Origin of the sequence: Tolumonas osonensis (assembly GCF_014202415.1) — a bacterium.
GTDB lineage: Bacteria > Pseudomonadota > Gammaproteobacteria > Enterobacterales > Aeromonadaceae > Tolumonas > Tolumonas osonensis.
The window spans coordinates 115,024-172,694 of sequence record NZ_JACHGR010000002.1; the positions used below are offsets into that span (position 1 = coordinate 115,024).

The 57,671-nt window shown below is 47.9% G+C and carries 55 protein-coding genes (2 of these 55 only partly in view); 35 read left to right on the plus strand and 20 right to left on the minus strand.

What is annotated here, in order from left to right; translation table 11 throughout:
- A protein-coding gene (locus HNR75_RS02955; protein WP_188025540.1) for a glycoside hydrolase family 3 C-terminal domain-containing protein crosses the window boundary here: on the minus strand, positions 1–10 show its 5' end (the start). The gene continues 2,387 nt to the left of window position 1, outside the view; 10 of the gene's 2,397 nt are visible here — the first part of the coding sequence; it begins with the start codon at positions 8–10; its stop codon lies off the left edge, out of view.
- Between the two features lie 274 nt (positions 11–284).
- Between HNR75_RS02955 and HNR75_RS02960 the strand changes: the two genes are divergently transcribed.
- The 5 genes from HNR75_RS02960 (at position 285) to HNR75_RS02980 (ending at position 5,047) form a co-directional block, all read left to right on the plus strand.
- A complete protein-coding gene (locus HNR75_RS02960) occupies positions 285–1,304 on the plus strand; it encodes a helix-turn-helix domain-containing protein (RefSeq protein WP_188025541.1) in 1,020 nt (339 codons plus the stop codon).
- 96 nt (positions 1,305–1,400) lie between these two features.
- The gene (locus HNR75_RS02965) at positions 1,401–1,802 is read left to right on the plus strand and encodes a hypothetical protein (RefSeq protein ID WP_188025542.1); all 402 of its coding nucleotides are present in this window, start codon (positions 1,401–1,403) and stop codon (positions 1,800–1,802) included.
- 90 nt (positions 1,803–1,892) lie between these two features.
- Positions 1,893–3,692, plus strand: a complete 1,800-nt coding sequence (secD, locus tag HNR75_RS02970) for a protein translocase subunit SecD (RefSeq protein ID WP_188025816.1) — start codon at positions 1,893–1,895, stop codon at positions 3,690–3,692.
- A 1-nt stretch (position 3,693) separates the two neighbouring features.
- Complete coding sequence (gene secF / locus HNR75_RS02975) at positions 3,694–4,620, plus strand: protein translocase subunit SecF (RefSeq protein WP_188025543.1); 927 nt, start codon at positions 3,694–3,696, stop codon at positions 4,618–4,620.
- Positions 4,621–4,717: 97 nt separating this feature from the next.
- Positions 4,718–5,047, plus strand: a complete 330-nt coding sequence (locus HNR75_RS02980; protein ID WP_188025544.1) for a DUF2845 domain-containing protein — start codon at positions 4,718–4,720, stop codon at positions 5,045–5,047.
- An 80-nt stretch (positions 5,048–5,127) separates the two neighbouring features.
- Here HNR75_RS02980 and HNR75_RS02985 read toward each other — a convergent pair whose 3' ends face one another.
- Positions 5,128–6,219, minus strand: a complete 1,092-nt coding sequence (locus tag HNR75_RS02985) for an NADH:flavin oxidoreductase/NADH oxidase (RefSeq protein ID WP_188025545.1) — start codon at positions 6,217–6,219, stop codon at positions 5,128–5,130.
- A gap of 26 nt (positions 6,220–6,245) precedes the next feature.
- Positions 6,246–7,226, minus strand: a complete 981-nt coding sequence (locus HNR75_RS02990) for a zinc-binding dehydrogenase (protein ID WP_223157741.1) — start codon at positions 7,224–7,226, stop codon at positions 6,246–6,248.
- Between the two features lie 95 nt (positions 7,227–7,321).
- On the opposite strand from HNR75_RS02990, the gene HNR75_RS02995 reads away from it, so the two are divergent.
- Together HNR75_RS02995 and HNR75_RS03000 are read left to right on the plus strand one after the other, a co-directional pair.
- Positions 7,322–8,224, plus strand: a complete 903-nt coding sequence (locus HNR75_RS02995; protein ID WP_188025546.1) for a LysR family transcriptional regulator — start codon at positions 7,322–7,324, stop codon at positions 8,222–8,224.
- A gap of 121 nt (positions 8,225–8,345) precedes the next feature.
- Positions 8,346–9,542, plus strand: a complete 1,197-nt coding sequence (locus HNR75_RS03000) for an MFS transporter (RefSeq protein ID WP_188025547.1) — start codon at positions 8,346–8,348, stop codon at positions 9,540–9,542.
- Position 9,543: 1 nt separating this feature from the next.
- On the opposite strand, the gene HNR75_RS03005 is transcribed toward HNR75_RS03000, so the two are convergent.
- From HNR75_RS03005 to HNR75_RS03025, 5 genes are all read right to left on the minus strand, one after another.
- Positions 9,544–10,464 (minus strand): LysR family transcriptional regulator, encoded by a 921-nt coding sequence (locus HNR75_RS03005; protein ID WP_188025548.1) that lies wholly within the window; start codon positions 10,462–10,464, stop codon positions 9,544–9,546.
- On the minus strand, positions 10,457–11,356 hold the full coding sequence (locus tag HNR75_RS03010) for a LysR family transcriptional regulator (RefSeq protein ID WP_188025549.1): 900 nt from the start codon (positions 11,354–11,356) through the stop codon (positions 10,457–10,459). The genes HNR75_RS03005 and HNR75_RS03010 overlap by 8 nt, the downstream gene beginning before the upstream one ends.
- Before the next feature lie 57 nt (positions 11,357–11,413).
- The gene (locus HNR75_RS03015) at positions 11,414–11,935 is read right to left on the minus strand and encodes an SRPBCC family protein (protein WP_223157742.1); all 522 of its coding nucleotides are present in this window, start codon (positions 11,933–11,935) and stop codon (positions 11,414–11,416) included.
- Positions 11,936–12,154: 219 nt separating this feature from the next.
- Positions 12,155–13,861, minus strand: coding sequence for a M4 family metallopeptidase (locus HNR75_RS03020; protein WP_223157743.1), 1,707 nt, complete (start codon positions 13,859–13,861; stop codon positions 12,155–12,157).
- Positions 13,862–13,964: 103 nt separating this feature from the next.
- The gene (locus HNR75_RS03025) at positions 13,965–15,008 is read right to left on the minus strand and encodes a helix-turn-helix domain-containing protein (protein WP_188025551.1); all 1,044 of its coding nucleotides are present in this window, start codon (positions 15,006–15,008) and stop codon (positions 13,965–13,967) included.
- A 356-nt stretch (positions 15,009–15,364) separates the two neighbouring features.
- Here HNR75_RS03025 and HNR75_RS03030 point away from each other — a divergent pair, with 356 nt between their 5' ends.
- Positions 15,365–17,803 (plus strand): beta-glucosidase, encoded by a 2,439-nt coding sequence (locus HNR75_RS03030; RefSeq protein ID WP_188025552.1) that lies wholly within the window; start codon positions 15,365–15,367, stop codon positions 17,801–17,803.
- A gap of 78 nt (positions 17,804–17,881) precedes the next feature.
- Here the strand turns inward: HNR75_RS03030 and HNR75_RS03035 are convergent, their stop codons facing one another.
- On the minus strand, positions 17,882–18,931 hold the full coding sequence (locus tag HNR75_RS03035; RefSeq protein ID WP_188025553.1) for a DUF2235 domain-containing protein: 1,050 nt from the start codon (positions 18,929–18,931) through the stop codon (positions 17,882–17,884).
- 38 nt (positions 18,932–18,969) lie between these two features.
- Positions 18,970–19,578, minus strand: coding sequence for a M15 family metallopeptidase (locus tag HNR75_RS03040; protein ID WP_188025554.1), 609 nt, complete (start codon positions 19,576–19,578; stop codon positions 18,970–18,972).
- Positions 19,579–20,026: 448 nt separating this feature from the next.
- Between HNR75_RS03040 and modA the strand changes: the two genes are divergently transcribed.
- Positions 20,027–20,782: a molybdate ABC transporter substrate-binding protein gene (gene modA, locus HNR75_RS03045; RefSeq protein ID WP_188025555.1), complete on the plus strand. Its 756-nt coding sequence runs from the start codon at positions 20,027–20,029 to the stop codon at positions 20,780–20,782.
- Positions 20,783–20,827: 45 nt separating this feature from the next.
- Entirely contained in the window at positions 20,828–21,256 is a 429-nt protein-coding gene (locus tag HNR75_RS03050; protein WP_188025556.1) for a TOBE domain-containing protein, read from the plus strand.
- 65 nt (positions 21,257–21,321) lie between these two features.
- On the opposite strand, the gene mqo is transcribed toward HNR75_RS03050, so the two are convergent.
- The gene (mqo, locus tag HNR75_RS03055) at positions 21,322–22,815 is read right to left on the minus strand and encodes a malate dehydrogenase (quinone) (protein ID WP_188025557.1); all 1,494 of its coding nucleotides are present in this window, start codon (positions 22,813–22,815) and stop codon (positions 21,322–21,324) included.
- Positions 22,816–23,057: 242 nt separating this feature from the next.
- Here mqo and HNR75_RS03060 point away from each other — a divergent pair, with 242 nt between their 5' ends.
- The 6 genes from HNR75_RS03060 to HNR75_RS03085 all read left to right on the plus strand — a co-directional run bounded on the left by HNR75_RS03060 (position 23,058) and on the right by HNR75_RS03085 (position 26,603).
- Complete coding sequence (locus tag HNR75_RS03060) at positions 23,058–23,339, plus strand: DUF134 domain-containing protein (protein ID WP_188025558.1); 282 nt, start codon at positions 23,058–23,060, stop codon at positions 23,337–23,339.
- Between the two features lie 26 nt (positions 23,340–23,365).
- Positions 23,366–24,229, plus strand: coding sequence for an MBL fold metallo-hydrolase (locus tag HNR75_RS03065; RefSeq protein ID WP_188025559.1), 864 nt, complete (start codon positions 23,366–23,368; stop codon positions 24,227–24,229).
- Positions 24,230–24,306: 77 nt separating this feature from the next.
- Positions 24,307–24,678 (plus strand): sulfite exporter TauE/SafE family protein, encoded by a 372-nt coding sequence (locus HNR75_RS03070; RefSeq protein WP_188025560.1) that lies wholly within the window; start codon positions 24,307–24,309, stop codon positions 24,676–24,678.
- Positions 24,679–25,025: 347 nt separating this feature from the next.
- Positions 25,026–25,574: a NifB/NifX family molybdenum-iron cluster-binding protein gene (locus tag HNR75_RS03075; RefSeq protein WP_188025561.1), complete on the plus strand. Its 549-nt coding sequence runs from the start codon at positions 25,026–25,028 to the stop codon at positions 25,572–25,574.
- Between the two features lie 87 nt (positions 25,575–25,661).
- Positions 25,662–26,105, plus strand: coding sequence for a PaaI family thioesterase (locus HNR75_RS03080; RefSeq protein ID WP_188025562.1), 444 nt, complete (start codon positions 25,662–25,664; stop codon positions 26,103–26,105).
- 177 nt (positions 26,106–26,282) lie between these two features.
- Positions 26,283–26,603 (plus strand): rhodanese-like domain-containing protein, encoded by a 321-nt coding sequence (locus tag HNR75_RS03085; protein WP_188025563.1) that lies wholly within the window; start codon positions 26,283–26,285, stop codon positions 26,601–26,603.
- 31 nt (positions 26,604–26,634) lie between these two features.
- Here the strand turns inward: HNR75_RS03085 and HNR75_RS03090 are convergent, their stop codons facing one another.
- The gene (locus HNR75_RS03090) at positions 26,635–27,228 is read right to left on the minus strand and encodes a class I SAM-dependent methyltransferase (protein ID WP_188025564.1); all 594 of its coding nucleotides are present in this window, start codon (positions 27,226–27,228) and stop codon (positions 26,635–26,637) included.
- 75 nt (positions 27,229–27,303) lie between these two features.
- Between HNR75_RS03090 and HNR75_RS03095 the strand changes: the two genes are divergently transcribed.
- From HNR75_RS03095 to katG, 3 genes are all read left to right on the plus strand, one after another.
- Entirely contained in the window at positions 27,304–27,972 is a 669-nt protein-coding gene (locus HNR75_RS03095; protein WP_188025565.1) for a class I SAM-dependent methyltransferase, read from the plus strand.
- A gap of 61 nt (positions 27,973–28,033) precedes the next feature.
- Positions 28,034–28,882 (plus strand): ModD protein, encoded by an 849-nt coding sequence (modD, locus tag HNR75_RS03100; protein WP_246358714.1) that lies wholly within the window; start codon positions 28,034–28,036, stop codon positions 28,880–28,882.
- Positions 28,883–29,168: 286 nt separating this feature from the next.
- Entirely contained in the window at positions 29,169–31,343 is a 2,175-nt protein-coding gene (katG, locus tag HNR75_RS03105; RefSeq protein WP_188025566.1) for a catalase/peroxidase HPI, read from the plus strand.
- Between the two features lie 61 nt (positions 31,344–31,404).
- On the opposite strand, the gene HNR75_RS03110 is transcribed toward katG, so the two are convergent.
- On the minus strand, positions 31,405–32,307 hold the full coding sequence (locus tag HNR75_RS03110; protein WP_188025567.1) for a LysR family transcriptional regulator: 903 nt from the start codon (positions 32,305–32,307) through the stop codon (positions 31,405–31,407).
- Positions 32,308–32,414: 107 nt separating this feature from the next.
- Here HNR75_RS03110 and HNR75_RS03115 point away from each other — a divergent pair, with 107 nt between their 5' ends.
- Positions 32,415–32,717 (plus strand): monooxygenase, encoded by a 303-nt coding sequence (locus tag HNR75_RS03115; RefSeq protein WP_343043237.1) that lies wholly within the window; start codon positions 32,415–32,417, stop codon positions 32,715–32,717.
- Positions 32,718–32,808: 91 nt separating this feature from the next.
- On the opposite strand, the gene HNR75_RS03120 is transcribed toward HNR75_RS03115, so the two are convergent.
- Both HNR75_RS03120 and HNR75_RS03125 read right to left on the minus strand, forming a co-directional pair.
- Positions 32,809–33,291 (minus strand): NAD(+) diphosphatase, encoded by a 483-nt coding sequence (locus HNR75_RS03120; protein WP_188025568.1) that lies wholly within the window; start codon positions 33,289–33,291, stop codon positions 32,809–32,811.
- Positions 33,292–33,353: 62 nt separating this feature from the next.
- Positions 33,354–34,370 carry a TDT family transporter gene (locus tag HNR75_RS03125; RefSeq protein ID WP_188025569.1) on the minus strand — a complete coding sequence of 339 codons (1,017 nt, stop codon included), beginning with the start codon at positions 34,368–34,370 and terminating at the stop codon, positions 33,354–33,356.
- An 81-nt stretch (positions 34,371–34,451) separates the two neighbouring features.
- Between HNR75_RS03125 and pdxR the strand changes: the two genes are divergently transcribed.
- Together pdxR and HNR75_RS03135 are read left to right on the plus strand one after the other, a co-directional pair.
- Entirely contained in the window at positions 34,452–35,843 is a 1,392-nt protein-coding gene (pdxR, locus tag HNR75_RS03130; RefSeq protein WP_188025570.1) for a MocR-like pyridoxine biosynthesis transcription factor PdxR, read from the plus strand.
- A 97-nt stretch (positions 35,844–35,940) separates the two neighbouring features.
- Entirely contained in the window at positions 35,941–37,194 is a 1,254-nt protein-coding gene (locus HNR75_RS03135; RefSeq protein ID WP_188025571.1) for an MgtC/SapB family protein, read from the plus strand.
- 72 nt (positions 37,195–37,266) lie between these two features.
- Here the strand turns inward: HNR75_RS03135 and HNR75_RS03140 are convergent, their stop codons facing one another.
- The gene (locus HNR75_RS03140) at positions 37,267–38,415 is read right to left on the minus strand and encodes an iron-containing alcohol dehydrogenase (RefSeq protein WP_188025572.1); all 1,149 of its coding nucleotides are present in this window, start codon (positions 38,413–38,415) and stop codon (positions 37,267–37,269) included.
- Between the two features lie 246 nt (positions 38,416–38,661).
- Between HNR75_RS03140 and HNR75_RS03145 the strand changes: the two genes are divergently transcribed.
- The 6 genes from HNR75_RS03145 to HNR75_RS03170 all read left to right on the plus strand — a co-directional run bounded on the left by HNR75_RS03145 (position 38,662) and on the right by HNR75_RS03170 (position 46,270).
- Complete coding sequence (locus HNR75_RS03145; RefSeq protein ID WP_188025573.1) at positions 38,662–39,555, plus strand: LysR family transcriptional regulator; 894 nt, start codon at positions 38,662–38,664, stop codon at positions 39,553–39,555.
- A gap of 98 nt (positions 39,556–39,653) precedes the next feature.
- Positions 39,654–40,661, plus strand: coding sequence for an aldo/keto reductase (locus HNR75_RS03150; RefSeq protein ID WP_188025574.1), 1,008 nt, complete (start codon positions 39,654–39,656; stop codon positions 40,659–40,661).
- An 81-nt stretch (positions 40,662–40,742) separates the two neighbouring features.
- Positions 40,743–41,678 (plus strand): bifunctional helix-turn-helix transcriptional regulator/GNAT family N-acetyltransferase, encoded by a 936-nt coding sequence (locus HNR75_RS03155; RefSeq protein ID WP_188025575.1) that lies wholly within the window; start codon positions 40,743–40,745, stop codon positions 41,676–41,678.
- Between the two features lie 36 nt (positions 41,679–41,714).
- On the plus strand, positions 41,715–42,557 hold the full coding sequence (locus HNR75_RS03160) for a hypothetical protein (protein ID WP_188025576.1): 843 nt from the start codon (positions 41,715–41,717) through the stop codon (positions 42,555–42,557).
- Between the two features lie 275 nt (positions 42,558–42,832).
- On the plus strand, positions 42,833–43,216 hold the full coding sequence (locus HNR75_RS03165) for a hypothetical protein (RefSeq protein WP_188025577.1): 384 nt from the start codon (positions 42,833–42,835) through the stop codon (positions 43,214–43,216).
- Positions 43,217–43,360: 144 nt separating this feature from the next.
- On the plus strand, positions 43,361–46,270 hold the full coding sequence (locus HNR75_RS03170) for an HD domain-containing phosphohydrolase (RefSeq protein WP_188025578.1): 2,910 nt from the start codon (positions 43,361–43,363) through the stop codon (positions 46,268–46,270).
- A 36-nt stretch (positions 46,271–46,306) separates the two neighbouring features.
- Here HNR75_RS03170 and HNR75_RS03175 read toward each other — a convergent pair whose 3' ends face one another.
- A complete protein-coding gene (locus HNR75_RS03175; protein WP_188025579.1) occupies positions 46,307–47,602 on the minus strand; it encodes a tyrosine-type recombinase/integrase in 1,296 nt (431 codons plus the stop codon).
- Positions 47,603–47,722: 120 nt separating this feature from the next.
- On the opposite strand from HNR75_RS03175, the gene HNR75_RS03180 reads away from it, so the two are divergent.
- The 4 genes from HNR75_RS03180 (at position 47,723) to HNR75_RS03195 (ending at position 51,414) form a co-directional block, all read left to right on the plus strand.
- The gene (locus HNR75_RS03180) at positions 47,723–48,919 is read left to right on the plus strand and encodes an amino acid aminotransferase (protein ID WP_188025580.1); all 1,197 of its coding nucleotides are present in this window, start codon (positions 47,723–47,725) and stop codon (positions 48,917–48,919) included.
- Between the two features lie 275 nt (positions 48,920–49,194).
- Complete coding sequence (locus tag HNR75_RS03185; protein ID WP_188025581.1) at positions 49,195–49,800, plus strand: NAD(P)H-dependent oxidoreductase; 606 nt, start codon at positions 49,195–49,197, stop codon at positions 49,798–49,800.
- A 45-nt stretch (positions 49,801–49,845) separates the two neighbouring features.
- Positions 49,846–50,466: an HD domain-containing protein gene (locus HNR75_RS03190; RefSeq protein WP_188025582.1), complete on the plus strand. Its 621-nt coding sequence runs from the start codon at positions 49,846–49,848 to the stop codon at positions 50,464–50,466.
- A gap of 207 nt (positions 50,467–50,673) precedes the next feature.
- On the plus strand, positions 50,674–51,414 hold the full coding sequence (locus tag HNR75_RS03195; RefSeq protein ID WP_188025583.1) for a DeoR/GlpR family DNA-binding transcription regulator: 741 nt from the start codon (positions 50,674–50,676) through the stop codon (positions 51,412–51,414).
- A gap of 49 nt (positions 51,415–51,463) precedes the next feature.
- Here HNR75_RS03195 and dcd read toward each other — a convergent pair whose 3' ends face one another.
- The 3 genes from dcd to apbC form a co-directional block, all read right to left on the minus strand.
- Positions 51,464–52,045, minus strand: coding sequence for a dCTP deaminase (gene dcd / locus HNR75_RS03200; protein WP_188025584.1), 582 nt, complete (start codon positions 52,043–52,045; stop codon positions 51,464–51,466).
- Between the two features lie 20 nt (positions 52,046–52,065).
- Positions 52,066–52,710: a uridine kinase gene (gene udk, locus HNR75_RS03205; RefSeq protein WP_188025585.1), complete on the minus strand. Its 645-nt coding sequence runs from the start codon at positions 52,708–52,710 to the stop codon at positions 52,066–52,068.
- A 73-nt stretch (positions 52,711–52,783) separates the two neighbouring features.
- Positions 52,784–53,857 (minus strand): iron-sulfur cluster carrier protein ApbC, encoded by a 1,074-nt coding sequence (gene apbC / locus HNR75_RS03210; protein ID WP_188025586.1) that lies wholly within the window; start codon positions 53,855–53,857, stop codon positions 52,784–52,786.
- Between the two features lie 126 nt (positions 53,858–53,983).
- Between apbC and metG the strand changes: the two genes are divergently transcribed.
- The 3 genes from metG to HNR75_RS03225 all read left to right on the plus strand — a co-directional run.
- Complete coding sequence (gene metG / locus HNR75_RS03215; RefSeq protein WP_188025587.1) at positions 53,984–56,014, plus strand: methionine--tRNA ligase; 2,031 nt, start codon at positions 53,984–53,986, stop codon at positions 56,012–56,014.
- A 12-nt stretch (positions 56,015–56,026) separates the two neighbouring features.
- On the plus strand, positions 56,027–56,761 hold the full coding sequence (locus HNR75_RS03220) for a DsbA family protein (RefSeq protein ID WP_188025588.1): 735 nt from the start codon (positions 56,027–56,029) through the stop codon (positions 56,759–56,761).
- A gap of 67 nt (positions 56,762–56,828) precedes the next feature.
- Positions 56,829–57,671, plus strand: partial view of a JmjC domain-containing protein gene (locus HNR75_RS03225; protein WP_188025589.1) — the 5' portion only. Its footprint extends 303 nt past the window's final position; only the first 843 of its 1,146 coding nucleotides appear in the window; the start codon lies at positions 56,829–56,831; its stop codon lies off the right edge, out of view.

The following is a 57,671-nucleotide window of genomic DNA, read 5'->3' on the forward strand; positions in this document are numbered from 1 at the left end:
AATCACTCATGTCTTATTCCTTTAATCGATTCAGCATGCTTTAATTCTTATCAAATACCGTGTGACGAGTTATCTGCCAAAGCGGAACTCATCCCGTCATCAAAATAACGGCATGCTTACCGAATTAATTGGCGTTCGGGTGCAATGATTTTGCATCCAGGGGCAGTGTTAAGATTATGTGAAGCCGACGCGACATTTACACTTCGTTACATGTCTGAACATAATATGATTCATATACTCCATCCCATGAACGAACCGGAATACTGAATAGTTAGGGTGAGGATATGACCAGAAGCGTTTCCAATATCATCATGCGAAATGTGCTTAACCGATTGAAAAATGATGGTATTAATCCAAAACCGATTATTGATTATTGCGGCATATCCGATTACGAAATAGAAAAATTGAACGGCCGTATTCCGGAAAGCAAACATTATCGTTTCATGCTGAAAGCCAATCAGTATATTGAACCGATTAATGAAATATTTCTGGAAAAGGTGATAGAACGCTCCTTTCGGAATTTTCCCGACTTTATCAGTATTTGTCTGAATGAAGAAACAGCAGAAAATGCACTTGATGTTTTCATGCGATATCGGGTGATTATAGGCAATTGCGATAATATTCTGAAAACGGAAAGCTTTAATAAAAAAAGGTTTGAATATGTTAATATGGGGCCGGAACAACTTGGAGCTACGCAGGCGATACATAATTTTATCATGATCTACAGTATAGCGAAAAGCTATCAGCATGATTTGAGTGTCGAGATCGGATTTATAGGAAAACCAAGGTCAAAATCATTTCTTCTGGATGATTTCTTCAAGACTAAATGTCTGTGGGGGCAGGAAAGCAATTATATCTGTTTTAAATATGCGGATATCAGCATCTCATCGGGTATATATAATCCCACGTTACATATCTTGCAGGAAAATCGGTTAAATGAGATATGTTCTGAACTGGAATTAACAGATAGATTCTCCTCATTAATAAAAGACATGATTAAGAAATCCATTTCTGAAGATCAATATACCAACGATCATGGCGTACTCGATCACATCTGTAACACGTTAAATATCAGCAGATGGACTCTGAACAGACGATTACAGAATGAAAGCGCATCGTTTTTGTCACTGCTAAAAGATGTGAAAGTGAAGGAGTCGTGCCGGTTATTAACAGAATCTGCCTATTCGATACAGGAAATCGGCGATTACATGGGCTTTTCATCGCAAAGTGTATTCAGCCGCTTCTTTAAATCGCATGTATCGGTCAGCCCGATGACTTTCCGGGCACAGCATAAAAATCAATAAGATATTTCTACGCTCCGTTACAGTGGCTGATTTGACGGGGTGGTGTACCCATGATACTTTCAAAGTTCTCAACTTAAAGGTAACTGCGTGTACTTAATGGATAAACTCAAGTGGTTCATCATCGCGTTCGTCCTCGGACTGACGTTGTGTGCCCATGCGTTTTATCCGGCTAAAATTGAGTTGTCTTCATCTGTCTCTCATTCGGCGTCGCAACAGCTTTTGGAAAACGGCGATTCTTTTAAGTTCATCGCCAGTAATCAGCAGTTAAGATTACGTCTGTCTTCCGTGGTCAGCGATGACGATGACACATCTGATCCGGTTCTCTTTGATTTAATCAAAACCTGGGGCGGGGACGTGCTTGCGCTGTTCCTTGCCGGGTTGATATGGCTGATTCTCCCGTTACGCCATCAATCCAGCTCAGGTGCATTTGCCCGCTTCCCGGCAAATTACTGGAATCCTAAACACCTCCAATTCCGTTTTTCTCATTCCGGAAACTGATTTTTTCTCACCCAAAGTCTATTTACCGATCTATGCCTAATTTTTTCCGGCGTAGCGATTATTTCATTTTTGAATATGAATCAGACCATGATGAAGAAAAATACAGGTTTCATCAGAAACCGGATGAGCAAGTGGCAATACGCCATTCTTGCCTTGATATTTATTACATTCAGTTTTTATTCAATGCCTACCTTTTTCGGGGAAAGACCGGCGCTGGGCTTACATTACGCGCAGGCATGGGGCGGGAAAGATAAAACCATTCTGCAGGACAATCAGGTATCTCCCGATACCGTGATCCAGTCCGGGGAAAAAACATTACTGGTTTTTTCTTCACAAACCGATCAGCAGCGTGCTAAACAGCTATTGGAACTTAATGGCTATGACAGCAGTGCGCTGACGCTGGAATACTTCTCCGATTCTCCGGCCTGGATGCAATCGCTGGGTGCAGCACCGATCCGGTTAGGGCTCGATCTCAGAGGGGGATCGCAGCTACTGATGGGCGTGGATACCGACTTCATTATCCAGAGTCATATCCGTAATTTTGCCGATACCTTACGCACGCAGTTTAAAAAGGAAAAACTGCGGGGAAGTACCATAGCGACAGGTGATGATGAGGTGGTCATTACCTTATCGGCGGAACAGGAAATGGCGCCCTGGCTAAAAATAATACGCCAGGAAACAGCAGGACAAACCAACACCTGGCTTTCTCAGCGTGAGGATAACCGGATTGTGCTCAGATTAAATGAAACCGAGCGCAATACCCTGATCAATAACGGGGTGACGCAGAACCTTTCCATTCTGAAAAAACGAATCAATGAACTCGGCATCGTGGAAGCGTCTGTGCAACGTCAGGGACAGAATGGCATCCGCATCGAGTTGCCCGGGGTGCATAACCCGAAACAGGCAAAAGATGTGATTGGTGCCACCGCGTCGCTGGCTTTTTATCAGGTCAGCGACAGAGGTAGTTACACACTTCAGGATAAATCGGACCGAACCATCAGCATGATGCGGGAACCCGTGCTCAGCGGGGAACATATCGTGGATGCACGAGCAGGCTCCGATGAAATGGGTCGTCCGCAAGTCAGTATTGTGCTGGATAAAACCGGTGGCGACAAAATGAACTGGTATAGCCGGAACAATGTCGGTCAGGCCATGTCGACGGTGTTTACCGAATATAAAAATGCGCCAGATGGTTCGCTCAAAGCCAATAGCCAGGTGATTAACGTCGCCACGATACAGACAACATTAGGCAATCAGTTCCGGATCACGGGGCTTGATAATCTGGCAGAAGCGCAGGAACTGTCCATGTTATTGCGGGCTGGTGCACTGACGGCGCCACTGAAAATACTGGAAGAACGTTCGATAGGGCCGACCCTGGGGACGGAAAACATCAAAGCCGGTTTCACCGCATTGGCATTTGGCATGGCCGGCATGATGCTGTTCATGTTGATCTGGTACCGCCGCTTTGGCTGGGTAGCAATTGCCGGGCTGGTCATCAATTTACTGATGCAGGTTGGTTTACTGGCGCTCTTGCCGGGGGCCGTGTTGACGTTACCCGGTATCGCCGGACTGGTGCTCACCGTGGGTATGGCGGTCGATACCAATGTTCTGATCTTTGAGCGGATAAAGGATCGTTTACGCGAAGGCGGCACCCTGGCCAATGCGATCAACTTTGGCTACCGCTCGGCGTTTGTCACCATTTTTGACGCCAACATCACCACGCTGATCAGCGCTGTCGTGCTTTACAGCATCGGCTCCGGCCCGCTGCAAGGCTTTGCCATTACGCTGATCCTGGGTCTCATCTCGAGCATGGTGACCGGTGTCTGGGGAACCAGAGCCATCATCAATCCTATCTGGGGAAGAAGTTCCCTCAAATTGCTGCGGGTATAACATGATGAATCTTTTCCGTGTATTAACACTGACCCATTACCGATACGCCGGGCTGATGCTTTCTATCGTTCTGACCTTATCGTCCGCCATTATTCTTTCGATCTATGGCCTGCACCTTGGGCTGGATTTTACTGGCGGGGTATTGCTGGAGCTCAAGATCCAAACCCTGAAAAACGCAGTGGAACTGAATGCGTTACTGGATCCATCATTGTCGGACCACATTCAGCTGCAGTATAACGGCGTACCAGGCGACTGGCTGGTCAAACTACCGCCGCAGGACAGCGGGTTTGTGGCGACCGAACTGGTGCAGCAAATCAGTCAGGATCTGAATCTGCCGGTTGAATTGAGTAAAACCACCATTATCGGGCCACAGGTCGGAGCCGAATTGTTTGAGCAGGGACTACTGGCGCTGCTGGCGGCATCCATCGCGATTTCGGTATATCTGGCGTTTCGTTTTGAATGGCGACAAGCCGTGGGGGTGCTGCTCTCCGTGTTGCACGATGCGGTGATCGCCCTGGGGGTATTGTCATTTATGCAGATCGAATTCGATCTCAATGTGATCGCCGGCTTAATGGCGGTAATTGGTTATTCTCTGAATGACAGCATTGTGATTTCCGATCGCTTACGCGATCTGCTGCGAAGTCCGTCAGCCGGAAATATTTACCAATGTTCCAATAGGGCGATACGGGCTACTTTCAGCCGGACACTGATCACCTCGGGAACAACCTTATTCACCGTGAGCGCATTGCTGCTATTTGGTGGCGAAGCATTGTTTTCGTTCTCTTTTATTCTGTTTATCGGGGTATTGGTCGGTACGGTGTCCTCGATCACGATTGCTTCGACCGTCCAGGAGTTACTGGGCTTGAGTGCAGAGGCATACCTGAAAAAAGAGGTGCCTGAACAGGATGGCATGATGGAGTCGCTCTGACAGGAATGAGGGTAATACCCCGCAGCAAAAAACAGGTCGCCGATCCGGATGTTCTGCATATGAATGAAGTGAATTATGGAGTATAAATAGAGGGTGTATGACAGATGCAATCGAGATTTGTATGAACCCGAAATTACTGGCTTTAGCCACGTTGATTGTTTCTGCCACCGCCTCGGCAGATAGTACATTACGCTGTGGCAATTCACTGATTTCGGTCGGTGATACCAAGTTCGAATTAGTGATGAAATGCGGGGAACCTATCACCGGTACCAGCAAGGAAATCATCGTATTAGATGAATACGGGTTCAGAACTGCGGTTATCAAGGAAACGCTGACCATTGATATGGGGAAGGACCGGCTGCTCGGACTGGTCACTGTGGTCGATGGGGTGATCACATCAATAGAAGATGGCCCCAGAAACAATTAGCGGGGGCGTTTTGCCAAGAGATAATGAGCTCCAATAATACGGAGCCCATTCATTTTTACTTTATGGCATCTGAAAAACGTTCAGCGCTTATAACGTTCGAGCCAGTGCGCATAAGGGGCGGGCAGTACCCACGACGGACGTTCTACTTTCAGCGCCTGTGCAGCCTGATAAGGCCAGTTTGGATTGGCCAGATGCACCCGGCCAATCATCACCAGATCCAGTTGTCCGTCTTCGACGGTTTTGTTGGCAACAACCGGGTCATCAATTCCCCAGGATGAAGCCACCGGCAGATTGGCCTCCTGACGCACACGCTGGGCCACCGGTGCCAGGAATGCCGATCCCCATGGGATCTTGGCATCCGGCGTTGAGAAGCCGACACTGACATTGAGCATATCCAAGCCGTTATTGCGGAACAGTTTGGTCAGCTCAATGGACTCTGCCAGTGTTTCTTCATCCCGGCCATCATATTCGATGACACCAAAACGGGCCGTGAGCGGCAGATTTTCCGGCCAGACTTCACGCACCGCCGCCAGTGTTTCCAGCAGGAAACGGCTGCGGCCGGCAAAATCACCGCCGTACTGATCCGTACGCTGGTTGGCATGCACAGAGAAGAAGCTCTGCGCCAGATAACCGTGCGCAAAATGCAATTCCAGCCATTCAAATCCGGCATCACGCGCTCGGCGGGCGGCATTAACAAAGTCATTTTTTACCCGGTTAATGTCGTCAATGCTCATCGCTTTCGGCACTTTAGGCAGATTTGCCCCAAAGGCAACCGCGGAAGGGGCGATGGTTTCCCAGCCACGAGCATTGTCCATAATATGGTCGTCACCTTCCCATGGGATATTGGCACTGGCTTTACGGCCCGCATGGGCGATCTGGATCCCCGGTACGGCGCCACCGGCCTTGATGCTACGGGCAACCCGCGCCAGCGCTGCGGCCTGTTCATCATTCCAGATGCCGGCACAATGCGGCGTGATCCGTCCTTCCGGTGACACGGCGGTTGCTTCAACAATGACCAGTCCGGCACCGCCTCTGCCTAGGCTGGTGTAATGGACTTCGTGCCATTCGTTGATCATCCCATCCACCGCTTTGTATTGGCACATAGGCGGAATGGCAATGCGGTTACGGAGTGTCACATCTTTTAATTGGAACGGTGAAAATAGTGCTGACATTGTGTTCTCTCTGTTATGTCTGATCTTTAGATGGTGGCAACCAGTTTTCCTGAAAAATTACGGTTTTTAAGCGCTTCCAGCTTTTGCTGAATTTCAGCGAAACTGCAAGTGTGGATCTGTTCTGTCCGCAGGTGTCCTGACGCGATCTTCCGTAGCAGAACTTCTCCGGCTTCGGTTAATTCCTGCCAGGCTGCGCCATCGCCATACTGATGCAATGCGCCTAATGCGACTTCGTGCAGTGAGATGGCCTGGCTGAAAGGTTGGGTTGGCCATTGGTCGGGGCGGCCCTGAATCGAAACCAGGTGGCCATTCGCCTGAATTAACGCGACTAAATCAGCCGAACGTGCCGGGCTGACGGTATCGATGACAGCATAGAATTGAGGTTTCTGTTTCTGCTGCAACAGCGCTGGCAGCCGCTGGCTATCCAGAAAATGCTGCGCACCGAGATCCATCAGATTTTCGCGATGACGCGGGTTTGCCATGACACTGACCTCAAAACCACGGGATACCGCCAATTGCGTCAGATAGTGGCCCACGGATCCACCAGCGCCGCTGATCAGCAATGATCGGCCGGATTTGCTCGGGATCTTTTCCAGTGCCTGCCAGGCTGTTAGCGCGGGGCAGGGGATACTGGCTGCGGTGGCATAATCAATTTCATTAGGGATGCGGATCAGTACCGTTGCTTTGATCGGGGTATATTCGGCAAAACTGCCGGGCCGGTGCAGATTCTGGTGATATGCAACCCGTTGACCCATCAGAGAAGTCTGAACATTTTCACCTGCAGCAACGACAACGCCGGCACCATCGACACCGGGAGCTAGGCCATGTTTTATATCCAGCACTTTCCAGTCAACCGGGTTTAATCCGATCGCGAAATTACGAACCAGCACATCATCAGCGGCCATAGCCGGCAAGGCGACAGATTCCTGTTTCAGCGTCTGAAGTGAATCACTGTCATGCCATATCCATGCCCGGCAGAAACCGGGATTCATTCCGTCATTTATCATCTATCAATCTCTAACGATGCTTAATGGTGTAAGCGTATGCTAGACTATTCATAATGAAAACTATCCAACCATTATGAATTTGATAAGAGTTTCTTATGATTAATCCCCAATGGTTAAGGACATTCTCGGTCCTGGCTGAATTGCGTCATTTCACAAAGACAGCAGACCGGCTCGGTCTGACACAGGCTGCGGTGAGTCAGCATTTACGGCATCTGGAGAGCGAGTTTGGTGCTTTATTTGTCAGAAAAGGGCGTCAGCTTGACATCACGCCGGCTGGTCAGGCATTGCTGGATTACGCGCTGGAGATGGAGCAGGCGAGTAACCGGCTGACGCTCAGGCTGACAGAAACGGATGCCGAACATGGCGAAATCCGTATTATCACACCCGGCAGTATCGGTTTGCTGATTTATCCTATGCTGCTGGAGTGGCAGATACAGCATCCGGATTTATCGGTTCGTCATCGTTTTGCGCCTGATGCCGAAGTGCTGGAGGCGGTGCTGAATAATCAGTATGAGTTGGGGATACTGACATTTAAACCGGACGACCCCCGAATTATGGCCACCCCGTTTGCAGAGGAAACGCTGGAGCTGGTTGCGCCGGCAGATCATAAGCTCTGCACATGGGCTGATCTGATGGATCTTGGATTTATTGATCATCCGGACGGGCAGGCGATGGCCACCCGTTTATTCAGCCGTCGTTTTCCCGGTAATGCGGGTATCCGCTCTGTACCGGTGAAAGGATATTGTAATCAGGTTGGGTTATTGCTTGAGCCGGTAGCACGCGGATTAGGGTTTACCGTGCTGCCTTGTTATGCCCGGCAGGCATTTTCCCGGCAAGATGAGATCGCGGTAATGGATTGCGGCGTTTCGGTAGTGGATCAGCTCTGGCTTATCCACCGGGCAGAATGGCCACTTTCCTGCCGGGCAGAGGTGACGGCTGATTATCTCCGGACACAGGTCGGCAGGGCTTATCAGAGCTGCATACAGGCATCGGAATAATCCGCTATTATCTGAGTATTTATTCCTGCTGCAGGAATTATAAAGATCAAAAATCTGAATAACCCTTTCTTGCTGTATCGGGAATAATAGGCTGTCTTTTCTATCTTTTTAGTGATTCTTTATGAGCAATGCTGACGCGTTATCAAGCCATACTCTGACACCCGCCAGAACCGTATTACTGGCGATAACATCCGGGCTGGCAGTAGCATCCATGTATTATTGCCAGCCTCTGTTAGGGCTGCTGATGTCACAACTGAATGTGAGTAGTGAACAGGTGGGTTATCTTCCCACCGTGACGCAACTGGGCTATGCCTGTGGCATGTTATTGCTGACGCCATTAGGTGACTGTGTTGATCGTCGCGGGTTGATCACCGTCAAAGGCGTGTTGTTAAGCGGGGCTCTGCTCATTACCGCATTCGCGGATTCGATTTCGATGCTTTATATGACCAGTCTGGCTATCGGGTTGCTGGCAACACTGGCGCAGGACATGATCCCCACGACGGCTGCACTGTCAGAACCTGATCAGCGGGGGAAAAATGTCGGTAAAGTTCTGGCGGGTCTTCTGATTGGTGTTCTGCTGTCACGCGTGGCCAGCGGTTTTCTGGCCGAATGGCTGGGCTGGCAATCCATCTTCCTGATTGCCGCTGTCTGCATGGTGTGTATCACGTTTATGCTGCGCGCCGTTTTACCCGTGTTCCAGCCTATGGTGACACTGCCATACCATGAGCTCATTTTTTCTCTGTTCCGTTTGCTGTTCCGATCTCGGGTATTACAGCGTGCCGCGCTGGCGCAAGGGCTGCTTGGAGTCGCTTTCAGCGCATTCTGGTCGACACTGGCGGTGATGCTGTATCAGGCACCGTTTCATCTGGGCAGTACCGCCGCCGGTTTATTCGGGATCGCCGGTGCGATCGGTGCGTTCATGGCGCCGCTATTCGGTAAATACGCCGACCAGCTGGGTGCCCGCAAAGTGACTTTATTTGGTACGTCATTGGTTGCCATCTCCTTTCTGATCATGCTGCTGATGAACTTCACCGGGGCGACGGTGCCGGAACAACTGGCCGTGATGGTCGTGATGACCGTGTTATTTGATATCGGGGTTCAGGCGACATTTATTGCGCATCAGACGTTGATATATCAGGTCGATCCGTCCGCATTAAGCCGGTTGAATGCTGTACTGGTTGTGAGCGTCTTTATCGGGATGTCGCTGGGCGGATTTATTGCCAGCCATGGCTATGCGAGCTATGGCTGGGTGGCGGTGACGGCATTGGCAACCGTCGCTGGCATTGCCTCATTTGTGGTTCGGTTGACGGCAGACTGATTCAGACTGCGGTTTCCGGAATCCGCACCGGAAAGAAGTCCGGATCCTGAAAATGCTGAACCAGAGCATCGAAGATGATCCGGACCCGGGATGGTACAGGGCCGCTTTGCGGGCGGTAAATGTATACATCCCATTCATCTAGCAATTCAAACTCGGTTAACACCGGCACAAGCACACCTCGCTGAATGTAGGCTGCCGCAACTGACACCGAAATCTGACCAAACCCAATACCGCTCAGAACCGCTTCAAGTTCCGCATCCGCATCATCACTGATGAGCACCGGCGCTTCCGGCCTGAAACTCTGATTTTCTTTGAAAAACCATTCCCAGGGCTGATTCCGGTTGTTATCGAACATGGTCGTCACGGGCAGATGCTGCAGATCTTCAATACACGTCGGTTTGCCAACGCGAGCAATCAGCTCAGGCGTACCAACTACAACATGATTAACCTTACACACCTGACGGGCAACAAAACGGTTGTCCGTGATAGGGCGTCCGGCCCGGATCCCGATATCGATTTTATCTTCCACCACATCCGCTATCTGATTGGTCAGACGCAAATCAAACTGAATCTCAGGATACTCCCGCGAGATCTTTGCCAGAACAGGGATCAGGAACTGTTTTGCATAGGAGGGCGGCGCCGTAATTTTAACCGGCAGGTTCTCATGAGGCGTGTTGTGAAAAACATCATCCAGCACCGTCAGGGCCGATTTGGCCTTTTCGAAAAACTGCTCGCCGAAGGTCGTGATTTTGATATTCCGCGTGCTTCTGACAAACAGAATTTCTCCAAGCTCGGATTCCAGCTCTTTGATGCACCGGGTAACAACCTGCGGGGAAACATTCAGCTTGAGAGCCGCATCGCGAAATGTGCGCTGTTGTGCCGCAGCACAGAAAATTTTCAGATAATCCAGTCGGTTAAACATAGCTATCCAAGTCAAATAATAAAGCCCGGAGCCACTGATGCGCCGGGTCATGGTGGGTTCGTTCATGCCAGGCCGCCACTTTGGTAAACCCCGGGATCGCCAGCGGCGGTTCGGTCACACAAAGGTCGGCCTGATGCTGAACCAGTTTTTCCGGCACGACCGCAATCAGATCGCTGGTCCGCAGTATTTCCGTCAGTACCAGAAAGCTGGAGATGGACAGTGTGACATTGCGGGCGCGTCCCATCTTTTCAAGTGCGACGTCAGTCGCGCCGCGAAAAGCGCCACCTAGATAGGAAACAATAGCATGATTGGCCGTACAGAACTGATCCAGTGTCAGCGGTAATTGCATCACCGGATGATCTTTGCGGAAAGTACAGACATACCGTTCATCAAACAACCGACGGGCGTGTAAATCAGGTGGCGTGGTTTCCGGTGTCATCAGGGCAATATCGACCTGACCGGTTTCCAGCTGGGTTTGTATCCGCTCATCTTCGATGGTTCTGACCGACAGACGAACATAAGGTGCATGCTGCCGCAGCCGCGTCATAAACGGGACGATGATCGCCTGCAAAGCATAATCGGTGGCGGCAATGGTAAAGGTATTCGTCGCCGTCGCAGGTTCGAACGATTCAGACTGCAGCAACTGATTTATTTCTTCGAGTAACCGTTTAACCGGCGCAGCGAGTGCCTGCGCTCTTGGCGTAGGAATAATGCCTCGCTGCGTACGGACAAAAAGCGGATCATCAAAACTTTCCCGTAACCGGGTCAGCATACTACTGACTGCAGGCTGGGTGAGGGCGAGCCGTGCCGCCGCCCGGGTGACACTCCGCTCATCAAGTAACGCATCCAATGTTTTCAACAAGTTGAGATCAAGTGTTCTGATATCACGCATGTTTATATCTTATTTAAAGAATGGTTATTGGATTTATATCTTTGATCGGAACATGATTCAAGACATGTAATTCCTTTTCAGCGCCATTTCCCCTAAACCGCGGATCCATTCCTGATGCGCATTCAACATCGGCTCTTTCGGATCGCTGGCCAGTGCTTTTGCCGGGCCTCCGTTCTGGGTTTCCTGTGTCAGGATGCGGACCCGGTCGTCGGACAGATCTTCAAACAACCACGCGTGATGCACATCCAGACGTTCTTCCGGCGTACTGCCTTCCACCCAACCGTGCCAGGCGATGCGCGCTGGCTGACCGTCAACCGGCGGCACGAATTCCACCACTTCGGCCTCCACCAGAAAACCAAAGGTCGTGAAACGGAAACGGGCATTTTCCGCCAGAACAGGGCCAGGAATATTGTAAAAACGAATGTCAGAAGCATTGCTGTAATACTGCGTCCATAAGGTGGTATCAATCAGCGAAGCCCAGACATCGGTGGCATTGATACCAACCAGGGTGATTTCGTTAGAAACGTAGTTATCGGTGAAGCCAGGAATATAGCCTTTTGGCCATACGATATTACTCATGAGTATTATCCTTTCAGTGTCGCTATCGGGTTTGATTTACAGGCAGAGGAGGTTGTGCGCCATCTGCTGCGTTGGAAAGGATAATGAAGGCAGATCAGATATAAGACCAATCACGATTTTATATCTGACTCATAATTTAAATTTATATCTTTGGCTTATTCTGTCACCCCGTCAGGCTGGAATATAACCTGGCGGGGTTTCAGAAATTATCCGGCGAACTCAGTTCTGATGCGTAAACGGCCCGGCGGTTGTTTTGTTTTTATCTACATCCGTAGAACTGACGTAATACGTATAGACAGCACCTTTGGTCCCGCTGAAGGTATAGGAATGGCTGGTGACAAATTCATTTTTCACATACGTTCCGCAGCAGGTGAATGAGACTTCGGTCGTTGCCGGTTCATTGGTCGTCCATGAGATCCGGAACTGTAAACCTTTTAGCTTGGTACTGCTCACATCCGAAATGATCGGCGCATCGCCCGTGCCGGGGTCACTGCTGGCACCACATATCGCCTCGGTAACGCCTACCAGATCCCAAGCCGCAGTAACATGACTTTCCTCACTGTTTGTTGCTACGGCGATAGTGGCCGCGCGGGCATCACAAAAATCGGCAGTGGAATTTAACGAGGTAAAGCTTTTATACGCGATCTGGTCAGCAGCTGACAGACCTATACCGCCGGTTTCTGTCGCCAGCAGATAATACCAATGATTGACGATACTGCTGTTGATATGGACGCCACCGTTATCCGGTGTTCCGGTATACCGATCCGCATAATTATCCGGATAACCATCTTCCGTTGGATCTTCCATATTCCGGATGCCGTTATCGCCCGGGGTAATATCTTCACCGATGGTCCAATTTCCGGTACCAAAATAATACTCCGTATTCGTTCCCATAATATCGGAAAAGGCTTCATTTAAAGCGCCGGATTCATTCTGATAAATCAGGTTACTCGTGGCTTCGGTCACACCGTGCGTTAACTCATGGGCGACCACATCCAAATCACCGGAGAAATTAATGAAGGTAATGCCATCGCCATCACCATAAGCCACCTGCGTTCCGTTCCAATAGGCATTGTTATATTTACGTTTTAAATGCGCCGAGGACACCATGCCTTGCGGGTATTTACTCATCCAGTTGAAGTCGTGAATATTCTGATAATAGTCGTCTGTCACGTTGGCAAAGAAATGTGCATCGACCAATGCGGGTTGCCCGGGAGAGGTTGTACCAGGAAGGTTCCAGTTATCATCACTATCAACCGCGAGAATGCCGGGTAGGATGCTTTTATTTTTGGCGTCATAGGTTTTCTGACGACCATCGGCCGAAATCATCTGATACTGCGAACCAGTCCAGGTTGTATCCAGCAGGCTCTTGATATTGCCATCCACGCCAATACCCGAGCCAGTGGTCAGGCCATCATACGCGTTTACAACTGATCCATTTGTTGCGTCAATCCAGTAAAACCAGCGGCTATCCGCACGCTGATTTTCAACATTATAGAAATAGCGGCCATCAGCCGGGTTGATCATCAATTTAGTTGACCATTTACCTGCATTGCCAATGTTTTTGACAGCAACAGCCTGAACGGCTTTATCATTAATCTTGATGTCATTCGTCGACATCAGGCCCGGATAATGCGCACCAATCACAGCCACTGTCTCACCGGCCGGAGTAGTCAAGACCGTCAGCTGCCCTCCCAGCACTTCGGCGTCACCCAGCCATTGCTGGTATCGTTTAGATATCGCGTTGGCCTTCTTCAGATCCAGGGTTCGCATCAGACGGGAAGTATCGGGAACTTTGAAATTTGAGGCTTCAGCACCTTTCAGCGCAATAAACTCGGCGTGTCGGTTTGACGGCCCCTCCGGCACTGCATTCACTACGGGAGAAAACAGCAGAAATAACAGTGGAATAGAAAAAATGGACTTCATTGTGAGACCTCCTGCAAGCGATATCAGCGTTATGGACTGAACCATAGTTGAGAGGTGAGCGGATGATGAACTCTTTAAAATATAGTTCACTTTGCAGGCCGGGCTACTTGATGGCGTTACTTAAATTCTTGTTCCTATAAACCAGAGGCGACATGTTCAGATTTAATTTGAAAAAACGCGAAAATACCGATTGAGAAGAAAAACAGACCAGTTCGCTGATCTCCTGTATGCTCTTATTGGTTTCCACCAGTAACGAACAGGCTATTTTAAGCCTGACCGACTTGAGCAGATCAGTAAAAGAGGTGTTTTCGTTTTTTAATTTATCATTTAATGTCCAGCGGCTCATTTTTAATGTCAGACACACATCATTCATAATATGAATATCAGATTCAGATCTGAGGAAAGAAATTGAATGCTCAATGAGTTTCAGGACTGTGCCTGATAGCGATTTAGTCTTTTCCAGTTCGGCTCTTTTTTTATTCAAACCGGTTTTTTGTATCAGATGGAGCGCTGCATTTGAACTATTAACTTCTTTATCCAAAAGAGTGTTGTCTATAATCATAAAGTTGCTTTGGTGATCAAATTCACACTTGCTTTCAAAGAAAGTATTCAGCAGTCCTTTTCTTTCCTGTCTTGAGCCAACAAAGCCGACTTTGATATTACCTGGGGATGTGTATGAATTTATCAGACTGTGTAACATCATGAAATTACCAATTGCAGAGCAATTGCCAACCTGACTGGGCCCCAAGTTGACATATTCTATTTTTGTTTTCTTATCGCCCCGGGTCACAATGACTGAATCACAATTCCCGATTATTACTCTGTTTTCAATAAAGCTGGTAATCGCAGCATTAGCCGTCGTTTGATTAAGACAAAACCCCATTAAATCAGGGTAGGCACTGTAACTTGTATTTACCGGACCGTATGATATGCAATATTCCAGCATATCTTCGGCCAGGAACTGATCATGGTTAGCGGATTCCAGCATAAATCTATAGTGTTGATTTTCCGATAATCTTCCACCATCCCGTTCGATTTCATACCGGCTTATACCGCATCGTTCAGTTATCTTGCTGGTATCAACACCATTGTCTTCCAATAACTGTAATGTACCTCTGGCTATCAGGTTTGATACGGTTTTCTCCATGATCCCACCATTGCTGTGATGCAGGTTAACCCACTATGATGTCTGTCTTTATAAAAATTGATAAAAACTAAACAATTCAATCACAAACTAACGCGATATAGATCACATCATGTAAATACATAATATTAATAGATGTAACAAATTGTAATGGGGTGATCGCCTGAGTGTTTTTAACAATTCCACCCGAATGCAACAAAAATCACCGTAATGCAAAGAAATAAAAATTCAAAACAACTAAATTGAGTTTGGAAGTTTATTTCCATCAAGCCAATAATCTGATAATCGCGACTAAACAGTCATGCGGTTAATGGTTTTTAATGTCGAAATTTTAATAATCCTATTTTCAAGGAAAAATAATGATGGCTTATAACCAAAAATCAAGATTAAGTATTGTTGCAGCCGCTGTTTCAATTGCATTAGCTGGTGCTGTGGCAGGTTGTAATAGTGATAACAATTCATCATCAACCGAACTTACAACCAAAGATAATTCATATTATAAGTCAAAGGCCAAAGATTTAGTGGCCAAAATGACCACCGATGAAAAGCTGAACATGCTCGTAGGGCCAGGATATTCCATGTCTGGTGGTTCATTTGGTATAAACACTTCAGCCGTGGCGAATTTAAAAAATGATGTTTCAGGCGTTGCCGGTTATATTAGCGGTGTATTAAACACCGAATCTGGTCTGGATATTGCGGCATCCAAACTGGCGGATGGTCCGGCAGGTATTCGTATTAGTCCGACACGTGATGGTGAAACCAGTACTTATTATGCGACCGGCTTCCCGGTAGGAACGGTTCTCGCTTCGACATGGAACCCTGAAATAGTACAGAAAGTGGGTGAAGCTGCCGGTAACGAAGCCAAAGAATATGGCGTTGACTTCTGGCTGGCACCAGGCATGAATATTCAGCGTAACCCGCTGAATGGTCGTAATTTTGAATACTTCTCTGAAGACCCGTTAGTGGCTGGCGCGATGGCAGCAGCCATTACTGACGGTGCCCAATCCGAAGGAATTTCAACCACAATAAAACACTTTGCGGCCAACAATTCTGAAACTAACCGCATGAGAGTGAATAATATCATTTCGCCTCGGGCATTACGCGAAATCTATTTGCGTGGTTTCCAATATACGGTAAAAAATGCACAGCCTTGGGCGTTAATGACGTCATATAACAAGGTGAATGGTACCTATACAGGCCAGAGAGCCGATCTGCTAACCAGTATTTTGCGTGATGAATGGGGCTACCAGGGGCTGGTCATGAGTGACTGGTTTGCCGGTGATGATCCGCTGGCCATGATAAAAGCAGGGAATGACCTGATTCAGCCCGGTGGTGTCAATTTTGTACTGACCAATGAAGATTCATTAACTGCACTGAAAGAGGCTTATACGGCCAAAACGTTGAGTGATGACATCATTGACAGAGATGCCATCAATATCCTTACTCAGGTTTTAAAAACACCATCCAACCAGAATTACACCGGTTCCAATAGCCCAGACCTGACTGCTCATGCGCAAATTGCCAAAGAAGCCGCTGAAGAAGGGATGGTATTGCTGAAAAACGATGATTCAGCGTTACCTATTGCCACCTCAAAAACTGTTGCCTCTTTCGGGATAGCACAAATCAATACCCTGAAAGGCGGAACGGGCAGTGGTGATGTTCACTCAGCCTATGTGACAAATATCGTAGATGGGTTATCAAAACAGTTTTCTGTGAATTCTGATTTGAAAACTTACTATGAAGATTTCTATGCAGCCAATAAAGTCGAAACAACAGATAGTTTTGGTGTTTCAACAGTAACCGACTGTGAGGAAGCCGAACTGACTTCGGATCAGATCAGTACTTACGCAGCTGCCAGCGATATCGCGATAATCAGTATTGGCCGGAATACGGGTGAGGGCAGTGATCGTACGGCTGCTGAGGGCGATTATTTACTCAGTGATACGGAAGCTAATCTGATTAACAATGTTTCGACCGCATTCCATGCACTGGATAAAAAAGTCGTAGTTGTGCTGAACATTGCTGGTGTTATCGATACTACCGCCTGGAAAGATAAGGTTGATGCGATACTGTTAGCCTATATGCCGGGTCAGGAAGCCGGTGACGCTATCACGGATTTGTTATCTGGTGCTGCTAACCCGAGCGGTAAACTGGCACAAACCTTCCCGGCCAGTTATTCCGATGTTCCGTCAGCGACATCATTCTTCGGCATCGATACGGATGGTGATAGCACAGTCGATACGAATTACTACAACGAAGGTATTTACGTCGGCTACCGCTACTACAACTCTTTCGATAAATCGGTTTCCTATCCGTTCGGATATGGTTTGTCCTATACAACGTTTGGTTATAACGGCGCAGCGGTGTCGGACAATACATTAAACTCGAAGGGTGCCAAGGGGAGTGTGACGCTGACAGCTACCGTCGCTAATACGGGCAGTGTAGCTGGTAAGGAAGTCGCTCAGGTTTATATTTCTGCACCAGAAGTGAATCTGAAAAAACCAACTATCGAGCTGAAATCGTTTGCCAAAACCAATCTGCTTGCGGCGGGCGCTTCTCAGAAATTAACTTTCACCATCCCGGCTGATTTACTGGCCAGTTTCGATGAGGTTAATAATAAATGGATAATTGAAGCCGGTACCTATAAAGCGTACATCAGTCCATCATCCGATGTATCTTCAACTGAACCGGTTACGTTCTCTGTGAGTAAAGAGATTGTGGTCAGCAATACCACATCCGGCGCTTTAGCGTTGCCTGATGGCATCACTGAAGCCTCATTCACGACGGTGAGCGAATAAATATTAATGGCGGGTCCGCAAAATACCAAACCGTAAAAAAGAGCCCTTGTCGAAAGGGCTCTTATTGCTGTGAGCTCCTTAAAGTTCCGGTGGCTGTTGCTTGGCATTAGTTAGTGTTGGTGGTCGATAGTTGAACTTAGCGTCTCGCCAGCGCATCCAGACACTTTCATCAATAGTGACGTTGACCGCAGGGAGTCCTTTATTCCCCGTGGCGTATCGTCTGAAATATCGACCATCTCCCGAGGTTGTTATCTTGCGGAACCATGCATATGCACCGTTCAGAAATTGTTTGAATGAATCTGTTGGAGGGCTCTTCCAGGCATCGCTGGCGGCCTTGAATTCATCCAGCTTCAGACCAGCATTTGCAGCTCGATTCAGGATCCACTGCAAAGGGAGATCGGCAAGAGGATCGGCTCCATAGCCCCCGCCAACGTTGGCGTGCGCGCCGATGAACCAACGCTGTTCCACCTCAATGTTTTCTGGTTTCTTTTCGCCGTTGGCGCTGGTCCAAAGAGCTACATCATAGGCAGCTCTATGCTCATCCAGTGCAACTGCATGATAAGCACGCTCCACAATGCTGGAAAGTTCAGTATCGTGCCATGCATATGTGCCTTTTTCGGATAATAACGTTCCTGGTATCCCCAATGCACCTACGGTATCCCATACCCCGATAAAGTGGATCTTTGGTTGGTGGCTATAGTTCTTTCTGAAGTCTTCGCAGACCTTATTGGTCGGAGGCAAGCTCTTATCCCGGTAGATTTTTTCGGCCTTATCTAACAAACCCGGGGTGACAACATGTAGCAGACCACATTTTCGAATTAACCCAACGAGACTTCTTGCCGTATAAGCCCCCCGACTAAATCCAAAGACCCATATTTCATCTTCATCCGCATAACGCTTTGCAAGCCACTCGTATCCTTGGTGTAAATTCTTGCTAAGGCCGTAACCGAAGACACCACCTCTGAAGCGATCCAGCGTAGACGTGCCAACACCGGGATCATAGAAGAACCTCTGTCTTACATCACCGTCATAATCACGAATGAGTCGTGAAATCCGATAAACGTTTGTTTGATCTTCCGGATCATTCCAGGTGCCGTCGAACAGGATGATGAGCCTTTGTTTGGTCATATGGCCTCCATTTGTCGATCTTGTGGCCTACTTTCGTGTTACACGTAGATAGGTTGTCGGTTGTCACGTCTCAAACGCAGTTCGGCAAGCATCTGTCTCTCGGTCAGGTCAGTTGCCCACATTGGTCGTAATTGAAAATGAGGTTGGTCAACGATGCTCTTCCAATTGCCACCCCATTCAAGACCTAAATCCATCCCCAAAGCACCAACAACCTTGTACTTGGTCGATTCCGGGAGGTACTTATTTCCCTCGAACACACCAACGTCAAATGCAATGCCAAAGTTGTGGTTGGAGTGCCCGCCACGGGCGTTAGTGACTATGTTCCCTGGTGTTGTTCGCCCTTGGGCATACAGGGCATCCTGTTCCTCATATGTTCTAAGCCCGCTAATAATCTTGATGTTTATTCCCATCTCAACCGATTTCTGTATGAGGGCCCGGGCAATCGGCTGTACTTCCGGCAATAGCGTAGCTATCACTTTTTCGCTGCGACTATCGACAGCATCAATAGTTACCAACGGTTTCTGAACGTCTACCTTCTTATTCACGACCCGTTCGTAGATAGCGCTCCAAGTCTGAGGTCCAGCCTTACCATCAACATCAATGCCGAGTTCCCGTTGGACTGCTAAAATCATGTCCGTGATACGCATGGTCATCTCCTGGTATTGATAGTTATGGCCAATTCACACTGAACGCTTACTCATAGAAGCATAATAAGTATAGATTCGTTCGGAATAACTGCTACCTCAAATAAGACCACGAACCTTGGCTACAAGCCAGGGTGGGAGCAAGCAGCTCAGAGAACACAAAATGGCCAACTTAATAATGATGCTTTAGTGTGATAAATGTCACATTTGTCGTTAATTGCGCACCGTTATGCAACAAAGTGCACAATGATGTGCTGTGTCACTTTGTCTGTTTTCATAAAAACCAAATATTTATCTACCATTAAATAAATCCATTTATATCAATAATATAGCTTTTATTTGCCATCGGTGGTGGCTATTAAAAAATAGTCGTATCAGTAAATTGAACAATTCAGGCAAGCCTTGTGCATATTTGTACATAACGATATGTGAAATGCGCCAAGGAGTGCCTATGTTGTCATTACGTAAGAATCAGCTCGCCACTGCTTTATTGCTGTTAACGCCATGCCTTTCTTTTGCTGATGAAGTCAAGGTTGCGGTTGCGGCCAACTTTGCTAAGCCACTCGAAGAAATCGGAAAATCCTTCCAGAAAGATACCGGACATACCCTGCTGATATCCTCCGGTGCGACCGGCAAGTTATTCGTTCAGATTCAGAATGGCGCACCATTTGAAGTCATGGTGAGCGCAGACAGCAAGACCCCGGGAAAGCTGGTTAAGGAAGAACTGGCATTGGCGGATACACAATTTACCTATGCAAAAGGCAAATTGGTGCTGTGGTCGGCGAATGCAAATACCGTTGATAGCAAAGGTGAGGTACTGAAAACCGGTAACTACGCTCATCTGGCGGTCGGTAATCCCAAAACGGCACCTTATGGTGCAGCGGCTTATGAAGTACTGGAAAAGCTGGGGCTGATGGCTACTGTGAAATCCAAATTTGTTCAGGGTGAAAACATTACGCAGGTAAAACAATTCGTTGAGACCGGTAATGCAGAATTGGGCTTTGTCGCCGCTTCGCAGGCCTATAAAGACGGCAAACTCATCCAGGGCTCTGCCTGGGAGGTACCTCTCGATATGTATAGCCCACTGACTCAAGATGCAGTGTTACTGAAGAAGGGGACGGATAATCCTGCAGCAACCGAACTGTTGAATTACCTCAAAGGCGACAAAGCAAAAGCCATTATTCATAGCTACGGCTATATCGATTAAGTGGCAGTTATTACCAATAGAACGATAACAGAAAAGGAGATTTTTATGGCTATCAGTGCTCGTAATGTATTTGCAGGAACTGTACGTGAGATTCGTGAAGGTGCCGTGAACGCAGAGGTTTCACTGTCAGTTGGTGGTGGCGATATTATTGTCGCTACCGTGACATTAGATAGCCTGACGGCGCTGGGATTAGCGGCAGGCAAGGCCGTAACTGCCTATATTAAGGCACCATCAGTCATGTTAGTGACAGGCGATGATTCGACCAAATACAGCGCCCGTAATCACCTGAAAGGTTCTGTGGCCGAAGTAAAAACCGGTGCAGTGAACAGCGAAGTGGTCGTTAAGCTGGCTGGCGGCCATGATGTAAAAGCCATTGTGACTAATGAGGCCGTTAGCGAACTTGGCCTAAGTGCTGGTTCAGCTGCGGGTGTCTTGTTTAAAGCCGGCAGCGTGATTCTGGGTGTTTCTGCCTGATTGATATCTCTCTACCGCCTGTATCAGGCAGGCGGTTAGAGAAGGCGAAGGGCATCAAAACCTCATCATGCGAACAGCTTAAGCCTGCTCAGCGTATTCTTTCTGACTGTCGCCAACAACCTGGCATCGTCGATCAACGAACTTCCATACGATGGAATCATTGTTTTCAGTCTGTCCTGCCAGGCGAGAGATTGCATCTGCTGCGGGAAGCAGCGTTCCAGCACATTCAACATGGTTTTGACGCTGACGGAAGCACCCGGGGAAGCGCCGAGCAGCGCAGCCAGGCTGCCGTCTTCCGCGGCCACGATTTCCGTGCCGAACTCCAGTTTGCCCCATTTCTGATTGCAGCGTTTGATCACCTGTACCCGTTTACCGGCATGGGCGAGTGTCCAGTCTTCTGCGCGGGCATCGGGGATGAATCCCTGCAATAACTGCATCCGGTCACTGTGACTTTGGAAAACCTCTTTCACCAGATATTTGGTTAAATCCAGATTGTTTTTACCCGCGCCAATCAGACTTTTCAGATTGTCTGTCCGTACTGATTTAACCAGATCCAGCGAGGAACCGTGTTTCAGGAATTTTGTTGTAAAACCGGCATAGGGCCCGAATAACAGGCTCTTTTTGCCATCAATAATCCGGGTATCCAGATGCGGTACCGACATCGGCGGAGCGCCCACCGGTGCCAGACTGTATACCTTCGCATGATGTTGCTGGATCAGGGCTTCATTCTGACAAATCAGCCACTGTCCGCTGACAGGGAATCCGCCGTAACCAGCAGCTTCTTCAATGCCGGATTTTTGTAAAAGATGCAAGGCGACACCACCGGCCCCCAGGAAAACAAAAGGGCTTTCGATAGTGAGTTTTTCCGAATTATTCTGTTTGCTGACTCTGACAGCCCAGGCTTTTTTTGAACCCGGAACACGGTGTAAATTCAGCACCCGGGTATCGGTCATCAGTTCAAAATTAGCATTTTTCTGCAGATAACTGACCAGCGTGCGGGTGAGGGCACCGAAATTCACATCAGCACCATGTTCAACCCGTGTTGCTGCCAACCGGGGTTCGGCCGGGCGAGCCGCCATCATCACAGGCATCCAGTCATATAATGTCTGGTTGTCTTCCGTCCACTGCATTTCGGCAAAAAGGGGATGAGACTTAAGCTGCGTATATCTTGCTTTAAGATAGTCGATATTGTTCTGACCCCAGACAGCGCTGAGGTGTGGTACACGATTGATAAACGATGCTGGCACGATGTTATGCGGATCGGCCTCGGTCAAATGTGACCAGAATTGCAGTGAAACCTCAAACGCCGCGTTAATTTCCAGCGCCCGCTGGATCTGGACATGTCCGTTTTTGTCCTGCGGTGTGTAATTCAGTTCGCAATAGCCGGCATGACCGGTTCCGGCGTTATTCAACGCCTTGGAACTTTCCAGCGCGATATCGGGTAATTTTTCAATCATGCAGATATGTAAAGCGGGATCCAGACGATGAATCAGCATTGCCAAAGTGGCACTCATGATCCCGCCGCCAACTAAAGTCACATCCGCATGAATTGAAGCCATGAAACAACCCTGTTCAGAATTCATTAAAGGTGCATTATAAATGCTTTTTAATGATGTGTGTTGTTTTTCTGTCCAAATTTGCAGAAGCATTTGCTAACGGGATGATACGATCAATTCATTGTTATCGTTGCTGATTTACTGGCACAAATGTATCAGTCTGATTGGGCTATGCTTGTATTGGGTCAGGGTTTCCTGTTCAATATCGGCAAATATTTTATTGCATATGCTACAAAGGAGTGTTTATGGGACGTCCTAAGATCCCTCGGAATATTTGTGGTAAACCCGCAGATAGCTGCTTTAAACCGAATGGTATTCCTATGAGTAATCTGGAACGGATTGAATTGGCTCCTGACGAGTTTGAAGCATTGCGGCTAGTTGATTTGCAGGGAATGCTGCAACAGGATGCAGCCGTTGTGATGGGCGTATCCCGGCAGACATTAGCGAATCTGGTTAAGGCGGCACGGTGCAAAGTGGTTGATTGTCTGGTACATGGCAAGGCGCTGATGATGCATCAGGCGGGTTGAATTTACTGGTCTGTCGGGGAGGTACTATGAATCCACAGGTCCATGCCTTTTTCGATGATATTACGTTTACGTACAGTTATGTCGTGGTTGACCCAGGATCTGGAAAATGCGCATTAGTTGATTCCGTACTGAATTACGATCAGTCCTCCGGACGAACCTCATTAACTGCGGCAAACCGGTTAATTGAGTTTGTAAAAGCAAATAATCTGCAGGTGGAATGGCTGCTTGAGACCCATGTCCATGCTGATCATTTAAGTGCGGCCTCTTATCTGAAGACGATGTTTGGCGGAAAGCTGGCGATAGGCGCGAATATCACGGTAGTTCAGAACACGTTCGGAAAACTCTTTAACGCCGGTAGCGATTTTGCGGTTGATGGCAGTCAGTTTGATCACTTGTTCCACGACGGTGAAATTTTTCAATTGGGGGGAATCACCGCCCGCGCGATGCATACCCCCGGTCATACACCGGCCTGTATGACTTATGTGATTGGTGATGCAGCATTTGTCGGTGACACATTATTTATGCCTGACTATGGCACGGCACGCTGTGATTTTCCCGGTGGGGATGCGGCAACGCTGTATCAATCAATCCAGAAGCTGTTTTTGCTGCCGGATGAAACACGGGTTTTTATGTGTCATGACTATAAAGCCCCAGGCCGGGATCATTTCCTGTATGAAACCACGATCAGGGAAGAAAAAAATCATAATGTGCATGTGCACTGTGGCATTCAACAAGACGCATTTGTGGCAATGCGTAAAGCCAGAGATGCCACATTAAAGATGCCGGCACTGATCCTGCCAGCAGTTCAGGTCAATATGCGGGCCGGTGAATTACCACCGGAAGAAGAAAACGGTATTCGTTATCTTAAAATTCCACTGAACAAAATTTAACCAGGGAAACATCGTTCAGCAATAACACGCGTAAATTGTGATACCATAACCCCATCAATAACAGGGTTTATAGTGAAATGATGCTATTGTCAGGTCTAATGCTGATAGGCTTATCAGCGGGTATTTTGTCCGGACTGTTTGGCATTGGCGGTGGCGTTTTGATCGTTCCTGCCCTGATGTACGGACTTGGTTTCAGTCAGAAACTGGCAACAGGAACCAGTCTGGCTATTCTGTTACCGCCCGTCGGTATTGCCGCAGTGATGGAATATTACCGGCATGGCGCTGTGAATATTAAAGCCGCCATGGTCATTGCCATCATGGTTGTCCTCGGAAGCTGGCTGGGCTCAAAGTTTTCTGTAGGCATGGACCCGGCTACGATGAAGCTACTCTTCGGTGTTTTTTTAATCCTCCTCGGGGGATACATGATTTATGATGCAATGTCCGGTTGAACATTCAACCGGCTATTCCTGCCTATCGAATTTCCTTTTCTCATCAATCAAATTCATTATCAAAGAGCCTGTTCTGACAACGCTATCTCAGTAATGGTACCGATGTCGGGCAGGCTTTGTCTTTTTCCTTTCAAATATATTGCATATGCCAATTAACGGTATTATAGTTTGCATATGCTAATTATTGCCGTTCCCGATTTTCTGGATGTGAATGTTTTGAAAGGCAATGTCGCGTCAGGGGATGGCAGTAATTGGCTGCATCAGGTCATAACTCGTTGCTGTAATTTGCAGGAAGTTACCAGGATCGGGAAAGACCACTCCGTTATTTTGTTATAGAGGTACGTCCGATGATTACTGCTATTCCTATGAAAGAAGATCGTGTCGCCAGTCATTTTACTAAGGCTGACAGCTTTGTTTTTGTTAATGAAAACGGTGACGTCTTATCCCGTAAGGCAAACCCTGCGCTGAATGCAAATTGTTCCGGCAAAAAAGATTTACTCGACATGCTGCAGGCTGAAAATGCGCAACGGGTTATTGTCCGGAATATCGGTGAACGGATTCTCGGCAAATTGCTCGAAAGTCAGTTTGCTGTATATCAGACCCGCTGTGGCCGCCAAAGTGTAAAAGAATTGGTTAGTGAACAGGCTGACAAGTTGACGCACATGACCAGTCCATCACAAGGTCGTCAATCATTGAACTATGAAGCTAAGCAGGCCAACGGTGGATGTGGCTGTGAGCACGAAGGGCATGAAGGTCGTCAATCTTGCTGCGGTCATGACGATAAAGGTCATTCACATGAACATGTTCATCAGCATGGCGCTGGCCGTTGTTGCCAAAGCCGCGACGATGCACAGGTTGCAGGGCGTGGTCATGGCCGGGGGCGTTGCTGCCATTAATTTGGACAACGGCTGAGGAACTATCAGCTGAGTAATCAATGATGTTCAGGAAGGCGAAAGTCTTCCTGATCTGAATGTAGGAATAGCATGAAAACTTATCAGGCATGTCTGCAAAGTCATGCACATTGTGTGGTATGCAGTGATGGCAATACGAATCCGCATTCACTGCAACTTCGCTTTGAGCTGGTCGCTGAAAACGAAGTAACGGCAGAGTATCAGGTCGATAAAAAACATCAGGGATACACCGATTTGTTGCACGGCGGCATAGCCAGCACCTTACTGGATGCCGCGATGACGCACTGTTTGCTTTCGAAAGGTATTGAAGCGCTGACCGCAGAGCTGAATGTGCGTTTCCACACACCCATTTTAGTGGGGGATACAGTACAGATCATTGGCCATCTGATCAGTCAGCGGCGAGGCATTTATCTGTTAGAGGCTACCTTGTCTGTAGCGAAGCAAGTGTGCGTTAAGGCGACAGGTAAATTCATTCAACCCAAAGGGGGAGTGATCCATCGTGAGTTGCCAATTTGAACTGACAGTTATTTGTGATAACTATGCCGGGCATTGCACTGGTGATAATGTTATCGTCATGCTGCGTGAAAACTTGCGGGATACCGCAGTCGGTCAGTTCTGTGCTGGTATGCATATAGGAACCGGAGAAAGAGTTTCAGATAACGGGATCCATCGATAACACAGGAATAAAAAAATATGTTCAGAGCATTTTTATTATTTACAGCATTAATAGGCAGTTTCACGGTCAGCGCCAAAGAGTGGCTGATTGATGTCAGAACCGCCGCTGAATACACGATTGAACATGCAGATGGCGCAACTAACATCGAGTATCAGCAGATAGTGACCGGTGCACAGCAAGCCGGGATCGAAAAACAGGATACCGTACGTCTGTATTGCCGGTCAGGCCGCCGGGCGGAGATCGCCAAAGAGTTGTTAATGCAGAATGGTTATCAGAAAGTGGAAAATCTGGGATCGTTGCAGGAAGCGAAAAACTCGCGTGTCGTTTCTGAGCGTTGATGATTTTCCTGTTTACAAACCCTGTACAGCATTATGAAGGCCGGACGCCAATCACTTGCACAACAGAGCCAGTCCCTGTATGGCCAATGCCTTCGATGATTTCCCGTTCGACTTTCTGTAATCGCTCGAACGTAAGACCCTGCAATTCTTGTTGTAACATCTCCGGTGTCATTAACCAGTCCGGATTCGATGGTCCGCCGGTTTTAAACTCAAGCTGCTCAGGGGTATAGGCTTCAAGCAGCAATACACCGTCTGTTTTCAGACTTTCCACACAATCAGCATGTACCTGCGAGCGTAAATCCGGCGGCAGATGCGCAAAGATAGCAACCACGCCATCCCATACATGACTGCCAGGATCATACTGCCGTAAATCGGCATGGATCCAATGCACGGAAACGCCTTTTGACTTTGCTAATGCCCGGCCTTTTGCCAATCCGACATCGGATGCGTCAACGGCGGTGACCTGGAATCCTTGCTCTGCCAACCAGACGGCATTCCGGCCTTCGCCTTCGGCAATACACAAAATTTTTCCGCCAGGCTGGAAATGGTGTGCAGATTGTTTCAGAAAATCATTCGGTTCGGTGCCGTAAATAAACCGGGAATCACTGTATTTTTCATTCCACATTGAATCCGTCTCTCTCAGTGCTATAAAAAGTATATTCACATTTCATAATATACATGTTCTGAGGTTCTTTGCAGAATGAAACCCGCTGACTACGACGCATGGTATGACAGTCCCCGGGGTCTATGGATTGGTAATACCGAGTATCAGATGATGGCTGATATGCTGACATTTCCTTCCGAAGGGCGTGTACTTGATGTCGGCTGCGGCACAGGCTGGTTTACCCGGCGGTTAGCGCTTCAGCCGGGGCTACACGTCACCGGGCTCGATCTCGATCCAAACTTTCTTGCGTTTGCCCGGAGCCGGGACGCCGGCTCCACTTATCTGCAGGGCGATGCACTGACGCTACCGTTTGCCGATAACAGCTTCGATTCTGTGTTTTCCATAGCCGCACTCTGTTTCACTGCTGACTGGCACAAAGCCGTGTCCGAGATCATCCGGGTAACGCGCGGACGTTTTGCGATTGGCCTGTTCAACCGGTACAGCCTGTTATGGCTTGCCAAGGGGCGTCACGGCGGCAGTGGCGCTTATCGCGGAGCACATTGGTTATCACCTGCAGAATTTCGTGACAGTGTCAGCGATCTGCCTGTCGGAAATATCCGTTGGCGCAGCGCTATTTATCTGCCATTCGGATCTGCCACTGCTCGAGTGGTGGAACACCTGCTTCCCGGCTGCCTGCCATGGGGTGGATTCATGGTGCTGAGCGGCGAGAAAAAGCAGCTACAGCATGGTGATCTTGTATCTTAAAAGTGTACTTTATCTGCCTGAAAATACAGCTGGCATCCTTTTTGATATTTTCTTGGCAGAGATGAATATCAAAAAGGATATTGTGATGCGCTGTGTGCTGACTGATAAACAATTGTTGGATTTATTACACGATGATGTGCCATTTGGCGACTTGACGACGGAGTTATTGCTCACTCAGGACAAACCGGTTCAGATTCTCTTTGCCGCCCGACAGGACATGACGGTTTGTTGTGTCGAAGAGGCTGCGCGGCTGTTTGAATTGTGTGGTGCGAAGAGCGAACTGCTGGTTTCATCAGGGCATGCGGTAACAAAGGGTTCTCTATTGCTGAAAGCGACAGGGCATGCCGATGCGTTATTTGCGGCCTGGAAAGTGACACAGATACTGGTGGAGTGGGCGAGTGGCATTGCCAGTGCAACTCGGATTTTGGTTGATGCCGCCGGTTCTGTTCCGGTTGCCTGTACCCGGAAACAGACGCCTGGTACCAAAGCGTTGTCGGTAAAAGCGGTAAAGGCGGGTGGCGGTGTCATTCACCGGATGGGTTTATCAGAAACCATCTTGCTGTTTGCGGAACACCGGCAATTTCTGAAAGAAACGCCATCTGCTATTTTGCAAAAATTGAAAGCCAAAGCGCCAGAACATCGCCGCGTTGTCGAAGTCCATGATCTTAACGATGCCAGACTCTGGGCCGAAGCTGGTGCTGAAGTCTTGCAGATGGATAAATTTCCGCTGGAAGATGTCCGGGCTTGTGCCGATTTCTGTCGAGAGAATAATCTGCCAGTCATCCTTGCAGTCGCCGGCGGTGTTAATGCGAAAAATGCAGCGGATTATGTTGCAGCGGGAGCGGGCTTACTGGTGACATCCGCTCCCTATCATGCCGAACCGAAAGATGTTCAGGTCACCTTTTGCTGATCGATACCTGTGTATCTTTGTTCACAAATGAGAACTTTAATTTGATAAACCACTCTTTATCTGTCAGGCGGTGCATTATTTCAGGAGAATACAAAAGCATTGTCTTGGTAAAGTCGCCTTCTCAATCACAAACCCTTTCATAATTTGTCATCCATCTGACAGCAAAGCCCGCCATCACGTCTATATTATTCATAATGAATGTTTTTCCGATCTCCGGCTGACAACAGCGGGGATTGGATTGGCTTTCATAATCAATTCTGTTGGAGACTCAACCGAGGAGAGCAATATGGATAAAGATAACACGGGTTCTGCGGGTAAATGTCCTTTTGCACATGGTGGCGCGACATCGGCCAGTATGTCCAATGTGGATTGGTGGCCAAAATCCCTGAATCTTGACATTCTGCACCAGCAAGATAGTAAAACCAATCCGATGGGGCCAGGCTTCAATTACCGGGAAGAGGTTAAAAAGCTCGATTTTGACGCAGTGAAAAAAGACCTCATCGCCCTGATGACAGATAGCCAGACGTGGTGGCCTGCAGACTGGGGACATTACGGTGGTTTGATGATCCGCATGGCCTGGCACTCTGCAGGCTCTTACCGCATCGCTGATGGACGTGGTGGCGGTGGACGGGGGAATCAACGCTTCGCGCCGCTGAATTCCTGGCCTGACAATGCCAACCTGGATAAAGCCCGTCGGCTGCTCTGGCCGATCAAGAGAAAATACGGCAACAAACTCAGTTGGGCCGATCTGATGATTCTTGCCGGTAACATGGCATATGAATCGATGGGCTTTAAAACGTTTGGTTTCGGCTTTGGCCGTGAAGATATCTGGCATCCGGAAAAGGACGTGTATTGGGGCTCCGAGAAGGAATGGCTTGCGCCGAGTGGCAGTGAAAACAGCCGCTATTCCGGTGAACGGGATCTGGAAAACCCGCTGGCAGCCGTCATGATGGGGCTGATTTACGTCAATCCGGAAGGGGTGGATGGCAAGCCTGATCCGCTTAAAACAGCGCAGGATATGCGTGTGACGTTCGCGCGTATGGCCATGAATGACGAGGAAACCGTCGCCCTGACGGCTGGTGGTCACACGGTTGGTAAAGCGCATGGTAATGGAAGTGCTGCCAATCTCGGCCCGGCACCGGAAGGTGCTGATGTCGATGAGCAAGGGCTTGGCTGGATGAACCACACGACGCGTGGGATCGGCCGGGATACCGTGACCAGCGGTCTGGAAGGTGCCTGGACCACGCATCCGACGCAATGGGACAACGGCTATTTTGATCTGCTCTTCGGTTGTGATTGGTGGTTGCAGAAATCGCCGGCGGGTGCCTGGCAGTGGGAACCGGTGAATATCAAGGAAGAAGATATGCCGGTTGATGTCGAAGATCCATCCATTCGCCATAAACCCATGATGACCGATGCCGACATGGCATTGAAATTTGATCCTGAATACCGCAAACATGCCGAGCGTTTCCACAAGGACCCAGCCTACTTCGCGGAAGTCTTCGCCCGTGCCTGGTTCAAGCTGACTCACCGTGATATGGGGCCAAAAGCGCGTTATATCGGTCCTGATGTACCGAAAGAAGACCTGATCTGGCAAGATCCGATTCCTGCCGGTAGCACTGGTTACGACGTTGACGCGGTCAAAGCGAAGATCGCCGCAAGCGGTCTCAGTATCAGTGACATGGTGGCGACCGCCTGGGACAGCGCCCGGACTTTCCGAGGTTCCGACAAACGGGGTGGTGCTAATGGTGCCCGCATCCGTCTTGCTCCGCAAAAAGATTGGGAAGGCAATGAACCTGCTCGTCTGGCAAAAGTACTGGCGGTGCTGGAACCTATCGCAGCCCAGAGTAATGCCAGTGTGGCCGATGTGATTGTTCTGGCCGGTAATGTCGGTATCGAACAAGCAGCGAAAGCCGCCGGGTTTGATATCAAAGTACCTTTTGCACCGGGGCGGGGTGATGCCATCCAGGAAATGACCGATGTCGCATCCTTTGATGTGCTGGAACCTTTGGCGGATGGCTATCGTAACTGGCTGAAGAAGGATTATGTGGTCAGAGCAGAAGAAATGATGCTGGATCGGACGCAGCTCATGGGGCTAACCGCACCAGAGATGACAGCGCTGGTAGGAGGAATGCGTGTTCTCGGTACCAACTACGGCGGTACCCGTCATGGCGTTTTCACAGATCGCGAAGGCGCGTTGACGACGGACTTCTTTGTTAATCTGACCGACATGGCCTATCTGTGGAAACCGGCAGGTAACAACCTGTATGAGATCTGCGATCGCAAGACCGGTGCAGTCAAATGGACAGCAACCCGCATTGATCTGGTCTTTGGCTCGAATTCCATTCTTCGTGCCTATGCCGAAGTCTATGCGCAGGATGACAACAAAGAGAAGTTTGTGAACGACTTTGTAGCCGCCTGGACGAAAGTCATGAACGCGGATCGGTTCGATCTGGCTTAGATCGTCAATAATGAATCGCCACTGATCTCTGTCTGATCAGTGGCGATTTTGTTTATTCAGTTCAGCCCTGATTCAACCGCTCACAAGCATCGGCAAGCAGGATGTCATACAGTAAATTGGCGGCTATCCCTGTTTGTCCACCTTTCGGCGCAACAAGATGCACAGGAACTTGATAGCGGGAACCGCCCTGTAACGGTAAACGAACTATTTCCGACGTGTCTAATTCTTCCAGCATATGATCCGGAATCCGGCAAAAGCCAAGCCCTGCATTGACGGCTTGCCAGGCATGATCAAAATTATCGACGGTCAGACGTCGCTGCGATTTCAACCAGCCGACATTTTGTTCCTCAGGCTTATCAATTGCCCCCAAATCGCGGATAACTATCTGCGTTTCTGTCAGTAAATCATCATTACCTATCAGTTCCTTTCCGGCCAGAGGATGATGGCGCGATACCACCGGGATCATAGAGACGACACCAAATGCTTCCGCCAGATGGTTTTCGACAGGTAAGTTCACGATGGCAATATCAGCCAGCCGGTTTTTAACTGCGGCTTGTGTGCTAGATAAATTCGTTTCACGGATCTGAACCGATGTCCCTCTATTGTTTGCGAAAAACGTTTGTAAAGGACGGTACAACCAACGCCGGCAGCACAGGTGATCGATAGAAATCGTAATTTCAGACTCCATCCCCTGGGACAATTGTGCCCCAATGGCTTCCAGCTCCCGTGCCTGATCAAGCATGGGAACCGCTCTGCGCAGTAGTGTTTTGGCATGCTCCGTCAGAACCGATTTTCGTCCCTCGACCTTGATAAGCGAAACACCAAGCTGGTTTTCCAGTTTTTTGATTGCGTAGATCAACGTCGTGTGACTTTTGTTCAAGGTATTCGACGCTGCCTGAATGCTCCCGGCTTTATCTACTTCGACAAGCGTAAGCCATTGCTCTAAGGTCGATCTTAATTTCATGGTCGATTTTATAGACATAAAAGGTCAGTTTATTGAACTTTATTGTATGTTTTTTCGAGATAAGATGGCTACAGATCGCGAACACTTATGAAGAAAGGTAACGTATTGTGAAAAAACTACTACAGCTGTATTTCGCATTTAATGGTCCATTTGGTCAGGAAATGTCTGATGGATTAAAAGACCTGGCCGAATCTATCAATAACGAACCTGGGTTCATCTGGAAAATTTGGACTGAAAATAAAGAAGCAAAAGAAGCGGGTGGCATTTATCTCTTCGAGAGCGAAGAAACCGCACTGGCCTATCTTGAAAAGCATACCGCACGTCTGAAGACGTTTGGCGTTGAACAGATTTTCAGCAAGGTTTTTGATATCAACGAACCACTGACCAAAATCAATAAAGCGACAATCTAATCCAATATATAGAAAGGACTGATATGAATTTCAGTCCTTTCCGATCCGGAATTTTTCAGTTTCTTCGAGCATTAGCTGGTGGATGATTACTCTAATCCTTCAATGCATTAAGGAGGAACCGCTCAGCCAGACTGCCTTTTTTAATCACGTTTTTTGCTTCATGAATGCTGAACCAATCCGCTTTATCTATTTCATGATTAATGTTGCTTAAATCCTCGCTATCAACCACACAACAGTAATTAAAAATCAGCGTATTGGATTTCTCATAATATTCACTTTTCATATAGCGATGATGAATAACTGTCAGGCCAGTTTCTTCTTTAATTTCCCGGATCATCGTTTGTTCCGCGTTTTCACCTCGCGTAATGTAACCGGCGACCAGGATGTAATCCGGGCGTCCGTATTGTTGGATCAACAAGATTTTATCTTCGGTTTTATTGAACACGATACAGCTGACGGCGGTACTGAAGATGGGGAACCGGAAGGTATTACACTGGCCGCAAAAAGGCACCAGGCCTTCATGATCACAGATTTTCTCGGTTAATGCGGTTCCACATTCGTAGCAGTGTTTCATGAGCCATCCTTAAAGAACGGGCAGCACAGCACTGCCCATACATATTTACGCATGGTAGAAATCTACCGCAGAATTGATGACCGGTTTAATGATTTTTTGCCGGATAGCGAAATCGCCGAATCCATCACTAAGCATTTAACAGCCGATACAGAAACCAGTACAACAATCGTTGTTGCCAACCCTAGCGCGATCCATGCCTGGTATAGGTTATAAGGATCTGGCGTTTGATGGTAAATCCGCAGCAGTGAAGACGACAACGCTGCCGCCGGAAAGGTAAATGCCCATAATGCTCTGGAGAATTGTTTTATCCGGAAATGGCGGAACATGCTGATAGTCACGGCCGCAAAAAACAACGCTGCATACGACAATAACTGCATCAGCACATTGGCTGTATCAGGATAATTGTAAAGCCCGACCGAGATGACAGCAGGAGCTGAAATCAGGATAGCGATACTTGGAACGATATGCGGTTCTGTCTCGGGTTTGCTTATTATGAGTTTTCCTAAAATGATGGGTGTGAATAGCATCCAGCAAACGATCGCGGACATCAGCAAGGCATAACTGAACGTACCGTAACCTAAAGGCACGCCGGCAAAACAGGGCGATGCATTGCCAACCATGGGAATCAACCAGGCAGGGCTCACGTTCTGCAGTATTATTTTTGTGGTTAACCAGCGCCGTACAGCCAAGGTAATAAAAAGAACCTGAAGTAATACCGTCGGCCACCAAATCACTAATGCAGCGAAGTTGCTGTAAGGCAAAACACCAATAGACAGTAACGAACCAGATATGGTGAATGTCGGGAAAAAGTTAAACCGGTCATGATCCATCCATTCTGATCTGATCAACTGAGGCGCCATCAGAAGACGGGCAAGATTCAGTGCGTTCAGCATGATAAATATTGAAAGCGCTATAAAAATGCATGTCTCTCCAATCACCTGCGGCCACTGAAAACACTGCGCGGCGAAGCGCCAGGCAAGCCCTAACCCTGTAATGCCCATCACACTGGCATATAAATCAAATCTCATTTTTTCCAACAAGCTAACCATCGAAAGTCCTGTAAAAGCAGTGATCCACAAATGACTGTTTGCGGTTATATTGGTACATACAAAACAGATCTGATAGGTCCAATTTGAGAGAAAAATTGGCGGAGTGAAGGGATGCTTACAATCAGAATTGATGAAAAACCGGAGGCATTACCGTTTTATTTACAGATAAAACTGCAAATCTGCGATCAAATCCGGTCCGGCGCATTACCCGCAGGCACCAGACTGCCATCCAGCCGGGGGCTCGCGCATCAGTTACAGATCGCTCGGGGTTCTGTTGTCAGGGCTTATGAAGAGTTGTGTCAGGAAGGGCTATGCACGAGTGGCGTCGGTATTGGTACGCTGGTTTGTGAACATCAGAATCAACCTGACATGGCTGGCCAGACGGATACACAAGCATCAACGTTACAGGTCCCTGATGAACCGCTGAACTCAGGATCCGGGCTGATCTCACTGCTACCTAGTCTGGCGACGACAGAATATCTACCAAAAAGTGAGTTACGGAAGGGGTTTGATCGGGTGCTTCGATATTCCTCCCGTCTGACGGCCTTTAATGAAAGTGCAGGGGACCACCGGCTACGCCAACTCATTTGTGAAAAGCTATTGCCTGAACGCAGTATCCGCGCCCAGCCACAAAATGTCCTGATTGTTCCCGGTACGCAATATGGTTCAATGCTGATCGCGCTGACATTGAATAAACACCGATCTGATTTGCATTTTGGTGAACCTGGCTATCTTGATATCGCCCGTAATTTCTCCCGGTTCGGTTTTTCTCTGAAAGCGCATCCAATGGATAATAACGGGATCATTCTTGATTCCCAGTTAGGCAAGAATGACGTGCTTTATCTCATGCCCGAACACCATTTCCCGCAATGCATCACCCTGAGTGAAAAACGACGGCAGGAAATCAGCCATCAATTGGTGAATAACGGATTAATGCTTATTGAGGATGATTATGACAGCGAATTTTACTATGAGCGTATGCCTTTACCGGCACTGAAATCTCAGCAGGGGCATGAAAACATTATCTACTCCGGCACCTTTTCTAAAACATTATTCAACAGTCTTAGGCTTGGCTATCTTGTTGCTGAAGCTGACCTTATTCAGGAAATGGCCTCACTGCACTGGAGCCTGTCGAGAGGTACCAGCGGTTTATTACAACATTGGGTCGCCGAGCTACTGGCAGCCGGGACACTGACAAAACATACGCAGCGAATGCGAACTGTGTATCAACGTAAACGGGATAAGGTTGCAGAACTGTTAGCCCACCGTTGCCCTGAATGGCAATTTGATGTCCCGAAGGGCGGATTACAATTTTTCGTCAACGTGGGATCACCGGAAATGGCAGACCAAATCATAGCAAAGTGCCGGGACATGAATATCCGGATGGCACATCCTTCAAACTACGTTTTGCATGATAAATCACTGATGAACTTTATTATTATAGGTTTTGGCTCCGCATCGCTGTCTGATATAGAAAAGAGTATTGAGGAGCTGTTGTTATAGATGCAGCAGCTCATGGGTGTGAAAATATACTGCTATATTCAATTCAGAGCATAAAAACAATCGCTATTATTAGTTGCTAACCGAATGAGGATAATTTATGAAATATCTCATGTGGTTACCTTCAGAAGGAGAACGTATGCTTTTTGTTCTCTTCCTTTCTTTTCTTATTGGATTTGAACGGGAGGAGCGTAAATCAAGCAACTATGTTTTCGGCGGCGTTCGTGTCTTTCCATTAATAGGACTCATTGGCTATTCTATAGCGGCTCTCTCGGATGGCGTGCTGTTACCACAAATACTGGGTTTTGCAGTAATTTCGGGGTTCTTATGGATATCATATTGGCATAAGTTGACCGGTTCCGGATATCCGGGCGTCGCCACAGAGATGTCCGGTTTAGTAACCTATATCGTTGGTGTTATGGTTTATCGCGAGATGTTCTGGATTGCCACCGCATTAACCGTCGTCTGCGTTTTATTACTAGAATTAAAGACCCGGCTGGAAACTTTAGCGCAAACAATTGAACCAACAGATATCCTTAATTTTTCTAAATTCTTACTTTTATCCGCCGTCATTTTACCCTTGTTACCTGATGAACCATTCAGCGAGTTTCAACTCAATCCTTTCAAAATCTGGCTGGTTGTCGTTGCAGTAAGTGCCGTTTCATATGGCAGCTATGTTTTACAGCGGCTAACCAAAGGCCAGGGAGGGGTGATCCTTGCCGCTCTGCTTGGCGGGGCCTATTCGTCAACAGTAACAACGATTGTACTGGCCCGGCGCTCAAAACAAGAAGGGCAGGACTACCTGTTTTCAGGGGGAATTCTAATTGCATCTGGCGTCATGTATCTGCGTCTTGCCATTCTGCTTGCCTTGTTCAACAGAGATCTGATGTTCAGGTTAACACCGTCATTTCTGGGGTTAGCCGTAGTTGCAATTACAACAGGTTGGTTATGGACAAAACGGGAAAAGGCGACCGTTTTGAAACCGCAGGACACATTCAATACGAATAAGAATCCTCTTGAAATCGGCACTGCGATTCTGTTCGGCATACTCTTCGTCGCGATGTTGGTTGCAACGCGTCTGGCAGTTGATCATTTTGGACACTACGGGGTTTATGCATTGGCTTCTTTGATGGGAGTGACTGATGTGGATCCGTTCATCATGGGGATGACCCAGACTGACCCGGCATTGACACCTTTGGATGTGGCTGCTTCGGGGATACTGGTAGCGGCAGCAAGCAACAATATTGCCAAGGGGGTTTATGCATATACGTTATCTTCTTCGAAAGCGGGCATGCAGAGTCTGCTCTTTTTGGTGTTTTTATCCGCCCTGGGTTTGATCCCGTTGTTATTATGATTTTTCCCGTAAATGCCGCTCACCTTAAGTGAACGGCATTCTTCCCGGTTTCAGCACATTTTACCGGTCGAACTAAAACGCATTCTCCAGAATTTCTGTACTGACTTCCCTAGTGTAGATATCTGCAACACCAAAATAACTGGCATTACCCAATACATTTTCCAGAATAACCGGCAGTTCAGAAGACGCAATATTAAACTGTGACAAACGGGTAGGCGTGCCCACCTTATTGAACCAGTTTTCCAAAGCTTCAATGCCTTCAATAGCGGTTGATTTACCAAAGATCTCACGGGCAAAACGCTCAAACTGCTGCGGATTTTTGGTGTGATACCACTTCATCCAGGCCGGCATCACCACCGATAAACCAGCTCCGTGCGGCACGTTATACAGTGCAGACAACGAATGCTCGATCATGTGATTCGGGTAGCTAAAACCCGCCGTACCGGAATAAATCAACCCATTCAGTGCTTGCGTTGATGCCCAGGCAAATTCGGCACGCGCCGCGTAATTGAGCGGATCTTCAATCAGAATTTCTGTCGTTTCGATAACAGTTTTGATGATCGACTCAACCAGACGAGACTGGAAGTGCGGTTGCACGGCAGCCGTAAAATAACCTTCGATGGAGTGTGCGATGATATCCGCCGCCGAATAGACCAGATAATCCTTTGTGACCGTCTGCATCAGCGCCGGATTCACCACAGACACTTTCGGGAATAACGCAGGCGCATTGATCGCGAATTTTTCTTTGGTTGCTTCATTGGTAACGACTGCACCGCAATTCATTTCACTGCCGGTAGCGGCCAGCGTCAGAATATCAAAAACCGGTAACGCTGCGGTGATGGGGCTTTTACCAAGGAACAGATCCCAGACATCGCCATCATACTTCACGCCAGCGGCAATCGCTTTTGAGCTATCCAGCACAGAACCGCCGCCAACGCTTAATATTGCGTCAACATTGTTTGCTCTGGCGACTTCGATACCTTCATAGACTTTTGATAAAACCGGATTACTGACGATGCCGCCGAATTCCACCCATTCAATCTGATTGGTTTGCAGTGAGCGGCTAACAACATCAAACAGACCATCTCTTTTGATACGGTCGCTACCGAACGTCAATAACACTTTTTTGACACCATGACTGGCCAGATGCTGACCAATCTGTTTTTCTTTGTCTTTACCAAAATCGAGAACGGTAGGGTTATGAAAGGTAAAACTTTCCATGCGTAAAATCCTCTTGATACGTTTTTATCCGTCAATAATTACATAGTTTTATTGCTCACCTGTTAATGATAAATAATGGAATGAATTAACCCGGTTTTCGGAATAATCCTGGATGTCACTCTGTGATACGATTCTCATAATAGTGGTATTTATGAAATCCGCTCATAAGTCTATTCAGTAATTGCCCATTGTGATTGCGCCCGAAAAGCATTGAGATATCACGGTATCTCTAGACTGGTTGCATCAATGCTTTCTAAATCTGAATTATTGCGTGTCTTTGTGGTTGCCGCGGGCTCCAACACGTTCCGTGAGGCTGCGGATAAACTGAATATGTCCCCGCAGTCTGTATCCCGGGTGATCAAAACGCTGGAGCAAACCTATGGCGAATTGTTATTTCACCGTAGCACCCGAACCATCAAGATCACCAAGTTCGGCGAACAGTTGCTATCCCATGCCGCGCATGCCCTTGAGGTTGTCAACGACGTTTTCCTGTTTGGTCAGCAAAACAACCATCATGACGAGTTAAGCGGCAATATCACCATCACCACCCCCAGTGTCATTGGCAGAGACTATCTGTATCCATTAATAAGGGATTTTCAGAAGAAATATCCGAAAATACATGTTGATATCAGAGCATCCAATAACTTCAGTCATCTGGTGGATGAACAAATTGATATCGGCATCAGGGTAGGGAAGATTCAAAACAATGGGTTTATTGTAAAGAAAGTGAGTGAAATACAGTTTTTCCTGGTCGCTTCACCTGAATTGATTGAAAAATTTGGTTCTCCTCAACATACCGATGACCTGAAAAAGTTACCCGCCGTTGAATTGATTAATAGTAACTCTGGCAAGGGATGGCCCTGGTTATTTAAAAATAACATCGCCATTCATCCTGAAAATGTGCATTTCAGAACCGATGACGCCGAAATAGAACATTTGGCGATCCTGGATGGTTTAGGCTTCGGGCAGATCTCAGACTGGATCGCCAATGCTGATATTCAAAACGGTCGTTTGATTCGCCTTCTGGAAGATTCAGAGCCGGAACCGTGGGATGTCTATGTGTACCGGCCACAACGAGGACCAGTCCCGGCAAGGGTCAGGTTGTTATACGACAGTATTGTTGAGCATCTTAATTCATGAATGTCACTCATGAGAGCAATCGCAATCCAGGCCATTAATCAAAACGCCCGTCTGTTCATAATAGTCCCGTTGAAATAACCAACCATCGGGACGTTATGATGAAATACAGAGAATTAGGTAAAACCGGAATCAAGCTTTCTGGTATTGGTCTGGGCTGTATGGGCATGAGTGCTGCCTATGGCACGCCGGATAACGAAGAAAGTATTGCAACCTTATATCGCTCACTGGAATTAAGCATCAATTTCTGGGATACCGCCGATATCTATGGCAACAATCATTCCAACGAGAAATTATTAGCTCAGGTATTGAAAGAAAAACGGGATCAGATTTTTCTGGCTACCAAGTTTGGTTTTGCGCTGAATGAAGGCTTTACCGACAGCTTTCAACCGGGAGCAACCTACCTGAATGGCAAACCGGATTATGTGAAAAAAGCGGTGGAGGGCAGTCTGCAGCGGCTAGGGGTTGATCATATTGATCTTTATTATCTGCACCGCGTTGATCCGAACACCCCGATTGAAGAAACCGTGAGTGCCATGGCGGATTTAGTGAAAGAAGGCAAGGTTCGTTATCTCGGTTTAAGTGAATGCACCACAGAGCATTTGCAACGGGCAATGAGTATTCATCCAATCACGGCAGTCCAGAGTGAGTATTCGGTGCTGACTCGTACACCAGAAGAAAACGGTATTCTGGCGTTAACCAAAGAGTTGGGTGTCGCATTTGTTCCATTTGCACCGATGAGCCGCGGCCTGATGACGGCAACTGTTAACGTGAATGAACTGGAGGCCAATGATTTCCGCACCCGCTTGCCACGTTATCAGGGAGAATATCTGGATAATAACCAGAAACTGGCGGCTGCTTTTGCTGCGTTTGCCAAAGAAAAAGGGGCAACAGCCGCTCAGCTGGCTATCGCATGGGTGATTGCACAAGGCGATCATATTATTCCGATCCCTGGTACCAAACGCCGTAAGTATCTGGAAGAAAATGCCGCTGCTATCGACCTGACTTTGACGCAAGCCGATTTAGCCCGTATTCAGGCGATTGTGAATGAATTCCCGCTGACCGGCCCTCGTTACAGTTCTAATGAGAATAAATTTGTAAATAAGTAATTTTGCACTGCGTTATTTTGCTGTTATATTGAAAATGGTTACCACTGTTAACTATATTTGATATATATGAGAGAGCAGGCAATGCGCACTGAAGAAATAGAAATGTTCCGGACTTCGCTACGCGAAATGGTTCGCGAGTTAGGTATGTTAAACCGTAACAGTAGTGGGACAGATTTATCACCCCTTCAGAGCCATGTCCTTATTGAACTCAATAAAAACCCTGCTGGCGTAACTGAGCTAGCTCAACGGCTTTGTACAGAAAAATCAAGCATTAGCAGAACAATACGCAGCTTAGAAAAAGTGGGCCTTGTGTTTAGAATGCAAGATAAACAAGATGGTCGTGCTGCAAACTTTCGTTTATCTGAATCCGGATCCAAGGCTCATGAAACAATTAACAATAATGCGAATGCATTCATTTCAGATGCGCTGCTATTAGCCTCAGAAAGTGAAATAGAGAGTATTACTAGCAATGTTATAGGGCTGACTAGTGCCCTGAAAAACGCCCGTAAGCAAAGAGAGTTGAATATCGTGATCAGACCGATTACCGCTGCTGACAACGATCATATTGCAGAGGTAATACGCAAAAGCTTTAGAGATAATAAAATCGATCATCTTGAAGGCGTCAGCCTGCACGATCCCGTCCTTTCTAATCTTACTGACGCATACAAAGCAGAAAAATCAGGTTACTGGGTGGCCATTGCCAATGGTACGTTAGTAGGAGGGGTTGGTATTGCGCAGCTTCAAGGCGCGGGCGAAGAATATTGTGAAATGCAAAAATTATATTTGGATAAAAGTGTTATCGGTATTGGCCTGGGAAGACGCCTGATTGCTTTATCTATCGAGAAGGCAAAAGAATTCGGCTATAGCTATTGTTATCTTGAAACACTGAATGAGCTAAGTTCCGCAGTTTCACTGTATGAATCATTCGGATTTAAACACCTCGATGGTCGTCTCGGCAATACAGGCCATGGAGGCTGTGGAATTTGTATGCTTAAGGCGCTGAGTAATATTATCTGAACGGAAAACAGCATAAAAAGAAGGGAAGGCGGCTTAATGGATTCTGTCACACTCATTTCACTTGGCAGTGCCATGTTATCGCTGATAGCCATTGCAGTCAGCGTGTTCACTTTTCATAAATCGAAAAAACTGAGCCACGATATCGCCGTTCAAACACATCTGAACGATTACAAACAAACCGTTAAGCAGCTATGGCAGCAAAGTAGGCCAGTCATAGAACAAATTGATACCATTCTGAACGATGAATATGAGCTGAATAAAATCGGGAAACACTTTGATGATCTGGAATCAAAATCAGAATATGCCAATAGCAAGCCGCTGCGGCATACGTTCTATGATTTACATTCCAGCTGTATTGCAGAAATAGAGCCTGCACTTAACACTGAAAACCCCAATTATTATCGAAAAATCAAATCGTTACCAGATATCAGTCTTGACATAAAACCATTTCTGAAAACCGGCAAGTTCGGCAAAACAGTGACGTTCGATATTCTTAAAACCAGACAAGGTGCAAAAGCTTACGCCATTCTCAATAACGTTAATAAAGATGAATTAATGGAAATCGACAGGTTAATCATCGATAAAATTACCGAAGCATTCTGCATCTACACAATCAATAAAGAACGCATCGACCAGTGGCATGCGCAGCTAACCGGGTTAAGACAAGAAAACGAATTCGACAAATTCAGCATCAAAGAGAATGACAGGCTATACGCCCGGGTAAACGTGATGGTAAATACGTTCTCATTTTTACAATCGGCTGAACTGGCTTGCGTACTGAATAGCAGACACGACAACCATTTTGATATGGGCTGTGTATTACATAGCGCAGTGATGATGAGCCTGTTTAGCAAACTGGCAAGGCAATACATCTCTTAAAGAACAAACATGTCGCGCTACGTGAAAAAGTGCGCACAACCATAGCCAAACTCAGAAACTTTTCACGTAGGAACGCGTCAGCGATCTGCTGAACATAGCAATCCAGGGAAAATCAGAACGATTAAGAACAGAAACAGAGCGGGAAGGATGTGTCGCTTTCAACTTGGGTAGTTAATTTAACATAATATACATTATGCGAAATTGATATATATTATGATATGATGGGTATTCAATCAATACCGTCCTTCGGGTTAACTATGATTACAGAGGTTACCATGTCACAGACTTCTCATGAGCCTGCTTCAAATTACATGGCTAAAGGTTTTTTCTTTGCGCTTGGTTTTGTTCCGGTGTTTCTGGTTTTATCCGGACTGACATCCTGGTTCAGTTACAAAATCATCATGCATGAACTGACAGTCCAGCTTGATACCGCACTAACAAACACACAAATTCAACAACAGCATTTGCAGCAAAACATCGAGCGTCACATTAAACCAGATGCACAGAAGCCTCAATCAGTCGCTCAGATTAGTGAAGCACCACAACTCAGCGCTCAGGAAAAACAGGAAAGAAACTGTAATCTGGCCATTATCCGTTATTCCCAGACTAACTCGCCGGAAGATAAAAAACAGGTCTATGCGCTGTGCCCTGAACAGTAGAAATACCAGAATTAATCTGACCCGTTCAGCTTTGAGACATCCACAAAGGTGAAAATGTTGTAACCCTTTGATTTTATGCCGATAAATTGCGTTATCGGCATTGTTGTATATACTCAGATAAAGAGATCCGGAACCGGCATCCTTATGCGAAACAGAATCCCCCTTTATGTTCATATCGCAACCCTGTTTTTCTTATTGTTCCTGGTGTTGGGTTGCGCGCTGGTTTTTCAGGGATATCAGCAAACCCTCTCTGGTAATTTTAGACACGAACAGCAGAACTTCGCCCATCAGAGCACTGAGGTTGAACAATTACTGCAGCTCACTATCCGCCCTGCCAGTACCTCACTGCTCCTGTTCAGCCATTCTCATATAGCAACAGCGCAGACTCTGGAACAACGTCTTTCCGACCTGCCCCAGTTCACCGAGTTACTACGCAGTAATGAAGCCTTATCTGCTATTTATATAGGTTACAGTAACGGTGATTTCTTCCTGATCCGCAAATTTAATGCTGAAACACGGCTGTCTCTGCAGGAAAAACCACCGGAAAACGCAGCTTTTCTGGTACAGAGCATTGATAAAAAAGGAGAAATTCGGGAAGGCCGTTTCCTGTTCTATGATGCCGGATTACGGCTAATAGAATCCCGGACTATGCCAGATTACAACTTCGATCCCCGAACCCGTATCTGGTATCAGGAGGCACTACAGAATGACGGGGTTGTTATGTCCCGCCCTTATATTTTTTATACCACCCGGGAGCCCGGAAGTACGCTGGCCATAAAATCCGGCTCCAGCCAGGCCGTCATTGGTGCCGACCTTAGCATCCAGCATTTGTCCCAATTGCTGGCTAAAATGCCCCGTCCCCAAGGCAGCGAACTGGTTATGTTTGATGATCAGGGACAATTAATCGCGACAGCACAGGAGTCTGTCAGTAATTTTCAAGAGACGAGTACCCTCCCTCAGCTCGATTCGCTTAACATCCCGGTTCTGAAGAAATTACATGAGGAAGTCTCCCGGCAGAAACTTGTCATCGGAACCCGGCAGGAACTCAGTCTGCGACTGGATAACAATAATCTCTGGATGGGTTATCTGACCGCCATGTCATCAGGCAGCGGACATCTCTACTATCTCAGTTTCCTGCTCCCGGCTGATACGCTCTATGCGCCAGCAAGAAAAAATGCGCTGGAAAGTACATATACTCTTACTTTTATTCTGCTGATTATGTTACCCGGCATCTGGTATGTGGCAAAACGCACTACTCGTCCTTTATCCGTATTAAGACGTGAAATTGATGCGATCCGGAATTTCGATTTTGAAGGCGAACGGGAGTTCAGTTCACGCATTCTGGAAATCAGTGACCTGGCCGATGCCATGACCGGAATGCGGCAAACCATGCGGAACTTCATTTCGATCGATAAGGCATTGGGCGCCGAGCACAAATTTGATCCTCTGCTGACTCGTATTCTGCAGGAAACACTCAAGGCGATTGCTGCCAGCGGCGGTATTATCTATCTGAAACAGGACAAAGATAAACGCATGGAACCTGCCCGGGCATTCTGGCAGCAAAATGAAATCACCACGCTTTCCGGATTTTCGGTCTCCGAGGAACATACCCTGTTGCCGGCAGTAAATGGGCGCCGGATCGTTCATCTCGCTGAGGAGGCCGACTGGTTACGCGATTTTGAATCTCTCGCACCATTTAATGAGCACTATTTGTTAGTGGCTGAACCCTTGCTCAATCATCGCAAAGACGTGATTGGCATACTGGTGGTGATATTGCTTCACAATCACGAATTGCAGGACGTGAATGCCAGGATCAATCTTATCGGCGCGCTGTCCGGAACCGCTGCCGTGGCAATCGGAGCGCAACGGCTCATTGAAGAACAGAAACAATTACTGGAATCGTTCATTGCGCTGGTTGCTGGTGCGATCGATGCCAAAAGTGCTTACACAGGCGGACACTGTCAGCGTGTTCCGGAGTTAACCCGTTTGCTGGCGCAGGCCGCCTGTGATCAGCAGGAAGGCCCTTTTGCTGATTACCATCTTGATGATGAACAATGGGAAGCCATACACATTGCCAGTTGGCTGCATGATTGCGGTAAGGTCACCACACCGGAATATGTGGTCGATAAGGCTACCAAGCTGGAAATGCTTTATGACCGGATCCATGAAATACGGATGCGTTTTGAAGTACTCAAGCGTGATGCGCATATTGCCGCCTTGAATTCGGCATTATCCGATGCGCAGCGGCAAGTTATCACCGCCTCCTTAGAACCCATCTGGAAAGAACTGGATGACGATTTTGCCTTTATCGCCGAGTGTAATCTGGGTAGTGAGGTGATGGCGCCGGAACGAATCGATCGTCTGCAACGGATAGCCCGTCGTCAATGGATGAGAACGCTGAGTGATCGATCAGGCGTGTCGCACGAAGAGTTGCAACGCAAAATGCAGACCCCGGTACAACCACTTCCCTGCCCGGAACCGCTGCTGGCTGATCGGCCGGAGCATCTGATCCCCCGCCCCTTGTCAGAACAGCTTACTGACGATAATCCATGGGGATTCAAGGTGCAGGTGCCGGAATATCTCTATAACCGCGGTGAACTGTATAGTCTGTCGGTGACACACGGCACACTGACTGATGAAGAGCGCTACAAGATAAATCAGCATATTATCCAGACCATCATCATGCTGAATAAGTTGCCATTCCCGCAACATCTGCAGAATGTTCCGGAAATAGCGGGCGGACATCATGAAAAGATGGATGGCAGCGGCTATCCGCGACGCCTCACCAAAGACGAATTAAGCATTCCCGCCCGCATGATTGCGGTCGCAGATATTTTCGAAGCGCTCACAGCCAGAGATCGTCCGTATAAACCCGGAAAACCGATCAGCGAAGCGCTCCTGCTGATGCGCCGCATGGTGCAGGAAAATCATATTGATCGGGAACTGTTTATCCTGTTCGTGCAGAGTGACGTCTGGCGTCATTACGCAGAACAATCTCTGCCGCCGGAACAGCTGGATCATGTTGATAAATCTGCTCTTTTAGTCGGCATTTAATGACAACAGCCACCCGATCTCCGGTGATAGATTATATTATATCCCCCGCAATCGGTTGAGTTGTTTACCGGCCGCAGTTTCATGACGCTCCGTCCTGGTGGTATGCAGATACTGGGACGTTGTATCAATACTGTCATGCCCGGCATCCGCCTGCACATGGGCTAGCGGGCGTCCATTCAGGTTAATGTCATGGGTGATCCCGGTGTGACGGATACTGTGCGGTGTCATTTGCCGCATTTCCTGCGCATCCTGTTCAAAACCATCGGCTTGCGCCAGATCGGCCGCAGTCTGGATCAGGAAATTGATCTCGTCGCGCAATTGCCGGATACCCAGATTGGCATTTCGCAGACCAGCATCCCGGCCGCGTCCGGCTGCACGGTGACGCGAAAAAAGCGGCGTACTTTCATTCGGTGTCGGTAAGGCAGGCAAACGCAAAAACGTCCGGTAACGCTGCAGTGCATTCAATAACTGATTGGACACCGCAACCGTCCGCCGTTTCCCGCCTTTACTGACCGGGATAAAAAATCCCCAGACACCACTGTGACTGTCCCGCCGGAACTGCCCCATCACCGGGGAAAATCCCGGACGAGCCGCCACCTCCGAAATACGCAGATAGCAGCTGTACATCAGGCTCACCAGAAATAAGGTTCTTTCATGTAAATCCGGCTGTTCACCGGCCATTTTTTCTGCTGCCGACATCACATAAGACCACTGTAACTCACTGAAAGATTTTATGCTTTCATCATCATCGAAGCTATGTACCTTCATGGGTTGCGACGCAAAACGGCTGTGCTTCATCCACATCATCGCCGGATTCCGCTCGGTATATTCCTCGTTAATCAGATATCCATAGAATGCGGATAATATTGCCATTTTTGTTTTCAGCGCCTTATCGCTGAGGGCATACGGCAGGATCGCGCCATTATCTTTCTTACCCAGAAACGGTCGCCATAAAGGATTAGGCGCCCGGTCACCCCACTCTTTACTGGTGACGAACTGAGCGACATTACGGTACGCAATCAGTTCAGCCGGTGGATTAAGGCAATACTCAACGTAACGGTTCATCATCCGGCGGTTAATTTCAGCCACCGAGATACCTTCCTTATCAAAACACCAGTGCAGAAAGGTGGTGAGTTCACTGCGGTATGTTTTGTAATTGTTTTCGTTAAAACGCTGTTCAGAAAGCCAGTCAACGGCATGTTCGTAAACCAGTGCCGCGTCATTTACCCGATTGATCGTCACTTCAGCGACATACTGATTAACATTCGGATTCCCTTCATCCAGATACTGGATGGAATCAAAAAGCGGAATTACAGGGGGAAGATCTTGCATCGCTGCTTCGGAAGTTGTCTGCATTTTTATGTAAAGGTAAAGAGATATGAACTGATGGATGTATATGAGGATGTTATGATACCGCCATTTCAGTGATAACCCCCTATCTGGAGTCATTTAATGTTCCAACACGTTGATATGTATGCTGGTGATCCAATTCTGTCACTGGTTGATACATTTAAGAAAGATCCCCGCGCAGAGAAAGTGAATTTAGGTATTGGTATTTACTACGATGATGCCGGCAACATCCCTGTATTGCCTTCTGTTCAGCAGGCTGAAACCGATATCGCTCAATCCGTGATCCCACGTGTCTATCTGCCGATGGAAGGCTCTCCGGCTTACCGCACCGCTATCCAGCATCTGCTGTTCGGAAAAGATAACGCTGTGTTAAAAGCGGGCCGTGTTGCATCTATTCAATCTCTGGGCGGCTCTGGCGCACTGAAAGTTGGCGCAGATTTTCTGCATAAATATTTCCCGACAAGCGAAATGTGGGTCAGCGATCCTACCTGGGACAACCACCACGCGATTTTCCAGGGTGCCGGGATCCAGACCCACACCTACCCTTATTATGATGACGTCACTGGCGGTATCAAATTCAATGCCATGCTGGACACTTTCCAGTCGCTGCCGGAACAAAGCATTGTTCTGATGCACCCTTGCTGCCATAACCCGACCGGTGTCGATTTATCCCGCGACCAATGGGCGGCCTTACTGCCAGTGATGAAAGAGCGCAAACTGATCCCGTTCCTTGATATCGCTTATCAGGGTTTCGGTGATTCACTGACTGAGGATGTTTTCGCCCTGCAGATGCTGATTGATGCGGATATCAGCTTCTTCGTCAGCAACTCGTTCTCCAAAAACCTGTCTTTATACAGTGAACGTTGTGGCGGCTTGTCAGTGATCTGCCCGACTGCAGAAGAAGCGGAACGCGTACTGGGTCAGCTGAAACTGACCGTCAGAAAAAATTACTCCAGCCCGCCAAGCCACGGTGCTCTCGTCGTCACAGATGTGCTGACCAAGCCAGAATTACGTGCGACATGGGAAGCGGAAGTCGCTGAAATGCGCGACCGCATCAAAGCCATGCGCCAGAAGCTGTATGAAACCCTGACCGCCAAAGTGCCGGGCAAAGACTTCAGCTACATGATCAAACAGCGCGGCATGTTCAGCTATACCGGTCTGACGCCGGAACAGGTCGATCGTCTGCGTGAAGAGTTTGCCGTTTATCTGGTCCGTACCGGTCGTATGTGTGTTGCCGGCCTGAATACCAGCAATGTGGAGTATGTCGCCAACGCCATGGCGGCAGTATTACAGGATTAATATGTAATAAATTGCCGGAATCCCGCTCCAGGGCACGGATTCCGGCACCTTCCGATGTCAAACGAATAAAGTTGTCACAATCTTATTCCAATGTTATCCACTGAAATTGTGGATAAAAGGTCATACCACCTCTGTGCCATGCCCCCTTTCCTTGGGTAGTTATCAACAATCATTCTAATTAATAGAAAGATTGGCTCTATTTTTTGCCATTTTATTCCTATAAATAGAATGTAAAGTATCAATCAAGGCGCTATGCCAATACAGAGGAATAAAAAATGAGCAATGTTTTAGTAATTCAATCAAGTATTCTCGGTCCTTATTCACAATCAGCAAAATTGCTGGACAATTTTGCTGTCGAATGGAAACAAAAATATCCGGCAGACAACATCACTGTTCGTGATCTGGCCGCGAATCCGTTGCCTGTACTGGATGGCGAAGTGATTGCCGGTTTTTCTGGTAATGGCGAACTGAATGCGCGTCAGAAGGAAGTACTTGAGCTTTCAAACAATCTGATTGAAGAAGTTAAAGCAGCTGATTTCGTTGTTGTTGCTGTGCCTATGTACAACTTCGGTATTCCGGTACAGCTGAAAACCTGGATTGACCTGATTTGCCGCGCCGGTGTGACTTTCTCTTATTCCGAAACCGGCCCACGCGGTCACCTGACAGGCAAAAAAGTACTGATCGTTACAACTACCGGCGGTGCGCACCGTAATACCGCAACGGATCTGGCACTGGCGCATGCGCAGGCAGTGCTGGGCCTGATTGGCATGCAAGATATCACTGTTGCTTATGCAGAAGCACTGAACATGGGCCCTGAAGCGCAGGAACGTGGTCTGGCTGAAGCAACAAAAGCCATTCAGGGATTTATCGCTGCACATTAATTAATGTTATGCTGAGAGAAGTCTTTCTTTTCTCAGCATTTTTCTATGGCAACGACGTCAGAAACCTCTTTTCGATCCGCAATTGAAGCGTATATTCGTCAGCACGCACTTCCTGTAGACAAGTACAGTCATCAGCCACGTTTATATGCTCTGGCACTCAGTCTGGCGCAATCTGCCAATCTCTCTTTTGATGATGAAATTTTACATGCTGCCGTCTGGTTGCATGATCTGGGCGTATTTGAAGGACACCGCCCTGACAGCCCCGAATTACTGGCAAAATGGGACAACGTAGCCTACGCCTGTCAGGTTCTTCCTGCCCTGCTCCAAAGCTGGCATTTCCCTTCTGAGAAAATCCCTGCCGTCATCGATTGTATTCGCCAGCATGCGGCACCATGCCGTCCGGATTCACCGGAAGCGATCCTGTTACATGACGCGGATTTGCTCGAGCAACTGGGCGCCGTAGGTATCATGCGGACATTGTGCAAAGTCGGACGCGATACCCGATATGATACGCATGGCAAAGCAGTCGACGTACTGGTTTTCGCACTTAACCTGCCCGATTTTCTGCTGTTATCTGAAGCAAAAGTGCTGGCCGAAAAGCGGGTAGCGACGTTACAACAGTTTATCCATTCCCTTGCAGATGAAACATTCGGGGTTTCATACTGAATATTTTGTGGGCTTATGCAAAGCCGATCACAGGAGATGAGGGATTTATTTGACCAACATCTACCTTTAAAAAACCAATAGATGTTTATATGAGCTGGGGTCGATGAAGTCAAAAACTCCAGATACAGTAGTGGATGCCAGCATAACCAACAAAATCAATATACTGTCATTCGTATCATGAGCACATTCAGTGGCGAGAAGCATTTTATGCATCCAAGACATTCAGTTATTTTAGAGCTGGTTAACAGCACAGGGCGGATCAGCGTGGTGGATTTATCCTCGCAACTCGGCGTTTCCGAGGTCACCATCCGTCAGGACCTGACACAACTGGAAAACCAGGGTTTTCTGAAGCGGGTACACGGTGCCGCTACGGTGCTTGACAGCGAAGATCCCGAGCATCGCTTGTGGACAAACAGCAAAATCAAACAGGATATTGCCAACTATGCCTATTCGCTAATCGGGCGTGATGATTGTGTGCTGATTGAAGGCGGTAGTGTGAATGTCATGCTGGCAAAATTATTGGCAGATCGATCTGACGTCACGATTATCACGTCCAGTTCCTATATTGCGCACCAGTTACGGGCCAGCAAAGCCGAGATCATTCTGCTGGGCGGACAATATCAGACCAGCAGTGAAAGCCTGGTCGGGCCATTAACCCGGTTGTGTATTGAGCATGTGCATTTCAGCAAAGCATTTATCGGGGTGGACGGCTTTGATGTTCAGACCGGATTCACCAACCGCAACATGATGCGGGCAGATATCGCGAATGCCATTCTGAATAAACATCAGGAAGTTTTTGTTCTGACCGATTCCAGTAAATTCGGGCGAATTCATCCGGCGGCGATCGGCCCGACTTCGCTGATCAAGCATGTCATCACTGATAAACATGCCCCGGAAAATGCCCTGCAGTGGCTAAAAAAGGAAGGGGTTCAGGTTCACGTCATCTGACGACCAAATGAAAAGCCCCTTGCGGGGCTTTCGTTTTAATCCTGGCGTTTTAATCCTGATCGATACGGCTTGCTACCGCACCCTGCTGACTCTTGTATTTTGCATTGGTCCGTTTGTTATACGGACGTGCCGCCGGGCCAGACATGGTTTCAAAGTTCAGCGCGCCGATCACCATCCCCGGACGCAGTGCCAGCGGTAAGCGACCACCATTATAGAATTCCAGTACGATACGGCCAGACCAGCCCGGATCGATACGGTGTGCTGTCACGTGCACCATCAGCCCCAGACGCGCCAGTGAAGAACGACCATCCAGCCAGCCCACAATATTATCCGGCAACGTGACAGACTCATACGTCACCGCCAGCGCCAATTCACCCGGATGCAGAATAAATACATCACCATCATTGATGTAGATTTCATCACTCATCACACGGTCAATCGCGGCTGAAACTTCTTCTTTCGGGCCACTCAGATCAATATAAGGTGCTGTATGTGCCTGAAAAACACGAAATTCATTGCCAAGCAGTACATCGACACTGACACCGCTAATACGCGAGCTGTCAGGACGCGGCTCAATCACGATTTTACCTTCTTCAAGGTGCTGCTCTATGTCGCGATCACAAAGACGCATGTTTTCTCCAGAATAAATAATCAGCTCAGTAATAAATGACGGATCCGCGATTTCAGCATTTCAATCGCGATACGGTTACGGCCACCACGCGGAATAATAATATCGGCATATTGTTTCGATGGCTCAATAAATTGTAAAAACATCGGACGTACGGTTTTCTGATATTGTTCCAGCACCGAGTCCATGGTCCGTCCGCGTTCCTGTACATCACGGGCCAAACGACGAACCAGACAGATATCCAGCGGCGTATCCATAAAGATACTGACGTTCAGTAACTTGCGCAGCGACGAATCATTCAGCAGCAGAATACCTTCCAGGATAATAATCCGTTTGGGCGTGAAGTGAATTGTCCGGTCTGTGCGGGTATGTTCGGAGTAAGAATAGGTCGGAATATCCACCGCATTACCCGAAATCAGCTGTTTCAGATGTTCCGCCAGCAAGGCATGATCAAATGCCGCAGGATGGTCATAATTTGTTTTAACACGTTCAGCCATCGGTAAATGGCTTTGATCCTTGTAATAACAATCTTCCGTGATCACACCTATCTGATCTTCACCAAGCTCAGCAGTCAGTTCATTGTATATCGTTCTGGCGATCAGACTTTTACCTGACGCAGATGCACCAGCAATACCTATGATGACGCACTCAGAATGTTTATCAGACATGAATAAATCTCTTTTTTGTTATTTCAGGCGGCGCATTATATATAAATCACCACCTGAAATAACATGTCATTGCCTAGCTATTCACGGTAAAAATAGTGCCGGGCTCGGTTTTTCCCGAAAAATAAAGCGAAGAAGCAATTTTTCTCGCTATCCGCTTATAAGTGGCAGCGAGCTTACCATTAGGATCTGACACTACGATTGGCGTACCATCATCCGATTGTTCACGGATATGAATATGCAGCGGTATCTGTCCCAACAACTCAATACCATACTGCTCAGCGACTTTGCTGCCGCCGCCTTCTCCAAAAATTTTCTCTTTATGTCCACATTTGCTGCAGATGTGATAACTCATGTTTTCAATGATACCCAACACAGGAATATGCACTTTTTCAAACATGGCGATACCTTTTCTGGCATCAATCAACGCCAGATCCTGCGGTGTGGTAATCACCACGGCAGCGGTGGTAGGCACCTGCTGAGCAATCGTCAGTTGAATGTCGCCCGTGCCCGGCGGTAAATCCACAACCAGATAATCCAGCTCGCCCCAGCGGGTATCATACAGAATCTGCGAAAGCGCTTTACTGGCCATCGGACCACGCCAGACAGCAGCCTCGCTCTCCGGCACCAGAAAACCAATGCTGTTACAAACGACAGAATGCGCTTTAACCGGACGCATGTGCTTTTCATCAATAATTTCGGGATGTGCACCGGCTTTACCAAGCAACATCGGGATGGATGGGCCATAAATATCTGCGTCCAGTAAACCGACTTTCGCGCCTTCCTGATGCAGTGCCAAAGCCAGATTGACTGCCGTCGTTGATTTCCCTACCCCGCCTTTTCCTGAACTGACCGCAATAATGTTTTTAACCCCCGCAATCGGCGGAACCCCATTTTTGCGGGCGATGGTTTCTACCTGAATATCAAAATGCCACCACACCCGGCTGATATCAGCAACCTGACGGATTCGTTCATCAAGTACCTCCTGGATTTCGTTTTCCCAGGTCAGGCCGGCAAAAGGCAACTGAATATAGATATGCAGCTTCCGGTCGATGAGCTCGGTTTTTTTCACAAAACCGGCAGAAACCAAATCTTTATCCCAGGACGCGGGTTTAAATTCACTTAACAACTGATGGACAGTTTCAATCACAAAGACCCCCTCTAATGGAGTAAATCACTGATAAATGCTCGAGATAAAAGGCATTGAGCCTAGGCAGTCAGCGCTTAATTCAGGTAACATTGCCATTATTTCCATTCAAAACAAAGTCCGAACACTATGTCTAGCGCATCAAGAAATATTCTGGTTACCTGTGCCTTACCTTACGCCAACGGTTCTATTCATCTCGGTCATATGCTGGAGCACATCCAGGCAGATATCTGGGTTCGCTTTCAGCGCATGCGCGGCCATAACATTCATTTTATTTGTGCTGATGACGCCCATGGCACGCCGATCATGCTGAAAGCACAGCAACTGGGTATTACACCGGAAGAAATGATTGCAGCGGTTTCCCAGGAGCATCAGACCGATTTCGCCGGCTTCAAAATCAGTTTTGACAACTATCATTCCACGCACAGTGATGAAAACCGTCAGTTTGCTGAGTCTATCTATACGAAACTGAAAGAGAACGGGTTCATCAAGAGCAGAACTATTTCTCAGCTTTTCGATCCAGAAAAGACCATGTTCCTGCCGGATCGCTTTGTAAAAGGCACTTGTCCAAAATGTAAGGCACCGGATCAATACGGTGATAACTGTGAAGTGTGTGGCGCAACTTACAGCCCGACCGAACTGATCAATCCTAAATCAGCTGTATCAGGCGCAACGCCGGTCATGAAAGATACCGAGCATTATTTCTTCGACCTGCCGCAGTTTGCTGACATGCTGAAAGCATGGACTACCTCTGGTGCCCTGCAGGATGAAATTGCCAACAAACTGAACGAATGGTTCACCTCTGGTCTGCAGCAGTGGGATATCACCCGTGATGCGCCTTACTTTGGTTTTGAAATCCCGGACGCACCAGGCAAATATTTCTATGTATGGCTGGATGCGCCTATCGGCTACATGGGCTCATTCAAGAATCTTTGTAACAAACGTGGCGACATCGATTTTGATGCCTTCTGGGGTGAAAACAGCGATGCGGAACTGTATCACTTCATCGGTAAAGACATCGTTTACTTCCACAGTTTGTTCTGGCCAGCCATGCTGCACGGTTCTGGCTATCGCAAGCCAAGCAACGTTTTCGTACATGGTTATGTGACCGTCAACGGTGCCAAGATGTCCAAGTCCCGTGGTACGTTCATTAAAGCATCCACTTACCTGCAACATCTGGATCCCGAATGTCTGCGTTATTACTACGCGGCCAAACTGAACAACCGTATCGATGATCTGGACCTGAATCTGGAAGATTTCGTTGCCCGTGTTAACAGTGACGTCGTGAACAAACTGGTTAACCTGGCATCCCGTACCGCCAGCTTCATCTGCAAACGTTTTGACGGCAAACTGGCCGATACACTGTCTGAACCTGCGCTGTTTAAAACCTTCACCGATGCCAGCGAGCGTATTGCTGAGGCGTATGAAAAACGCGAATACAGCCGTGCCATCCGTGACATTATGGCGCTGGCGGATGAAGCTAACCGTTATGTTGACGAAAAAGCACCCTGGGTTATCGCCAAACAGGAAGGTCAGGAAGCAGAACTGTCTGCTGTCTGTTCAACCACGATTAACCTGTTCCGCGTGTTAATGACTTACCTGAAACCAGTCATGCCTGAGCTGGCCGCCCGCGCCGAATCGTTCCTGAATGTCACGCTGAACTGGGCAGATATTGAACAGCCGCTGCTGGCGCATACCGTTTCGCCATTTAAAGCACTGTTTACCCGTGTTGATCCGGTGAAAGTGGCCGCGATGGTTGAAGCATCGAAAGAAGAAGCTCAGGCAGCCGCTGCGCCTAAAGTAACCGGCCCGCTGGCAGACGAACCTATCGCCCCCGAAATTACTTATGACGATTTCGCTAAACTTGATCTGCGCGTCGCTCTGATCAAGAAGGCTGAAGCCGTACCGGAAGCAGATAAACTGCTGCGTCTGCAGCTTGATCTGGGCGGTGAAGTTCGTCAGGTATTTGCTGGTATCAAATCCGCCTATTCTCCTGAACAACTGGAAGGTAAACTGACCGTGATGGTCGCAAACCTGGCTCCACGTAAAATGCGTTTTGGTATGTCCGAAGGCATGGTTTTAGCTGCCGGCCCGGGTGGAAAAGATCTGTTTATTCTCGAACCTCATGCAGGCGCTCAGCCAGGCATGCGTGTGAAATAACAAGGATATCAAATGAAATTAAAAACTCTGGCGACCGCCCTGCTGGGCGGTATGCTGACTTTCAGCTCTGTTGCCGCAGAAATGACCAAAACTGAAGTCGAGAAAATCGTGCGTGAATATCTGGTTTCCAATCCAGAGATCCTGATTGAAATGTCTAATGCACTGCGCGTCAAACAGGAAATGCAACAGAATGAAACGGATAAGGCATTGCTGAAAAAGCATAGCGATCAGCTGTTCCGTCAGGCTGACGATCCTGTTACCGGAAATCCGAAAGGCAGCCTGACCATTGTTGAGTTTGTTGACTACAACTGCGGTTATTGCAAACGCTCCGCCCCATTAGTGCAGGAGTTGCTGAAAAAAGATCAGGACATTCGTTATATCTATAAAGAATTTCCTATCCTGAGCGATACCTCTGTTTATGCCTCTAAAGCGGCACTGGCAGTCAACGCTCTGTTCCCGGCAAAATATGCATCATTCCATGATGCATTGATGGCACATAAAGGTCCTTTCAAAACAAACGAAGATATTGCCACTGTTGCCAAAAATCTGGGGCTGGACTGGGATAAAATCGCTGAAAAAGTAAAAGATCCAGCGATTGAACGTAAAATTGCAGCCAACCATGCAATGGCCCAGGCACTGAACATCACTGGTACACCGGCATTCATCGTCGGCGATCAGCTGATGCGCGGCGCACCTCAAACATTGGGAATGCTGGAAGAAAGTGTAAAACAGGCCCGCGCCAAATAACCAACCATATCGTTGATTGAGCGGGGCAAGATGCCCCGCTCTTCCTTTTATCAATCCAGGGTGTTTTGTGAATCAGCTGAATCTTGATCTGGCCGCATTTATGCGGGACTACTGGCAAAAAAAACCGACTGTTTTGCGTGGTGCCTACGCGCCCTTTACTGATCCTGTTACACCGGACGAACTCGCAGGATTGGCGACCGAAGAACAGGTTGAAAGCCGTCTGGTTACTTTCACCGATGGTAAATGGAAAGCCGAACATGGTCCGTTTGACGATTATAGTCAGCTGGGTGAAAGTCACTGGGCCCTGCTGGTTCAGGCAACGGATCACTGGATAAAGCCGGTTGCAGATCTCATCACGCCATTCCGCGGTTTACCTAACTGGCGGATTGATGATGTCATGATCTCCTACTCTGTACCGGGTGGTGGTGTTGGCCCGCATGTCGATCAATATGATGTATTCATCATTCAGGGTGCTGGCAGCCGTCGCTGGCGGGTAGGAGCAAATATACCGACAGAGCAGTTTGTCGAAACGCCCGGTTTGCTGCATGTAGACCAGTTTGAACCGATCATTGATGTGGAACTGCAATCCGGTGATATTCTTTATATTCCTCCGGGATTCCCCCACGACGGTTACGCCATCACCGAAGCAATGAGCTACTCCATCGGGTACCGGGCGCCGAATCAGCAGGATCTCTTCTCATCTTTCGCTGACTTCTTATTGCAGGAAGATGCCGGGCAGGTCCGTTATACCGATTCGGAGCGTGAGCTGACCACTGAACCAGGTCTGGTTACCGCTACCGACGTGTGTGCACTTCGTGATCTGATGCAATCGTTGATGCACGATGAAAAGCTGTTTTCAAAATGGCTGGGAACGTATCTGAGTCAGGCAAAACATGAGCTGAATATTTTG

Coding starts and splice junctions, on each gene's coding strand:
- HNR75_RS02960 (WP_188025541.1), top strand. CDS start 285: ATGACCAGAAGCGTTTCCAATATCATCATGCGAAATGTGCTTAACCGA.
- HNR75_RS02965 (WP_188025542.1), top strand. CDS start 1,401: ATGGATAAACTCAAGTGGTTCATCATCGCGTTCGTCCTCGGACTGACG.
- secD (WP_188025816.1), top strand. CDS start 1,893: ATGAAGAAAAATACAGGTTTCATCAGAAACCGGATGAGCAAGTGGCAA.
- secF (WP_188025543.1), top strand. CDS start 3,694: ATGATGAATCTTTTCCGTGTATTAACACTGACCCATTACCGATACGCC.
- HNR75_RS02980 (WP_188025544.1), top strand. CDS start 4,718: ATGACAGATGCAATCGAGATTTGTATGAACCCGAAATTACTGGCTTTA.
- HNR75_RS02985 (WP_188025545.1), bottom strand. CDS start 6,219: ATGTCAGCACTATTTTCACCGTTCCAATTAAAAGATGTGACACTCCGT.
- HNR75_RS02990 (WP_223157741.1), bottom strand. CDS start 7,226: ATGATAAATGACGGAATGAATCCCGGTTTCTGCCGGGCATGGATATGG.
- HNR75_RS02995 (WP_188025546.1), top strand. CDS start 7,322: ATGATTAATCCCCAATGGTTAAGGACATTCTCGGTCCTGGCTGAATTG.
- HNR75_RS03000 (WP_188025547.1), top strand. CDS start 8,346: ATGAGCAATGCTGACGCGTTATCAAGCCATACTCTGACACCCGCCAGA.
- HNR75_RS03005 (WP_188025548.1), bottom strand. CDS start 10,464: ATGTTTAACCGACTGGATTATCTGAAAATTTTCTGTGCTGCGGCACAA.
- HNR75_RS03010 (WP_188025549.1), bottom strand. CDS start 11,356: ATGCGTGATATCAGAACACTTGATCTCAACTTGTTGAAAACATTGGAT.
- HNR75_RS03015 (WP_223157742.1), bottom strand. CDS start 11,935: ATGAGTAATATCGTATGGCCAAAAGGCTATATTCCTGGCTTCACCGAT.
- HNR75_RS03020 (WP_223157743.1), bottom strand. CDS start 13,861: ATGAAGTCCATTTTTTCTATTCCACTGTTATTTCTGCTGTTTTCTCCC.
- HNR75_RS03025 (WP_188025551.1), bottom strand. CDS start 15,008: ATGGAGAAAACCGTATCAAACCTGATAGCCAGAGGTACATTACAGTTA.
- HNR75_RS03030 (WP_188025552.1), top strand. CDS start 15,365: ATGATGGCTTATAACCAAAAATCAAGATTAAGTATTGTTGCAGCCGCT.
- HNR75_RS03035 (WP_188025553.1), bottom strand. CDS start 18,931: ATGACCAAACAAAGGCTCATCATCCTGTTCGACGGCACCTGGAATGAT.
- HNR75_RS03040 (WP_188025554.1), bottom strand. CDS start 19,578: ATGCGTATCACGGACATGATTTTAGCAGTCCAACGGGAACTCGGCATT.
- modA (WP_188025555.1), top strand. CDS start 20,027: ATGTTGTCATTACGTAAGAATCAGCTCGCCACTGCTTTATTGCTGTTA.
- HNR75_RS03050 (WP_188025556.1), top strand. CDS start 20,828: ATGGCTATCAGTGCTCGTAATGTATTTGCAGGAACTGTACGTGAGATT.
- mqo (WP_188025557.1), bottom strand. CDS start 22,815: ATGGCTTCAATTCATGCGGATGTGACTTTAGTTGGCGGCGGGATCATG.
- HNR75_RS03060 (WP_188025558.1), top strand. CDS start 23,058: ATGGGACGTCCTAAGATCCCTCGGAATATTTGTGGTAAACCCGCAGAT.
- HNR75_RS03065 (WP_188025559.1), top strand. CDS start 23,366: ATGAATCCACAGGTCCATGCCTTTTTCGATGATATTACGTTTACGTAC.
- HNR75_RS03070 (WP_188025560.1), top strand. CDS start 24,307: ATGATGCTATTGTCAGGTCTAATGCTGATAGGCTTATCAGCGGGTATT.
- HNR75_RS03075 (WP_188025561.1), top strand. CDS start 25,026: ATGATTACTGCTATTCCTATGAAAGAAGATCGTGTCGCCAGTCATTTT.
- HNR75_RS03080 (WP_188025562.1), top strand. CDS start 25,662: ATGAAAACTTATCAGGCATGTCTGCAAAGTCATGCACATTGTGTGGTA.
- HNR75_RS03085 (WP_188025563.1), top strand. CDS start 26,283: ATGTTCAGAGCATTTTTATTATTTACAGCATTAATAGGCAGTTTCACG.
- HNR75_RS03090 (WP_188025564.1), bottom strand. CDS start 27,228: ATGTGGAATGAAAAATACAGTGATTCCCGGTTTATTTACGGCACCGAA.
- HNR75_RS03095 (WP_188025565.1), top strand. CDS start 27,304: ATGAAACCCGCTGACTACGACGCATGGTATGACAGTCCCCGGGGTCTA.
- modD (WP_246358714.1), top strand. CDS start 28,034: ATGAATATCAAAAAGGATATTGTGATGCGCTGTGTGCTGACTGATAAA.
- katG (WP_188025566.1), top strand. CDS start 29,169: ATGGATAAAGATAACACGGGTTCTGCGGGTAAATGTCCTTTTGCACAT.
- HNR75_RS03110 (WP_188025567.1), bottom strand. CDS start 32,307: ATGAAATTAAGATCGACCTTAGAGCAATGGCTTACGCTTGTCGAAGTA.
- HNR75_RS03120 (WP_188025568.1), bottom strand. CDS start 33,291: ATGAAACACTGCTACGAATGTGGAACCGCATTAACCGAGAAAATCTGT.
- pdxR (WP_188025570.1), top strand. CDS start 34,452: ATGCTTACAATCAGAATTGATGAAAAACCGGAGGCATTACCGTTTTAT.
- HNR75_RS03135 (WP_188025571.1), top strand. CDS start 35,941: ATGAAATATCTCATGTGGTTACCTTCAGAAGGAGAACGTATGCTTTTT.
- HNR75_RS03140 (WP_188025572.1), bottom strand. CDS start 38,415: ATGGAAAGTTTTACCTTTCATAACCCTACCGTTCTCGATTTTGGTAAA.
- HNR75_RS03145 (WP_188025573.1), top strand. CDS start 38,662: ATGCTTTCTAAATCTGAATTATTGCGTGTCTTTGTGGTTGCCGCGGGC.
- HNR75_RS03150 (WP_188025574.1), top strand. CDS start 39,654: ATGAAATACAGAGAATTAGGTAAAACCGGAATCAAGCTTTCTGGTATT.
- HNR75_RS03155 (WP_188025575.1), top strand. CDS start 40,743: ATGCGCACTGAAGAAATAGAAATGTTCCGGACTTCGCTACGCGAAATG.
- HNR75_RS03160 (WP_188025576.1), top strand. CDS start 41,715: ATGGATTCTGTCACACTCATTTCACTTGGCAGTGCCATGTTATCGCTG.
- HNR75_RS03165 (WP_188025577.1), top strand. CDS start 42,833: ATGTCACAGACTTCTCATGAGCCTGCTTCAAATTACATGGCTAAAGGT.
- HNR75_RS03170 (WP_188025578.1), top strand. CDS start 43,361: ATGCGAAACAGAATCCCCCTTTATGTTCATATCGCAACCCTGTTTTTC.
- HNR75_RS03175 (WP_188025579.1), bottom strand. CDS start 47,602: ATGCAAGATCTTCCCCCTGTAATTCCGCTTTTTGATTCCATCCAGTAT.
- HNR75_RS03180 (WP_188025580.1), top strand. CDS start 47,723: ATGTTCCAACACGTTGATATGTATGCTGGTGATCCAATTCTGTCACTG.
- HNR75_RS03185 (WP_188025581.1), top strand. CDS start 49,195: ATGAGCAATGTTTTAGTAATTCAATCAAGTATTCTCGGTCCTTATTCA.
- HNR75_RS03190 (WP_188025582.1), top strand. CDS start 49,846: ATGGCAACGACGTCAGAAACCTCTTTTCGATCCGCAATTGAAGCGTAT.
- HNR75_RS03195 (WP_188025583.1), top strand. CDS start 50,674: ATGCATCCAAGACATTCAGTTATTTTAGAGCTGGTTAACAGCACAGGG.
- dcd (WP_188025584.1), bottom strand. CDS start 52,045: ATGCGTCTTTGTGATCGCGACATAGAGCAGCACCTTGAAGAAGGTAAA.
- udk (WP_188025585.1), bottom strand. CDS start 52,710: ATGTCTGATAAACATTCTGAGTGCGTCATCATAGGTATTGCTGGTGCA.
- metG (WP_188025587.1), top strand. CDS start 53,984: ATGTCTAGCGCATCAAGAAATATTCTGGTTACCTGTGCCTTACCTTAC.
- HNR75_RS03220 (WP_188025588.1), top strand. CDS start 56,027: ATGAAATTAAAAACTCTGGCGACCGCCCTGCTGGGCGGTATGCTGACT.